The sequence below is a fragment of the Streptomyces sp. NPDC059582 genome (genome assembly GCF_042735715.1).
Lineage (GTDB): Bacteria > Actinomycetota > Actinomycetes > Streptomycetales > Streptomycetaceae > Streptomyces.
This window is the reverse complement of sequence record NZ_JBHWCC010000001.1, coordinates 283,427-338,816: the sequence shown is the minus strand read 5'-3', so window position 1 is coordinate 338,816 and position 55,390 is coordinate 283,427. Positions and strand designations below refer to the sequence as shown.

Sequence of the window (55,390 nt, the reverse complement as noted above, 5' to 3'; positions counted from 1 at the left end):
CGGTTCTTGGCCGAGACGTGGTGGGTCTTGTTGTACTGCTGGGCCGCCGTACGCGGCAGCTTCTTGCCCGCCTTCTTGAACGAGTAGAGCGTGAGCCCGGAGCAGTCGAACCTACGCGGTCCGATGGCCCCGTACTTGTACGGGGCGCCCTTCTTCGATGCCGCGATCTGCAGAGCCTTCGTCGCGGGTGTGGCCGCCGCCGCCTCGGAGGCGAAGCCCGGAGCCACGATCGAGCCGCCCACGGCGGCGATGGTGAGCGCCGAGGCCGTACCGGCCCGGGCCATCAGCGACGGGACACGATTGAGCGCAGTCATGCGCAACCCTTCGTCAGCCGCCTGTGAAGGATGACCTGTCGGATTCGGGCTGGCGAAGTTGCCCGGCCGCGTTGCCGCGGCTTCACCCCAAGGGCTGCTCGGTCCGGTCATGGCTTGACCGTGCCGGCGAACCCGTCGTGCTCGGGTCCTCCATTCCTGCCGATGCACTCCTGTCGACCGGTCATCCGGGTGGCGGCAGGACTCGGCGTCCGCCCGGACCGCCCCGCCGCTGTGGCGGGGGCTTGTCGTCAGACAGGGATCTTCACTCACAGGTGTCCGAAAATCCCAACGGAACCGGGGATTTGTGTTGTTACTCACCACTCACCCGTTCGGGTGGACACCCTTCTGTTCGATCCGCCGTCCAGGGGATCGACGAGCCCCGGACCAGCGGCGGAGCATCTCATCACGCCCTGGAGCTACGCGCGTTGCGCAACCGCGAAGGCCCCGAAAAAGGACGTAAGGATACGCCGACAGGGGGTACACCATTTGGTTCGTTTGAACCCCGTCGCGGACGCCCCGCGCACGAGGCGGAATGACCGGACCGACGGTGAATGCGTCAACTGTCGGAGGGCGACGGCACCGTGACGCGCGCCGTGCGCCGCTCCCCGTCCAGGACGCGCAGCGCCCGCGCGAGCGTGGGCGCGTGCAGCTCGGCCTCGCCCCGCTGATGCATCAGGGCCAACGCATCACGCAGCGCAGTCGCCTTCGCCACCAGCGCCTGGGCGGCGCGCAGTCCGCGATACGTGTCCCCGTGGTGTGCCGGGTTGATGCGGCCGAGCAGATCGACCACCTCCAGATAACGGTCGATCAACTCGCCCTCGGCCCGGGTCAGGGCCGGAAGCGGCGGCAGTTCCGGTGGCAGCATCCGTGGCTCACCTCCCGCCGGGCGTGGTCCGTGCGACGCCACGGCCGTCGACGATGCGGTCCACCAAGCCGTACTCCAGCGCGTCGGGCGCGTCCAGGACCCGGTCCCGCTCGATATCTTGCGCCACCTGCCGAGGACCGCGCCCCGTGTGCCGTGCGAGCAGTTCCTCCAGCACGACCCTGGTGCGCGCCAGCTCCGTCGCCTGGACGTCGAGGTCGCTCACCTGCCCCCCGGCCGGCTCGGGCAGCCCCGGCTGGCGGAGCACCACGCGCGCGCCCGACAGCGCGTACCGCCGGCCCGGCGTGCCCGCCGCCAGCAGGACCGCGGCGGACGATCCGGCCTGGCCCATGCAGAACGTCTCCACGTCACAGCTGACGTGGCGCATCGTGTCGTAGATCGCGGTCATCGCGCTGAACGAGCCGCCGGGGGAGTTGATGTACAGCGAGATCGCCCGGTCCGGCTCCTGGTGCTCGAAGTGCATGAACTGCGCGATCACGTCGTTGGCCGAGGTGTCGTCGATCGGCGTGCCGAGCAGGACGATCCGTCCCTCCAGCAGCTTCGCGTAGGGATCCAGCGTCCGGTTCCCGAAGCTCGTGCGTTCGGTGAACTCGGGCAGGACGTGGCGGGCCGACGGTCGGGTCATGGAGGACCCCCTCCTCGCGACGGATTCGTCTCTGTAAAAAATGTACAGGACGTACGTGACGTTATGATGGGGGTATGGCCTACGAGATTCCGGTGACGCAAGCCAGGGCTGAACTCGCCGACCTGATCAACCGGGTGGTGTACGGCGGTGAGCGCGTCGTCGTGACCCGCCACGGCAAGCCCCTTGTCGCCCTCGTCTCGGCCGCCGACCTGGAACGACTCGACGAGCTCGACCCGCCCGAGGAGGAGCAGGCGATCAGCTCGGTATCCGCGGTCCGCGAGGGCGCGTCAGCTCCCCGTGAACGTCAGCGCTTCGGGATCGCCGCGGAGCACGGGGGGACCGGGCCCTCCTGACGGGCCGGCGGACGGCCGGTCGGACGGCGGGGACGAGATCCCGCTCCGCGACGGACTCGCCGCTCTTCGCGCGGTCCTGAGCGCGCGCCGACGAGCACCGCGGCCAGAGCCGGCGTCACCCACCAGGTCCGTGCCAGGGCGTGCCCCGCCGCCGAGGCGCCCTCGAAGCAGACACCCGAGCGCGACGGCGTCGCACCCGCACCCGGCGGCGGCCGCCGGCCGAGTGCCGACCGGCTCGGGCGGCAGTCGCGGCGCCGAGGCGGCACCGGAGTACGGGTCCCGAGCAGCATGAGCACAGGCGCCGCGATGCCGACACAGGCGGTGCCGACGAAGTCGGCGAGCCCCGCGACAGCCGGCGCCGCCAGGCCCCCCCGCGAACGACCCGCGCGGCGCGGCCCGGAGCGCTGGCGCACTGCCCCTGGTGCCGGGCGGGGACGGGTACGACGTCCACCGTCCTCGGCTGGGCGCCGTCGGCGGACGCCCGCCGGGCCACCGCCTGCTGGAGCAGCTGGGCGGCCGACGGACTCGCCGTCGACGGCCCGGGCAGTTCGGGGGCCGTCGACGGTGACCATGACCGCGCCGTAGCCCGACCGGCCCGCCACGGCCCGCCACGCGCGGCCTCGTCGGCGTAGCGGTGGATCTCGAACGCGCCGTCCCGCTCGCTCAGGCGCCGCTCGCCCCCGCCGGCGCGGCGGCCGGGCCGGCCACGCCGAGCGGCAGGCCGTGGGGCAGGCCCTGGGGCAGGCCCTGGGACGCGGTGCGTCGTCCGGATCGAAATTCTGATCACAGCTCGGTTAACTTGCTCGAAACTCACTCCAACTAGCCTGCCGATCCACGCCACCAGGGAGTTTCCCCCAGGGGCAGCGGCAGCCGGGCCCCGCACGGTCCGGGCGAGGACTGTGAGGTGGGACGTGCAACTGACCCCGCACGAGCAAGAGAGGCTGCTGATCCATGTGGCGGCCGACGTCGCCGAGAAGCGCCGGGCCCGCGGCCTCAGGCTGAACCACCCCGAGGCCGTCGCCCTCATCACCTCGCACCTCCTCGAAGGCGCGCGTGACGGCCGTACCGTCGCGGAACTCATGTCCTCCGGACGCAAGCTGCTCACCCGCGACGACGTCATGGAGGGCATCCCCGAGATGATCCACGACGTCCAGGTCGAGGCGACCTTCCCGGACGGCACCAAGCTCGTCACCGTCCACGACCCGATCGTCTGACGGCGGAGGCCGCCATGATTCCCGGAGAGATCCTCTTCACGGACGACCCGATCGTCTACAACGAGGGCCGCGAGGTCACCCGGCTGACCGTCCTCAACGCCGCGGACCGGCCCGTCCAGGTCGGCTCCCACTACCACTTCGCCGAGGCCAATCCCGGACTGGACTTCGATCGTGGTGCCGCGCGCGGCAAACGGCTGAACGTCGCCGCCGGCACCGCCGTGCGCTTCGAGCCCGGGATCCCCGTCGACGTGGAACTCGTACCGCTCGCCGGCGCCCGTGTCGTGCCCGGTCTGCGCGGGGAGACCGGAGGTGCCCTCGATGCCTGAGATCTCACGCGCCGCGTACGCCGACCTGTTCGGCCCGACGACGGGTGACCGCATCCGGCTCGCCGACACCGACTTGCTGATCGAGATCGAGGAGGACCGCTCCGGCGGCCCCGGACTGGCCGGCGACGAGGCCGTGTTCGGCGGTGGCAAGGTCATCCGTGAATCCATGGGCCAGGCACGCGCCACCCGCGCGGACGGCACGCCGGACACCGTCGTCACGGGTGCGGTGATCGTCGACCACTGGGGGATCGTCAAGGCCGACGTCGGCATCCGGGACGGGCGGATCACCGGCGTCGGCAAGGCGGGCAACCCGGACACCATGGACGGCGTGCACCCGGATCTCGTCATCGGTCCGGAGACCGAGGTGATCGCGGGCAACGGACGGATCCTCACCGCGGGCGCCGTCGACGCGCACGTCCACTTCATCTGTCCGCAGATCGCCGACGAGGCGCTGTCCGCGGGCATCACCACACTGGTCGGCGGCGGCACCGGGCCGGCCGAGGGCTCCAAGGCGACCACCGTGACGCCCGGACCCTGGCACCTGGCCCGGATGCTGGAGGCGATGGAGCAGTACCCGCTCAACATCGGCTTCCTCGGCAAGGGCAACACCGTCTCGCACGAGGCGATGCTGTCCCAGATCCGCGGCGGGGCGCTGGGGCTGAAGCTGCACGAGGACTGGGGCTCCACCCCGGCCGTCATCGACGCCTCGCTGACCGTCGCCGAACGCACCGGCATCCAGGTCGCGATCCACACGGACACCCTGAACGAGGCGGGTTTCGTGGGCGACACGCTCGCCGCGATCGCCGGGCGCGGGATCCACGCGTACCACACCGAGGGCGCGGGGGGCGGGCACGCGCCGGACATCATGACCGTGGTGTCCGAGCCGCACGTGCTGCCGAGCTCGACGAACCCGACCCGGCCGTTCACCGTCAACACCGCCGAGGAACACCTCGACATGCTGATGGTGTGCCACCACCTCAACCCGGCGGTGCCGGAGGACCTGGCGTTCGCCGAGTCCCGGATCCGGCCGTCGACCATCGGCGCGGAGGACATCCTCCACGACCTCGGCGCGATCTCGATCATCTCCTCCGACTCCCAGGCCATGGGCCGCGTCGGCGAGGTCGTGCTGCGGACCTGGCAGACGGCCCATGTCATGAAGCGACGGCGGGGCGCGCTCCCCGGGGACGGGCGGGCGGACAACCGCCGGGTACGTCGCTATGTCGCCAAATACACGATCAACCCGGCGCTCGCCCAGGGACTCGCCCACGAGATCGGTTCCGTGGAGAGCGGCAAACTCGCCGACCTGGTGCTGTGGGAACCGGCGTTTTTCGGCGTCAAGCCGCACCTCGTCATCAAGGGCGGCCAGATCGCGTACGCGCAGATGGGCGACGCGAATGCCTCGATCCCGACCCCGCAGCCGATCCTGCCGCGCCCCATGTACGGGGCGATCGGGCGGGCGCCCGCGGCCAACTCGGTCAACTTCGTGGCACCGCTCGCCGTCGAGGACGGGCTGCCGGAACGGCTCCAGTTGGGGAAGCGGTTCGTGGCGATCGAGTCCACGCGGGCGGTGACCAAGGCGGACATGCGTGAGAACGACGCGCGGCCGCGGGTCCGGGTCGATCCCGACAGCTTCGCCGTGTACATCGACGGGGAACTGGTCGAGGCGACACCGGCCGCCGAACTGCCCATGGCTCAAAGGTACTTCCTCTTCTGATGTCCACAGGAGCACTGCTGGTCCTGGCCGACGGCCGCTTCCCCGCCGGAGGGCACGCGCACTCCGGCGGGGCCGAGGCGGCCGTCAGGGCCGGGCGGATCACGGGAGCGGCGAGTCTGGAGGACTTCGCCCGGGGGAGGCTGCACACCGCCGGACTGGTGGCGGCGGGCCTGGCCGCCGCGGCCGCGCTCGGAGTGGATCCGGTCGAGCTGGACGCGGCGGCGGACGCCCGCACGCCGTCCCCCGCGCTGCGGGTCGCGGCGCGCAAGCTGGGCCGGCAGCTGATGCGGGCCGCCCGTTCGGCCTGGCCGTCCGCCGAACTCGACGCCCTGGCGCGGGAGTTCCCCAAGGGGGCGCACCAGCCGGTGGTGCTGGGACTCGTGGCGCGGGCGGCCGGGCTCGCGGCCGTCGACGCCGCGTACTGCGCGGCGTACGAGAGTGTCGGCGGGCCGGCCACAGCGACGGTACGGCTGCTGAGTCTCGACCCGTTCGACGCCACCGCGGTGCTGGCCCGGCTGGCGCCGGAGCTGGACCGGGTGGCCGACCGGGCCGTCGAGGCGGCCCGGCGGGTGCTCGACGACGGGGTCGAGGCATTGCCCGCGGCTTCGGCGCCGCTGCTGGAGATCAGCGCCGAGGCGCACGCCGCCTGGCCGGTCCGGCTGTTCGCGTCGTAGGAAGAACCCCGCGCAGGCGCCGTAGGAAAAGGTATTCCGGAACGAGGATCAGGAGGGCACCCATGCATCTCGACCACTCCCATGGCGGCCCGTCCGCCGTCAGCGCCGACGCGCGTCGGCCGGACGGCCGCCGCCGGGCCCTGCGGATCGGTCTCGGCGGGCCGGTCGGGTCCGGCAAGACCGCCACCGTCGCGGCACTGTGCCGTGTCCTGCGCGAGGAACTGTCCCTCGCGGTCGTCACCAATGACATCTACACCCGCGAGGACGCCGAGTTCCTGCTGCGTGAGGCCGTGCTGCCGCCCGAGCGGATCACCGCAGTGGAGACGGGGGCGTGTCCGCACACGGCGATCCGGGACGACATCTCCGCGAACCTGGAAGCGGTGGAGGATCTGGAGGACGAGGTGGGGCCGCTGGACCTGATCCTGGTCGAGTCCGGCGGGGACAACCTCACCGCCACCTTCTCCCGGGGGCTCGTCGACGCCCAGATCTTCGTGATCGACGTCGCCGGCGGGGACGACATCCCGCGCAAGGGCGGTCCGGGCGTGACCACCGCCGACCTGCTGGTCGTCAACAAGACCGACCTCGCGCCGTACGTGGGCTCCGACCTCGCGCGGATGGCCGCCGACGCCAAGGCGCAGCGAGCCGAACTGCCCGTCGTCTTCCAGTCGTTGCGCGGCGAGGACGGGGTGCGGGACGTCGCAGGCTGGGTGCGGGAGCAGCTCACCGCGTGGACGGCGTGACCGGGAGCGGGGTCCGGGCCACCGCCAGGATCGTCGCGCGCGACGACGGCCGCGGCGGCACCTCCCTGCCCGTGCTGGACAGCGACGGACCCCTCGCACTGCGGCGGACCCGGGGGAGCGGCGGCGAGGCGCGCGTCATGCTCGTCGGCGCGATGAGCGGGCCGCTGGGCGGCGACCGGTTCGCCGTGCACGCCGAGGTGGAGAGCGGGGCCCGGCTGCGCGTCGGGTCGGCCGCCGCCACCATCGCGCTGCCGGGGCAGGCCAAGGGCCACGCCCGGTACGACGTACGGCTCGACGTGGCCGACGGCGGCGAACTCCACTGGCTGCCCGAGCAGTTGATCTCGGCGGCCGGCAGTGAGCTGTATGTGACCACCCGGGTCGCTCTGGCCGGTTCCGCTCGGCTCGTGCTGCGCGAGGAGCAGGTGCTCGGACGGGTCGGTGAGGAACCCGGGAGGCTCACCAGCCGTCTTGCCGTGCGGGTCGACGGGCGGACCCTGCTCGACCAGGAACTCGCCTGCGGGCCGGGCGCGCCGGGCGGCTGGGACGGTCCCGCCGTGCTGGCCGGACATCGAGCCGTGGGCCAACTCGTCGTCGTGCGCCCTGATTTCGCGACCGAACCGGTGGCGGCCCGGATGCTGGGCGAAGGGGCGGCCGTCGTCCCGCTCGCCGGGCCGGGCGCGTTGGTGACCGCGGTCGCCGCGGACGCGCTGCGGCTGCGCCGGATACTGGACGAGGCACTCGCGACCTTTGGCTGATACCGGTCAGCGGGACACACTTCTCCGGTTATCGGATTGGCAAAGAAGGTCAACAAACCCTGTTCTCCGGGTCCTCATAGCGGCAAGGATCCCTTTACCTTTCGACACCAGGTACGGGGAGGGGCCCACTTGAGGGACAACAGACCGAGGAAGCGGACAGCCGCGCTCGGATCGGCCGGAGCGCTCGTCGCCGCGACCCTGATAGCCGGCGCCTTCGCGGCGCCCACGGCGAGCGCGGAGAACCGCCACCCGCAGGACCGTGAGGCGCGCGGCGCCGCGATCGCCGCGGCCAGGGCCGCGAAGGCGGGCATCGACTGGCAGGACTGTCCTGCGGACTGGGGCCTGGAGAAGCCGATCCAGTGCGGCTACGTGACGGTTCCGCTCAACTACGCCAAGCCCGACGGCAAGAAGATCAAGCTCGCCGTCGACCGCATCGGCAACACCGGGACGAAGAAGGAGCGTCAGGGCGCGCTCATCTACAACCCGGGCGGACCCGGCGGCTCGGGACTCCGGTTCCCGCGCCGCGTCACCACCAAGAGCGCCCTGTGGCTCAACACGGCCAAGGCGTACGACTTCGTGGGCTTCGACCCGCGTGGCGTCGGCCACTCCGCGCCCATCTCCTGCATCGACCCGCAGGAGTTCGTCAAGGCGCCCAAGGCTGACCCGGTGCCCGACACCGCGGCGGACAAGACCGCCCAGCGCAAGCTCGCCGCCGAGTACGCGGACGGCTGCCACGAGCGCAGCGGCGCGATGCTGCCGTACATGACCACGCCGAACACCGCCCGCGACCTGGACGTCATCCGGGCCGCGCTCGGCGAGAAGAAGCTCAACTACCTGGGCGTCTCCTACGGCACCTACCTCGGCGCCGTCTACGGCACGCTGTTCCCGGGCCACATCCGACGCATGATCGTCGACAGCGTCGTCAACCCGGCCCGCGAGAACATCTGGTACCAGGCCAACCTGGAGCAGGACATCGCCTTCGAGGGCCGCTGGAAGGACTGGGAGGACTGGGTCGCCGCCAACGACACCACCTTCCACCTCGGCACCACCCGCGCGGCGGTCCAGGCGAAGTGGCTGGCCGTGCGCGCCGCCGCGAAGAAGAACCCCCTCGGCGGGGTCGTGGGCCCGGCCGAGCTGATCTCCTTCTTCCAGAGCGCCCCGTACTACGACTCCTCGTGGGTGCCGGTCGCCACCGTGTTCAGCCAGTACGTCGCCGGTGACACCCAGGCGCTCGTCGACGCCGCCGCCCCCGACCTGTCCGACACCGCGGGCAACATCGCCTCGGAGAACGGCAACGCCGTCTACACGGCCGTCGAGTGCGCCGACGCCCAGTGGCCCACCAGCTGGAAGAAGTGGGACCGCGACAACACGCGGCTGCACAAGGACTACCCGTTCATGACGTGGGCCAACGCGTGGATGAACCTGCCTTGTGCCACCTGGCCCGCCAAGCAGCAGACCCCGGTGAACGTGAAGACCGGCAAGGGTCTGCCGCCGGTGCTGATCGTGCAGTCCCAGCGTGACGCGGCCACGCCGTACGTGGGCGCAGTCGAACTGCACAAGCGGTTCAAGGGCTCCCGTCTGATCACCGAGAAGGCCGCCGGCTCGCACGGTGTGACCGGCCTGGTCAACCCCTGCATCAACAGCAGGGTCGACACCTACCTGCTCACCGGCAAGGTGGACACCGCGGACGTGACCTGCGCGCCGCACGCCACACCGAAGCCGTAGGCGAGGGTCGTACGACGGTGAGGGGCGACGGGGAACACACCCGCCGCCCCTCGCTCACGTGCGCGCCGCCAGCCAGGCGTCCTCCGCCGCGTAGTCGAACAACTCGGGGTAATGCTCCGCGAGTCCGGTGAACGCCTCCCGCCAGTTCCGCCCGGCCAGCCGTCGTTCCAGCCACTCCACGGTCTCCGGCAGACTCTCCCCGTACGTCACCGCCGGCCGGTAGTCCAGCTCCCGCCGGGCGGCCGTCATGTCGCACACCACCGGCAGCGCCGCCGACCACGGTGTCCTGCCCACCGACGGGGACGGCGCGGGCCCGTCCACCTGGACCGTCTCCGTCTCCACCCCCATCACGGCGTCGATCGCCGCACCGATCCCGGCGACCGTCGGCGGCTCGGGATCACAGGCGTTGAGCACCCGGGACCCCGGCCGCGCCGCCGCCAGCCGCACCAGCTCGGCGATGTTGCGGGCGGCGGCCACATGGAAGAGGCTCTCGCCGCGGAAGGCGAGCACGCGCCGGCGCCGCCCGTCGAGGTTGCGCTTGACGAAGTACAGCTCACGCGGGAGGGGACTGTGCGGCCCGTGGATCGCTCCCGCCCGCAGCAACGTGACCGGCAACCTCTCCCCGGCCGCTAGGAGTTCGGCTTCCAGCGCCGCCTTGCCCGAGGCGTACGTGGCCTCGCCGGGCGGCACGGTCGGCTGGGTCTCCGGGATGGGCACCGGGTAGGCGGGGAAGACGCCCGTCTCGCGCAGGGTGTCGAAGCCGCCGCCGTGACCGTCCTCGTAGACCTCCACACTGGAGATCACCACCGCCGAGCCGACCAGGTCCGCGCGGGAGGTCAACTGGCGGGCGTGCCGGGCCCGGTAGGCGACGACGTCGACCACCAGGTCGCAGCCGTCGCCGAGCACCGCGGCCAGCGCCTCGTCGTCCTCCCGGTCGAGCCGGACCGCATCGACCTCCTCGGGCCACGTGTCGTCGCGGCCGCCCCCGCGCGAGGCGGCCGTCACCGCCCAGCCGTCCCGGACCAGGGCGTCCACCGTCGGACGCCCGATCTGTCCCGTCGCTCCGATCACCACAGCTCGTCTCATGGGGCGACGGTAGGGCTCGCGGCGCCCGCCGTTCCAGGAGATCGGCTCACGGCAGAGGGCTCGCGGCGCCCGCCGTTCCAGGAGATCGGCTCCCAGCGGACGCCCCGCGGACCGGCTCAGCTCAGCGGCATCCGCCGGAACCTGCGCTCCCGTTCGGCCAGTTCGGCCTTGGCCACGGCCGCGTACTTGTCGACGTACTCCTGTTCGGACAGCGACAGGATCGCGTACATGAGCTCGTCGGTGACCGCGCGCAGGACGGCCTTCTCGTTCTCCATGCCTGCATAGCGCGAGAAGTCGAGGGGCTCGCCGAAGCGGATCGCCACCGGGCGGATACGTGGCACGACCCGGCCCGGCGGTTGCGCCTCGAAGGTGCCGATCATCGCGCAGGGGATGATCGGCACCCCGGCCCTGAGGGCCATCACCGCCACGCCGACCTTGCCCTTGTAGAGCCGCCCGTCGTGCGAGCGGGTGCCCTCCGGATAGATACCCAGCAGCTCGCCCTTGCGCAGCACACCGAGCCCCTCGCGGATCGCGGCCTGCCCCGCGTCCTTGCCGGACCGGTCGACCGGGATCTGTCCCGCGCTGCGGAAGAACGCCGCGATCAACCGGCCCTTGACGCCCGGCCCGGTGAAGTACTCGGCCTTCGCGAGGAAGGTGATGCGCCGCTTGATGATCGCGGGCATCAGGAAGTGGTCCGCGAACGAGAGATGGTTGCCCGCGACGATGGCGGCGCCCGACGCCGGTACGTGCTCCAGTCCCTCGATCCGGGGTCGGAAGAGCACTCTCAGCAGCGGTCCCAGCACCACGTACTTGAGCAGGTAGTAGAACAAGGGAGCGCTCCTCCATCCGGCGGTTCGCAACGACCGCCGCGTTCCAGCAGGTCAACCGGGACGTCGTGGGGTGCAGTGTAGGTGCAGGCGCCGTCGCGGGGAACCGTTCGCGGCCCGGTCGGTGCGGCCTGCTGACGGTCCGTCACCGAGGCACCCCGGCCTCCGGGTCACAATCGCACGACGACCAGCGCGGTGTCGTCGGTCGCGCCCCCGGGCGGCAGCAGCTCCAGCAGGACGGCGTCCGCCAGGCGCTCCGGGGCCTGGGCGCGGTGGCGGCACATGGACTCCGCCAGTCGGGCCAGGCCGATGTCTATGTCCTCGCGGCGGCGCTCGACCAGACCGTCGGTGTACAGGGCCAGCGTGGCGCCCTCGGTGTACGTGGTGCCGGCCTGCGGCCGGGCGAGGGGCTGTGGAGCGGCGTCGAGCGGCGGGTCGGTCGCCCGGTCCAGGAACTCCACCCGGCCGTCCGCGTGCACCAGGACGGGCGGGGGATGCCCGGCGCTGCTGTAGGTGATCGTGCGGTGCTCGAAGTCGATGAACGTCGTGACCGCCGTGGCCGACTCGGCGCCGTCGACGACATGGGCGTAGCGGCCCAGGACGTTCAGCGCCTGGGCGGGGCCCTCCGCGACCCGGGAGGCCGCGCTGAGCGCGCTGCGCAGCTGGCCCATGACCCCGGCGGCCGCCAGCCCGTGGCCCACGACGTCCCCGACCGAGACACCGATGCGGTTGCCGCCCACCAGGTCGACCAGGTCGTACCAGTCGCCGCACACGTTCAGCGCGCCGACCGCGGGCCGGTAGCGCACGGCGGCCCGGTGGTCGCCGACCTGTCCGCGGGCCGGCAGCATCGCCTCCTGGAGCGCGAGCGCCACCTCGCGCTCACGCGCGTGGGCCCGGCGCAGCCGCTCGTTGAGGTCCTGGAGTTCACGGGCCCGCGTGTACAGCTCGGCCTCCAGCACCCGGGTCCGGGTGCCGTCGGGGCCGCCGCGGGCCCGGATCAGTTCGGTGACCTCCTCGACGCGGTGCACCAGCAGCACGACCTTCCCGTCCGCGTCGAACACCGGCGCGTTGACCGGGCTCCAGTAGCGCTCCCGCCACTGCCCGGGCCGGTCGGGGTCGGCCACGTCGTAGCGTTGCAGGGCCATGGCGTCCCGCTCGCCCGTGGCGAGCACCCGGCAGAGCGAGGCCCCCAGATTGCGCACGCCCGTCGCGGCGGGGTCGTTCGGGTTGTCGGGGAAGACCTCGAAGACGTGCCGGCCGATGACCTGGTCGCGGCTGCGCCCGGCCACCCGCAGGAACTCCTCGTTGGCGTCCGCGTACACCAGGTCGGGCGTCAGCAGCGCGACCATGCCGGGCAGGGACTGGAACACGCTCGCGTACTCGATCGCCGTGTCGTTCATGGCGTACGACCCATCTGACGGTATGTGCGCCAGTTTCGCACGAGGTGGGACGCGTGGGACGCCGTTCGCCGAACAGATGGTCACATCGGAGGTACAGTCAGCGACTGCTCGGCCCAGATGATCTTCCCGTCCGGGACGAAGCGCGTTCCCCACCGCTGGGCGACCTGGGAGACCAGCATCAGCCCGCGCCCGCCCTCGTCCGTGGTGCGGGGATGGCGCAGATGCGGCGCCGTGGCACCGCCGTCGAAGACCTCGCAGACCAGGGCTCGTTCCCGGATCAGTCGCAGCCGGATCGGGCCGGTCGCGTACCGGATGGCGTTGGTGACCAGTTCGCTGACGACGAGTTCCGTGGTGAACGTCAGGGCGTCGAGCCCCCACCGCGACAGCTGACGGTTCACCGCCCGGCGGGCGTCGCAGACCACCGCCGGGTCGGCGGGCAGCTCCCAGTCCGCGACCTGATCGGCGTCCAGCCGCCGGGTGCGGGCCATGAGCAGGGCGACGTCGTCGCGCGGGCGGGTCGGGGCGAGCACCTCCACCACGGTCCGGCAGCACACGTCCAGCGAGTCCGTCGGCCGCTCCAGGGCCGCACGCAGCCGTTCGTGCACAGCGTCGACGTCCCACTCCGGCTCACGGCCGGCCAGCAGCCCGTCGGTGTGCAGCGCGAGCGTGCTGCCCTCGGCCAGCGACAGCTCGACCGACTCGAACGGCGGACCGCCCACGCCCAGCGGCGGCCCCTGGGGAAGGTCCACGAACGTGACGGTCCCGTCCGGCTGGATCACGGCGGGCGCGGGCTGGCCCGCGCCCGCCATCACACACCGCCCGTCGACCGGGTCGTAGACGACGTACAGACAGCCGGAGCCCAGGGTCCGGCTCCGGCAATCCTCGTCGCCCTCCTCGGGGCACTCCTCGCGGTCCGTCAGCGCGGCCAGGTCGTCCAGGTGCGCGAGCACCTCCTCGGGCGGCAGATCCAGCGCGGCCAGGGTCCGTACGGCGGTCCGCAGCCGGCCCATGGCCGCGGCGGCGTGGATCCCGTGCCCGGGCACCTCGCCCACCACGAGGGCCACGCGCGCGCCGGACAGCGTGATGAGGTCGTACCAGTCCCCGCCGAGCCCCGTCAGCTCGTCGGCGGGCCGGTAGCAGGCGGCCGCGTCCACCGCGTCCTGCTCGGGCAGCCGGTGCGGCAGCAGGTCGCGCTGGAGGACCAGCGCCGCCCCGCGTTCGCGGGTGTAGCGGCGGGCGTTGTCGACGCACACGGCCGCCCGCGAGACGATGTCCTCGGCCAGCACCAGGTCGTCCTGGTCGAACGGCTCCTGGAGGTGGCGCCGGAAGAACGTGGTGACGCCCAGGGTGACGCCCCGCGCGCGCAGCGGCACGATCAGCACGCTGTGCGGCCCCGGCTCCAGGAAGGCGGCGTCCGGGCCGCCCGGTGGGTCCGCCGCCCACTGCCCGGCCGGCGGGTCGCCGCGCTCCTCGCGCCACGACGTGCCCGTGGACAGACAGCGCACCTGCGGCGAGCCGGGCGCGTAGGAGGCGGTCCGGCCGACGCCGACGACGGGCCCGGACGCGTCGAGCACCGACTGCCGGGCGGCCCGGCGCAGCTGGAGCGGATCCACGTCGTCCAGCGGACCGGGGGCGAGCTCGGCGCCCCGCAGCACCGGCTCCAGCAGGTCCACGGTGACGTGGTCGGCGAACCCCGGCACCACCACGTCGGCCAGCTCCTGCGCGGTGCGCATGATGTCCAGGCTGCGGCCGATGCGTTCGCCGGCCCGGTCGAGCAGCGCCAGGCGCCGGCGCGCGCGGTGCCGCTCGGTGATGTCCACGACCGTGTAGTACACGCCCACCGGATGGCCGTGCTCGTCGTCGAGCCTGGTGAACGACAGCATGTGCGCGGTCTCCCGGTGCGGCGAGGACCGCACGTGGCCCACGTGCTCGTAGCCGGTCACCGTCTCGCCGGTCGCCAGCACGTGCCGCATCCGGGCCTCGACGGGCCCGGCGTCCAGGCCCGGCTGGACGTCCGCCATCTTGAGCCCCAGCCGCTGCTGCGGCGACCCGCCGCCGAAACGCGCCAGAGCCTCGTTCGACCAGACGAAGCGCAGGTCCCGGTCCACGATCGCGATGCCGATCGGCGACCGCTCGACCAGCTGTTCCAGCGTGGCGCGGTTCATGTCCCAGCCGGGGGACCCGGAGAGGTCCGACAGCAGCACCAGCAGCCGGTCCGGGCCCAAGCTCTCCCCGACCGGGGTGATCCGGGCCATGACCCGCACCGGCCGCCCGTCCCGGCGCCGGGCCGTCAGCAGTCCTGCCCAGCCGCCGCCCAGGGACCGCTCGACCAGCTCCGGCACCCGCACCGCGTCCCGAGGGGCCAGCAGGTCCGCCAGGCACCGGCCCACCGCCTCGGCGGCCGGGTACTCCAGCAGGCGCCGCGCATCGTCGGTCCAGCTCGTCACCACACCGCCCCCGTCGAGCAGCAGGGGTGCGGCGTCGGCGACGTCGAAGCGCCGGCGAGCGACGTCGTGGTCCTCGTATGCGCCCACGGCCGACCTCTCTGTCGTTGGCAGTGGTCCACCACCTCGTGACTCAGTCTTCACCCTTCACCTACCGGGCGGCGCCCGCACCACCGCGGGGGCGGACGGCGCACCGCCCGTCCGGGCCGAAGCGGCCCGGACGGGCGGGAGGGTCGCGCGGCGGACCGGCGTCAGACCGCGCGGGTGAGCACCTTGCCCAGGCTCGCGAGCGCCCCTTCCAGCTCCTCGCCGGTGATGGTCAGCGGTGGCGCCAGCCGGATCGTGGAGCCGTGGGTGTCCTTGACCAGGACGCCCTCGCGCATCAGGCGCTCGCTGATCTCGCGGCCGGTGCCGATGGCGGGGTCCACGTCGACGCCCGCCCACAGCCCGCGGGCACGGAAGCCGACCACACCCCGGCCGACCAGCCCGGTCAGACCGTCCCGCAGGACCGTGCCCAGCTCGGCGGCCCGGCGCTGGAACTCGCCCGACTCCAGCAGCTCGACGACGGCCGTGCCGACCGCCGCGGCGAGCGGGTTGCCGCCGAACGTCGAACCGTGCTCGCCCGGCCGCAGCACGCCCAGCACCTCCCGGCGGCCCACCACCGCCGACACCGGCACGATGCCGCCGCCCAGCGCCTTGCCCAGCAGCAGGACGTCCGGGACGACCCCCTCGTGCTCGACGGCGAGGGTGCGGCCGGTGCGGCCCAGGCCCGACTGGATCTCGTCCGCGACGAACAGACAGTTCCGGCGCCGGGTCAGCGCACTGACCCCGGCCAGATAGCCGTCGTCCGGGACGACCACGCCCGCCTCGCCCTGGATCGGTTCGAGCAGCACGGCGGCCGTCGTCTCGTCGACCGCCGCCTCCAGCGCCGCTAGGTCGTTGTAGGGCACCACCCGGAAGCCGGGGGTGAAGGGGCCGAAGCCGGCCCGGGCGGTCTCGTCCGTGGAGAAGCCGACGACGGTCGTGGTACGGCCGTGGAAGTTGTCCGCCGCGACCACGATCGTGGCCTGGTCGGCGGGTACGCCCTTCACCTCGTACGCCCACTTGCGGGCCACCTTGATGCCGCTCTCGACCGCCTCCGCGCCCGTGTTCATCGGCAGCACCATGTCCAGGCCGGTCAGTGCCGCCAGCCGCTCGGCGAACTCGGCGAGCCGGTCGTTGTGGAAGGCGCGCGAGGTGAGGGTGAGCCGGTCGAGCTGGCGGTGGGCCGCCTCGACCAGCGCCGGATGGCGGTGGCCGAAGTTGAGCGCCGAGTAGCCGGCCAGCATGTCGAGATAGCGGCGGCCCTCGACGTCCTCCACCCAGGTGCCCTCGGCACGGGCCACGACCACGGGCAGCGGGTGGTAGTTGTGCGCGAGGACGGGCTCCTCCGCGCGGATCAGGTCGGCGGAGGTGCGGCTCTCCTGGAGCGTACGGGCGGGTGCGGTCATCAGCGGATCTCCTGGGTGCAGCACTTGATGCCACCGCCGGCCTTGTGGAACTCGGACAGGTCGACGGGGACGGGGACGTAGCCGTGGGCGTCGAGCCGGGCGGCCAGCGTTTCGGCCTGCGGCGCGATGAAGACGTGACGGCCGTCGGACACCGAGTTCAGCCCCCAGGCCAGCGCGTCCTCGCGGGTCGCCAGGACCGCGTCCGGGAACAGCCGCGCGAGCACCTCACGGCTGCCGGGCGAGAACGCCTCCGGGTAGTAGACGATGTTCTCTGCGGTCGCAGAGGTCGCAGAGGTCGCAGAGGTCGCAGAGGTCGCAGAGGTCGCAGAGGTCGCAGAGGTCGCAGAGGTCGCGGCGGCGTCGTCGGAGGAGGTGCCGAGGACGAACAGCGCCGTGTCCAGGTGGTAGAAGTACGGGTCCACCAGCGTCAGGCTGATCACCGGGTGCCCGAAGAACTCCTGCACCTCGCGGTGTGCCTCCCGGGTCGTACGGAATCCGGTGCCGGCCAGCAGGTACCGGCCCGTCCAGACCAGGTCGCCCTCGCCCTCGCAGACGGACTCGGGCCGGTGGACGTCGAATCCCGCCGTCTTGAACCACATGTCGTAGTGGAGGGACTCGGGGCGCCGCTCGGGCGCGTGGAAGAGGGAGCCGAAGACACGGCCGCCGACGACGACCGCCGAGTTCGCGGCGAAGACCATGTCCGGGAGGCCGGCGACCGGCTCCACCGAGTCGACGGTGTGGCCGTGGGCCCGGTAGGCGCTGATCAGCGCCTGCCACTGCTCCTGGGCCAGGTCGACGTCGACACGGGTGTCGGGATGCATCCAGGGATTGATGGCGTACTGCACGGCGAAGTGTCTGGGTTCGCAGACGAGAAAGCGCCGGGAGCGCGGCACACGGCTGTCGGGCACAGAGGGTTTCCTCCGCTTCCTAACGGTGTGGAGTGAGGGTTGACACCAAGGTAGGAAGTGACCGAACCGTACGACAAGCAACGAAACCTGCGTGTTCGCGCAATATCGCTGCGTCTTTCGGCCGGTCAGCGCACATCTGCTGCGTCCGGCCCGGTCTCCGGCGGCGCCGGCTGGTTCGCGCCCGCCTCCGGGCTCTCCGGCAGGAGGTGGGACAGCACCATCACGCTGATCGTCTTCCGGATGAACGGCTCCGTGCGGATCCGCTCCAGGACCTCCTCGAAGTGGTCCACGTCCCTGGCGCGCACGTGCAGCAGCGCGTCCGCGCCACCCGTCACCGTCATCGCCGCCGTGATCTCGGGATGGTTGCGCACGACCTCCGCGAGCCGCCGGGGCGGGGCCGCGCCCTCGCAGTACACCTCGACGTACGCCTCCGTGGCCCAGCCCAGCGCCGACGGTTTCACGGTGGCCGTGAACCCGGTGATCACGCCCGTCTCCCGCAGCCGGTCCACCCGGCGCTTCACCGCCGTCGCGGACAGGCCGACCGCCGCGCCGATCTCGGCGAAACTGGTCCGGGCGTTCGCCATCAGCGCGGTGAGGATCTTCCGGTCGAGCTCGTCGAACGGCGTGGGCCTGCTGTTCATGGCGGCACTGTATCCAGCGCGAACGCGCACGCCGGGCACATGTCCAGACGTACGGATTGCTCCTACACTCCACCTTCATGCTGCGCGCCCTCGCCGTCGACGACGAACGCCCCTCGCTCGAGGAACTCCTCTATCTGCTGAACGCCGACCCCCGGATCGGCAGCGTGGAGGGCGCCGGGGACGCGACCGAGGCGCTGCGCCGCCTCAACCGCGCGCTGGAGTCCGGCCCGCACGGCCCCGAGGCGATCGACGTGGTCTTCCTCGACATCCACATGCCCGGTCTCGACGGGCTCGACCTGGCCCGGCTGCTGACCGGATTCGCCCGGCCCCCGCTGGTCGTGTTCGTCACCGCCCACGAGGACTTCGCCGTCCAGGCCTTCGACCTCAAGGCCGTCGACTACGTGCTCAAACCCGTCCGCAAGGAACGCCTCGGCGAGGCCGTCCGCCGCGCCGCCGAACTGCGCGGCACCGCGGCCCGGATCCTCGTGCGCGAACCCGACCCCGACCACATACCCGTCGAACTCGGCGGCGTCACCCGCTTCGTCGCCGTCGACGACATCACCCATGTCGAGGCCCACGGCGACTACGCCCGGCTGCACACCGCCCGCGGCAGCCACCTCGTGCGCATCCCGCTGTCCACCCTGGAGGAGCGCTGGCGCTCGCGCGGCTTCGTCCGCATCCACCGCCGCCACCTCGTCGCCCTGCGCCACATCGGCGAACTCCGCCTGGACGCCGGTACGGTGAGCGTCCGGGTCGGCGCCGAGGAACTCCAGGTCAGCCGGCGCCACGCCCGTGAACTGCGCGACCTGCTGATGCGCCGGACGACGAGCTAGGAAGGACCGCATGCCCCAGGAACCCGCCGAGCGCCGGGTCGTCGTCACCGGCCCGCCGCGCCGCACCCTCCCCCACGCCCGGCTTCGCTCGCGCGGGCGGTACCCCCATGTCTCCGGCTACTACCGCCCCCGCACCGAGATCGACGAGCAGACCACCCTCGGCCACACCTACGTACGCTCCCTCATGCGCACCCAACTACGCGCCGCCCTCGGCGTGTTCGCGGTCCTCGTGCTGCTCGTCGGCCCACTGCCGCTGCTCTTCGCGGCGATGCCGGACGCCCGCCGCCTCGAATGGGCGGTGCTCGGCTTCTGCCTGTACGCGCCGCTCGTCCTGCTCGCCCGCTGGTACGTACGCCGGGCGGAACGCAACGAGCGGGACTTCGTGCTCCTCGTCGAGGACCGCTGAGCGCCGTGAACTCCAGCTACGCCGTCCCCGCCGTCGCCCTCGTCGTCGTCGCCACCGTCCTCGTCGGCGCCTTCGGCCTGCGGATATCCCGCACCACCTCCGACTTCTACGTCGCCTCCCGCACCGTCGGCCCCCGCCTCAACGCGGCCGCCATCAGCGGCGAGTACCTCTCCGCCGCCTCCTTCCTCGGCATCGCGGGCCTCGTCCTCGTCCAGGGCCCGGACATGCTCTGGTACCCCGTCGGCTACACCGCCGGCTACCTGGTCCTCCTGCTGTTCGTCGCCGCCCCGCTGCGCCGTTCCGGCGCCTACACCCTGCCCGACTTCGCCGAGGCACGGCTCGCCTCCCAGCCGGTGCGGCGGCTCGCGGGCGCCTTCGTCGTCGGTGTCGGCTGGCTGTACCTGCTGCCCCAACTCCAGGGCGCCGGTCTGACGTTGACCGTGCTGACCGGGGCGCCCGGACTGCTCGGCGGGGTCATCGTGGCGGTCGTCGTGGTCGCGACCGTCGCCGCCGGCGGTATGCGCAGCATCACCTTCGTCCAGGCCTTCCAGTACTGGCTGAAGCTCACCGCGCTCCTCGTGCCCGCCCTCTTCCTGGTCCTCGCCTGGCAGGGCGACGGAGCACCCGCGCACGCCTTCGAGGAACCCGCCGCCTTCCGCGCGCAGCGTTCGGTGCGGGTCGACGCCACCCTCGACCTGAAGCTGGACCGACCGCTGACCGTGACCATCACCGGCACGGTCGACGGCCGCCCGCACGACGGCACCCCGCTCACCCTCCCGGCCGGCGTCCACCGCGTCCAGGAGGGCACCCGGCTGACCTTCGCCGCGGGCGCCAGGGTCCCCGCGGCCGACCGCGGCGGCAACGACGGCATGTCGACCTCACTGGACGCGAGCCGCGACGAACGACCGCTCTACGCCACCTACGGACTGATCCTCGCCACCTTCCTCGGCACCATGGGTCTGCCGCACGTCGTCGTCCGCTTCTACACCAGCCCGCACGGCGTCGCCGCCCGCCGCACCACCGTGGCGGTGCTCGCCCTGATCGGCGTCTTCTACCTGCTGCCCCCGGTCTACGGCGCGCTGGGCCGCCTCTACGCCCCCGAACTCACTCTCACCTCGGACGCGGACGCCGCCGTCCTGCTGCTGCCCGGCCGGATGATCGGCGGACTGGGCGGCGACCTGCTCGGCGCGCTGGTCGCCGGGGGAGCCTTCGCCGCGTTCCTGTCCACCGCGTCGGGTCTGACCATGGCCGTGGCGGGCGTCCTCGCCCAGGACGTGCTCCCGGCCCGGGGAGTACGGCACTTCCGGCTCGGTACGGTGCTCGCCATGGCGGTACCCCTCGCGGCGAGCGTCCTGGTCGGCGGCCTGCCCGTGGCCGACGCGGTCGGGCTCGCCTTCGCCGTGTCCGCGTCGTCGTTCTGCCCGCTGCTCGTCCTCGGCATCTGGTGGCGGCGGCTGACCCCGCCCGGCGCGGCGGCCGGGATGCTGGTCGGCGGCGGTTCGGCGTTCGCGGCCGTCGCCGCGACCATGGCGGGCTTCCCGGGCACCGGCGGACTGCACGCCCTGCTCGCCTGGCCCGCCCTGTGGTCCGTACCGCTGGGCTTCCTCACCATGGTGCTGGTGTCGCTCGCGACCCCGGGCCGGGTGCCGGCCGGGACGGCGGCGATCCTGGCGCGGTTCCATCTGCCGGAGGAACTGCGCACGGAGGAACTGCGGGCGGAGGCGAAGGCGTGAGCGGATTCCTGGCAGGCCTGTGCGTGGCCGTCCTGCCCCTGCTGGCGGCGGGCTTCTGGCTCGGGCGGCGCACCGCACGCCCGGAGAGCCAGGGCGGTCTGGGCACCCCCGTCGAGCACGCCACCTTCCAGACCCTGCACACCGCCTCCCTCGCCGCGCCCCCGCTGCGGGAGGGCCTCACCGAGGAGACGGCCCGCCGGTCGGCGCGCACGCTGCGCTCGCTGCTCGGCACGGACGCGCTGTGCCTCACCGACGACCAGGACGTCCTCGTCTGGGACGGGGTCGGCTCCCATCACCGCGCGGAGGTCAGGGAACGGCTCGCCGGCCCGCTGGAGACGGGCCGAGGCGAGGCGTTCCGGCTGGACTGCGACGCGCCCGACTGCCCGGTGCGCTGGGCCGTCGTCGCTCCGCTCACCGTCGACGACCGGGTGCGCGGCGCGCTCGTCGCCTGCGCGCCGCGCGAGTCGGCGGTCCTGGTCCGGGCGGCCGGCGAGGTCGCGCGCTGGGTCTCCGTGCAGCTGGAGCTCGCCGACCTGGACCAGTCCCGGACCCGGCTGATCGAGGCCGAGATCAAGGTCCTGCGCGCGCAGATCTCCCCGCACTTCATCTTCAACTCGCTCGCCGTGATCGCCTCCTTCGTGCGCACCGACCCCGAGCGCGCCCGCGAGCTGCTGCTGGAGTTCGCCGACTTCACCCGCTACTCGTTCCGCAGGCACGGCGACTTCACCACCCTCGCCGACGAACTCCACGCCATCGACCACTACCTGGCGCTGGTCCGGGCCCGCTTCGGCGACCGCCTCTCCGTCACCCTGCAGATAGCCCCCGAGGTGCTGCCGGTCGCGCTGCCCTTCCTCTGCCTCCAGCCCCTCGTCGAGAACGCCGTCAAGCACGGTCTGGAGGGCAAGGCCGACAAGTGCCGCATCCAGATCACCGCACAGGACGCGGGCGCCGAGGCCCTGGTGGTCATCGAGGACGACGGCGCCGGCATGGACCCCGCCCTGCTGCGCCGCATCCTCGCCGGCGAGGTCAGCCCGTCCGGCGGCATCGGGCTGTCGAACGTCGACGACCGGCTCCGGCAGGTGTACGGCGACGACCACGGCCTGGTCATCGAGACCGCCGTCGGGGCCGGTATGAAGATCACCGCCCGGCTGCCGAAATACCAGCCGGGCGTGCACTCGGCGGGGCGGCTCACCGAGGTGTGACCGGTGCGACCGCCCGGCCGCGGACACGGCGGGCGGGACGCCGAGCCGTGTCCCCCGGGGCGTGTTTCGAAAGTCCCGTCCGGCCCGCGACGCCTGGCACGGCCCCCCGCCGTGTCGTCGGGATCGCCCGCGTACGCCCGGTACGCGGACGACCCTCCGCCTCGCGACGCACCGCAGCGGACGCCGCGGGCCCCGCCCTCCGGGCGGACGACGCTACTCCCGAAACACGCCCTGGTGCGGCACTAGGTGCTGCGTGTGACGATCATGCCCAGGGTGATCAGCCCCAGCACGACCCAGCCGAACCACAGCCAGCCGTTGCTGCCGAGTGCCACCGTGTAGGCCGTCACCACGACGAGTCCGCCGATGGTGAGCACCCCCATCGTTCTCGTGGAACCGTCCGTGGAACCGGGCATCGCGACACCCTCCTCAGGACACCCTCCTCAGGGTTCGTCCCCCTCCATGGTGCCCCGGACTGCCGTCGCACGGCGCTATGAAGGAATGGATTTTCGATTTTCACTCCCCGGAGTCGGCCCGGGGGCCGGTCGCACAAGCCCGACGGCCCGGAGCCGCAGCGGCCCGGCGCATGTCCGGCGCACCCGCGGTGCGGGACCCGGTACGCGCTCGCCCGGCGACCCGGAGCGGGCCCGAGCCGCGCGTCCGGGGGCGGGGGAGAGGGCGTACCGGACCCCGCCCAGGGCCGGGCGGGGGAGCCCAGCGGCGACGGATTGCGGACCGGGCGCCGGGCGGGGGTGGCCGCCGGATCCGGGACCCCGGAGCCAGGACCCCGGAGCTGCGGCGCGGGGGCGCCGGCCGAGTGCGGTTGCGAGCCCCGGAGCACCGCTCCGGCGCGGTCGGCCGCGACGACCTCGGAGCCGGGGAATGGTGGTCGGGCGCAAGGGCGCAAGGGCACAGGGGTGATCCGGCGCCGCCCCGGACCCGGGGTGCTCAGTTGCCGCGGGCGTTCAGCGAGGCCAAATAGGCGTTGTACGCCGCGAGTTCCTTGTCCCCGTCGCGGTCCGCGGCCCGGTCCGAGCGCTTGGCCTGCCGTTGCTCGGAGCCGTACCACTGGAACAGCAGCGCGATCAGCACCAGCACCGAGGGGATCTCGCTGAACGCCCAGGCGATCCCGCCCGCCGCGTTCTGGTCGCTGAGCGCGTCGATGCCGAGCGAGGCGGGCGGGTTCTTGAAGCTCTCGACCATCGGCGTCGACGCCATCATCAGCGCGATCCCGAAGAACGCGTGGAAGGGCATGCCCGCGAACAGCTCCAGCATCCGCATCAGATGGCCGGGCCGGTTCGGACCCGGGTCCACGCCGATGATCGGCCAGAAGAACACCACGCCCACCGCGAGGAAGTGCACCATCATCGCCAGGTGCCCGGCCCTGGAGCCCATCAGGAAGTCGAACAGCGGCGAGAAGTACAGCGCGTACAGGCTCGCGATGAACAGCGGGATCGTGAACGCGGGGTGCGTGACGATCCGCATGTACCGGCTGTGCAGCAGCGCCAGCAGCAGCTCACGCGGGCCCGTGCGGCCCCGTCCCGCGACCGGCAGGGCGCGCAGCGCCAGGGTGGCCGGGGCGCCCAGCAGGATCAGGATCGGCGACAGCATGCTGATCACCATGTGCTGCACCATGTGCACGCTGAACATGACCATGCCGTAGTCGTTGAGCGCGGTGCACATCACCGCCATGACCGTCAGCACCCCGGCGACGTACGAGACGGTCCGGCCGACCGGCCACGCGTCACCACGCCGCCGCAGCCGGACGACCCCCCAGCCGTACAGAGCCAGGGCCAGCAGGCAGGCCACGAGGAAGAAGGGGTCCGCGGACCACTGAAGACCTCGTCCCAGCGTGAACGGCGGCAGATCCATCGTCATGCCGTGCCCGCTGTGATCCATCCGCCGGCTCCTGTTTCGTGGGGGTTGCGCGCTGTCTGTCCACAGCTGTCTGTCCGCACCCAGATTAGAACCGCCCCCGGCCGCTGCTGCGACCGGGGGCGGCTGGAGCCCACAGGCGGCGTCCTACAGCACGCACTCCGCCTCGGCGTACCGCTCCTGCGGCACCGTCTTCAGCGTCTCCACCGCCTCCGCCAGCGGCACCGTCACGATGTCGGTGCCGCGCAGCGCGGTCATCCTGCCGAACTCGCCGCGGTGCACGGCCTCCACGGCGTGCCAGCCGAACCGGGTGGCCAGCACCCGGTCGTACGCGGTCGGCGTGCCGCCGCGCTGGACGTGCCCGAGGATGACCGGCCGGGCCTCCTTGCCGAGACGCTCCTCCAGCTCGATGGAGAGCTGGCGGGCGATGCCGGCGAAGCGCTCGTGGCCGTAGATGTCCTTGCCGCCCTCGTCGAAGTCCATGGAGCCGGCCTTCGGCTTGGCGCCCTCCGCGGCCACGACGATCGCGAACCGCTTGCCCGCCTCGAAGCGCTCCCCGACCCGTCGCGCCAACTCCTCGATGTCGAAGGGGCGTTCCGGTACAACGATGGCGTGGGCGCCGGCCGCCATGCCGGAGTGCAGCGCGATCCAGCCGGTGTGGCGGCCCATGACCTCCACGATCAGCACACGCTGGTGGGACTCGGCGGTGGTCTTCAGCCGGTCCAGCGCGTCGGTCGCGACGCCGACGGCCGTGTCGAAGCCGAAGGTGACGTCGGTGACCGCGATGTCGTTGTCGATGGTCTTCGGCACGCCGACGATGGGCAGGCCGTTGTCCGAGAGCAGCCGGGCCGCCTTCAGCGTGCCCTCACCGCCGATCGGGATGATCGCGTCCAGACCGAGTTCCTCGACATGGCCCCTGGCCCGCTCCACGCCGTCCCGCAGATGCTCGGGCCGGACCCGGGAGGAGCCGAGGATGGTGCCGCCGCGGGCCAGGATGCCGCCCACGGCGTCGAGGTCGAGCTTGAGGTAGTCGCACTCCAGGAGGCCCTTCCAGCCGTCCCGGAAGCCGATGACCTCGTCGCCGTGGTCGACGACGGCGCGGTGCACGACGGACCGGATGACGGCGTTCAGGCCGGGGCAGTCGCCGCCGGACGTGAGGACACCAATGCGCATAGCCCGAACAACCTTCTCCACGTGGGCCGGGGACCGGACCACGCTGTCCGGCTCGAACCCCGCCACCCTAGCGTCCGCAGGGGGCGGGGCCGAACCGTGCGTCCGCCTGCTGGACGGGCCCGCTCACCTGTGCGGACAGGCCGTCAGACGGGCCGCTGCGGAGACGCTCACGCGGGCTGCTGCGCGGACGCGATCCGTTCGTTGCGCAGCGCCTCGTACCAGTGGTCGTCGATCGGCGGCAGCGCGTTCACGTCCAGCGCCAGCTTCAGCAGCAGGTCCGCGATCTGCGGGTTGCGGGCGAGCACGGGCCCGTGCATGTACGTGCCGAAGACCGTGTCGTTGTACGCGCCCTCCGTGCCGTCCCCCGTGCCGTTGCCCCGGCCGAGCCGCACCTGGGCGAGCGGGCGGGCGGTGGGGCCGAGCTGGGTGACGCCCTGGTGGTTCTCGAAGCCGGTCAGCGGGGGCAGCCCCAGCCGCGGGTCGATGTCCGCGAGCACGTCGCCGACGCATCGCTCGCCGGTACCGCGCACCGTGGTCACGTCCAGCAGCCCGAGGCCCGGCTCGCGCTGGCCGAGGTCGTTGACGAACTCCTGGCCGAGGATCTGGTAGCCGGCGCACACCGAGAACACGATCGCGCCGTTCTCCACGGCCCGGTACAGCTGACCGTCGCGGCGCAGCCGCTCGGCCGCGAGCCGCTGCGGCCGGTCCTCGCCGCCGCCGATGAGGTAGATGTCACCGGAGGTCGGGATCGGCTGGTCGCTGCGTACGTCCAGCCGGGCCACGTCGAGCCCGCGCTGCCGGGCCCGGCGCTCCACGACGAGGACGTTGCCCTGGTCGCCGTAGGTGCTGAGGAGGTCCGGGTAGATCCAGACGATCCGCAGTTGGTTGTCGCTCATGAGATGACCGTCCTTGGTGGTCAGTTGCCGACGCGGCGGCGCAGGTCCTGGAAGGCGGTGTAGTTCGCGATGACCTCGATCCGGCCCGGCGGGGCCTGCTGTACGGCGTGGTCGAGGCTGTCGCACACCTGGAAGTGCTGGTTCGCGACCTCCAGACGCACCGCGAGGTCCAGCTTGCGGTCGCCGATCACGAAGATCGGGTGGCCGGTCAGCCGCGTGTAGTCGACGTCCCACAGCCAGGAGGTGTCGGTGCCGTCGGCGCCGCGCGCGTTCACGGACAGGATCACCGGGGTCGGCGGCGGGTCGATCAGGGAGAACGTCTCGAGCCAGCCGGCCGGGTTCTTGGCGAGCAGCAGCCGCAGGTCGCGCTGCATGAACTGCACGACGTCGTAGCGGCCGGCGACGGCCTGCACCTGGTACATCCGCTCCAGCGCCACCTGCGGCGGCACTCCGAAGACGGCGGCGACCGCGGCCGAGGAGGTGGCGTTGGCCTTGTTGGCGCGGCCCGGCAGCTGGAGGTGGATCGGCCAGGCCGAGCCGTGCGGGTCGAGCACGTGGTCGCCGGAGAGCGCCCAGCTCGGGGTCGGCCGGCGGAAGCCGCACTCGCGGCAGAACCAGTCGTCGCCGGGACGCTGCATCACACCGCCGCAGGACGGGCAGGACCAGGCGTCGTCCTTCCACATCTGCCCGGCTGCGACCCAGATCACATTGGCGGAGGAGGACGCGGCCCACACGACGAGCGGGTCGTCGGCGTTGGCCACGATGACGGCCTTGGAACCGGCCAGACCCTCACGCCAGTTCTCGGCGAGCATCCGCGTCTCGGCCGCGCGGTCGAGCTGGTCGCGGGAGAGGTTGAGCAGTGCGATGCACTTCGGGTCGGTGTCCCGGGCCACGCCCGCGAGGTACTTCTCGTCGACCTCGATCACGCCGTACCGGGCCTCCGAGCCGCCCGCGAGCGCCGAGGTGATGCCGGCCGGCATGTTGGCGCCGAGCGCGTTCGAGACGACCGGGCCCGCGGCGCGCAGCGCCTCGGCGATGAGCCGGGTGGTCGTGGTCTTGCCGTTGGTCGCCGAGACCAGGACGACGTCCAGGTTCTGGGCGACCCGGGCCAGAAGGTCGGGGTCGAGTTTGAGTGCCACCCGGCCGCCGATCACCGAACCGCTGCCGCGCCCCGCAGCGCGCGATGCCGCCGCGACCGCCTTGCCCGCGGTCACGGCGATCTTGGCCCGCGGCGTGAGCGGGTCCGAGTTGCCTGCCATCAGTTCTCGATCCTCCTTGCGTACGCGCCGCGCCTGAGCCATCCGGCAACGTGGTGTGGACCTCAGCCTATCGAGATCCATTCGCACTCCCGAACCATGGCACCGCCTCGGCACCCACGCGACATCCGCGTGGCTGTCAGGACCGTACCCTTGCCGCCATGCGACAAGGCTCGATCCCGGGCGCCCACGGGCGCGTCCGGCCCCTCACCCTGCTCGGCGACGCGGTGCTGCACGCGCCCTGCGCGGAGGTCACCGACTTCGGACCCGAACTGGCACGGCTCGTGGAGGACTTGTTCGCCACGATGTACGCGGCCCAGGGAGTGGGCCTCGCCGCGAACCAGGTCGGCGAGGCGCTGCGCGTGTTCGTCTTCGACTGCCCGGACGACGACGACGTCCGGCATCTGGGACATGTGGTGAATCCACGGCTGGTCGCCGCGGACGGACTGGAGCTGCGCGGGCCGGAGGGCTGCCTGTCCCTGCCGGGTCTGGAGGCGGGGACGGAGCGCTACGACCACGCCGTGGTCGAGGGGTTCACGGTGACCGGGGAGCCGGTGACGGTGCACGGCACGGGCTTCTTCGCCCGCTGTCTCCAGCACGAGTGCGACCATCTGGACGGCACGGTGTACGCGGACCGCGTGACGGGCTGGCGCAAGCGCCGTCTGACGCGGCAGGCGGAGCGGGCCTCCTGGCGCAGGTGACGGGTCTCACCGTGGTGGATCACCGCGGGGGTTCGCCGTGGCTGCGTGGGTCAGAACCCCGGACCGCCGACCTTGTCGCCCGCCGCGGCCAGCCGGCCCCACAGCAGGTCGGCGAGACTGCGCACCAGCTCCGCCCGGGTGCACGGCCGCTCGCCCAGCCACCAGTCGCCCGCCGCGTGCATCATGCCGACGATGCCGTGCCCCCAGACCCGGGCCAGCTGCTGGCTGCCGGGACCGAGGTCGACCCGCTCCTCGATGACCTGGGCGAGCTCCTCGCCCATCCGGCGCAGCAGCGGAGCACTGTGCTTGCCGACGTCGAAGCCCGGCTCGCCGGCCTGGCCGCCGTCCCCCGGATGCATCAGGAACCGGTAGACCTGGGGGCGTGCCTCGATCGCCGCGAGGTAGGTGTCCAAGGTGGACTCGACCCGTTCGCGTCGCTCGGCGGGCGCGTCCAGGGCGGCCCGCAGGGAGGCCAGCAGGGCGTCCGTGTGCCGCTTGGCGAGGGCGGCGTAGAGTCCGCCCTTGTCGCCGAAGTGCCGGTAGAGGATCGGCTTGGTGATGCCGGCCTCCGCCGCGATGGCGTTCATCGAGGCCTGCGGGCCGTCGCGGAGCACCACCCGGTCGGCAGCCTCCAGCAGCTCGCGCCGTCGACGGTCGGCGGTCCGCTGTTGATCGGTCCGCTGTGTGGTGTCCATGATCTCTCCCCACCCGTGCTGGTTCGGTGACGCCTGCGCAAACTAACACTCAACACCCACCTGACATCGAACGGGCTGCCGACCGGTCATCAGGAGTTGACATTCCCTACCCGTCGGTAACACACTCGGGTTACCGTAAGTAACACGCACGTGCACCGCCGCTGGAGGGGACATGGCCGAGTTCACCATGGAGCTCAACGACGAACAGAAGGAGGTCCGGGACTGGCTGCACGGGTTCGCCGCCGATGTGATCCGCCCCGCGGCCGCCGAATGGGACGAGCGTGAGGAGACCCCCTGGCCGGTCATCCAGGAGGCCGCCAAGCTCGGCATCTACTCCCTCGACTTCTACGCCCAGCAGTACTTCGACGCCACCGGCCTCGGCATCCCGATGGCCATGGAGGAGCTGTTCTGGGGCGACGCGGGCATCGCCCTGTCGATCGTGGGCACGGGCCTCGCCGCCGTGGGCGTCCTCGCCAACGGGACCGAGGAGCAGATCGGCACCTGGATCCCGCAGATGTACGGCGACGCGAGCGACGTCAAGGTCGCCGCCTTCTGCTCCTCCGAGCCCGACGCCGGCTCCGACGTGGCCTCCCTGCGCACGCGCGCCGTGTACGACGAGGCCAAGGACGAGTGGGTGATCAACGGCACGAAGACCTGGGCGACCAACGGCGGCATCGCCAACGTCCACGTCGTCGTCGCCGCGGTCGACCCGGAGCTCGGCTCCAAGGGCCACGCGTCCTTCATCGTCCCGCCGAACACGCCGGGTCTGTCCCAGGGTCAGAAGTTCAAGAAGCACGGCATCCGCGCCTCGCACACCGCCGAGGTCGTTCTGGAGGACGTGCGCGTCCCGGGCTCCTGCCTGCTCGGCGGCAAGGAGAAGCTGGACGAGCGTCTCGCCCGGGCCCGCGAGCGCGCCAGGACGGGCGGCGAGCGCGTCAAGAACGCCGCGATGGCCACGTTCGAGGCGTCCCGCCCGGCCGTGGGCGCGATGGCGGTGGGCACCGCCCGTGCCGCCTACGAGGTGGCCCTCGACTACGCCAAGACCCGTGAGCAGTTCGGCCGGCCGATCATCGACAACCAGGGTGTGGCCTTCCAGCTCGCCGACATGCGGACGTCCATCGACGCGGCGCGGCTGCTGGTGTGGCGGGCCTCCTGGATGGCGGTCAACGGCAAGCCGTTCACGGCCGCCGAGGGCTCGATGTCGAAGCTGTTCGCGAGCGAGACGGCGAAGAAGGTCACCGGACAGGCGATCCAGATCCTGGGCGGCAACGGATACACCCGCGAGTACCCGGTGGAGCGGATGCACCGGGACGCGGCCATCTACACCATCTTCGAGGGCACGAGCGAGATCCAGCGGCTGGTGATCGCCCGGACGCTGTCCGGGATGCCGATCCGATAGCGCCCCAGGTCTCAGACCTCAGACCCCAGACCTGAGACCTGAGACATCAGGTCTGTCTGAGGTCCCAGGCCTTGATCTCGAGCCTGAGACCTCGGACGGCCGGCCGGGGGCGGCCGGCCGTGCGGTTCCCCGCGCCCCCGGGGAACCGCACTCACCTGTGCTTGAGCGGGGTGAGCTGCTCGATGTCGTACCGCTTGCGCAACTCCGAGATCGCCTCGAGGTCCGGCGGGCCTCCGTTGCCCAGGATCTCCAGGAGCTCGTCGAAGTAGTGCTCGTGGTCCGGCGGCGGGGACGCCTGGAAGAACATCTTCGCGGGCGTCTCCGTCGGATTCGCGAACGCGTGCGGGCACCCGGGCGGTACGACGATGACCGTGCCCGGCGTCGCCCGCACCACCCGGCCGCCCGAACTCGACTCCCACTTCTGCCAGTTGTCGGGAGTCCGGATGCGGGGCTCGAAGGCGAGCACGTCCAGCTCGCCTTCGAGGACGTAGAACAACTCCTCGCTGCGCGTGTGCACATGGGCGCCGACGTCGAAACCCGGTGGCACGACCACCTCGAAGGTGGAGGCCGCGCGCGAGTGCGTGCCGGTCACCTTGAACGTCACGTGCTGGGCGGGGGTCTGGACCACCCGGCCGTGGCCGGGTGGTACCAGCAGGCCCTCGGTCGCCGTCATCAGGGGCTCACCATGTGACGGGCAGGGCTTCGGGCCCCCGGATCAGCGCGCCCTTCCTGAAGGGCACCTTCTGCGACGGCACGGCCAGCTTCAGCCCCGGCAGCCGGTCGAGCAACACGTCGACCAGCAGCTCCGACTCCAGGCGCGCCAGCATCCCGCCGGGGCAGTAGTGCGGGCCGAAGCCGAACGCGACGTGCGGGTTCGGACTGCGGGAGAAGTCGATCGTCTCCGGGTACGCGAACACCTCCGGGTCGCGGTTGGCGGCCAGGTAGGACACGTACACCGCGTCACCGGCGCGGATGCGCACGCCTCGGATCGCCACGTCCTCCGTCGCGATCCGGGACAGGCCGACCGCGTTGCGGTGCGGGATGTAGCGCAGGAGTTCGTCGATGGCCTGCGGGCGCAGCTCCGGTTCGGCACGCAGTCGCTCGGCCAGGTTCGGCCGGGTCAGCAGGATGTAGAACATCTGCCCGCTGTTGTTGGTGACCGCCTCGCCGCCGATCTGGAGCAGGACCGCCAGTCCCACGGCCTCGTCGAGCGCGACCTCGCCGCTGCCCACGGCAGCGCCGAGCAGCGAGGTCACGTCCTCGCCCGCGCTGCCCGCCCGCAGACCGATGAGACCGGCGAAGTAGGAGCCCATCTCCTCCTTGGCCCGCTCGCTGACCTTCGCGCCCTGCGAGGAGGACAGGATCAGCTGGGTCCAGCCGTGCACACTGTGCCGGTCGGCCGTCGGGACGCCCATCAGCTCGCTGATCACCGCGATGGGGAAGGGACTGAGCACCGTCTCGGTGAGATCCGCGGGCGGGCCGTCCTGGACGAGCTCGTCGACCAGTTCGTCGAGCACGCGGCGGGACTTCTCCCGGACCCGTTCGACGCCCTTCGCCGTGAAGGCGGCGGCCACCGACCGGCGCAGCCGGGTGTGGTCCGGCGGATCCAGGAAGCCGACCGCGCCACGGGTCGGGATGAAGTGCGGGGCGAGTCTGGTGACCGGATGGTCCATGACCGCCTCGCGGCTGAACCGGGGGTCGTTGGCCACCGCGCGCACATCGGCGTACCGGGTGACCAGCCACGCCCAGCCCTCGCCGTTGGGGAGCTGGATGCGGGTGATGGGACTCTCGCTCATCAACTCGGTCAGGACCGGGTCGAAGTCGACACCGCTGAGTTCGAGCGCCGGCCAGTGCCGGATCGGTGGCAGGGTCTCTGCGATCGTTTCTTCTGTCATGACGTCTCTTCGCCGCCGCTGCTCCAGCGGCCTAGGGACATCTCGGCGGTGATGCCGGGGCCGAACCCGGCGAGCAGCCCGCGCGCATGGTCCTCGGCGCCGCCCTCGTCGAACATACGGCGCAGCGCGTCCAGGACGACGGCGCTGGCGATGTTGCCGTACTCGGTGAGGGTGGCCCGGCTGAACCGGAAGGCGTGCGGTTCGACCTTGAGGAACTTGCTGAGGTCGTCCAGGATGCGCGGACCGCCCGCGTGGACGATGTAGAAGTCCAGGTCTGAGGCGTCCCAGCCGTGCACGCTCGCGAGGTCCTGCAACGCGGGGGCGAGCGGCTCCATGGTGGCCGGCACCCGCTTGTCCAGCAGGAAGTGGAAACCGGTCGCCCGGACGTCGTACGCGATCCAGTCCTCGGTCTTGGGGATCAGGTACGAGCCGTTGCGCTCCAGCTTGATGCCGGTGCCGCCGTTGCCGCGGACCACCGCGGCGGCGATGCCGTCGCCGAACAGACCGTTGGAGAGCAGCGATCCGATGCCCAGGTCGGTGGGCTGGTAGCAGAGCGAGCAGAACTCGCAGGCCACGATCAGCGCGTTGGCGTTCGGGTACGCCGTGCAGAAGTCGTGGGCCCGGTTGATCGCGGCGCCGCCCGCCGCGCAGCCCAGCTGCGCGATCGGGAGCTGCCGGGTGGTGCTGTCGAACGCCATCTCGTTGATCAGCCATGCGGTGAGCGAGGGCATCATGAAGCCGGTGCACGAGACGTAGATGATCACGTCGATGTCGGAGGTGAGCAGCTCCGCCTCGTCGAGGGCCCTTTGGATGACCGCGGGTACCCGGGCCTTTGCCTCGGCCTGGTACAGCTTGTTGCGGTCCTCGAATCCCGGGTGCTTCAGGGTCTCCTCGATCGGCTGCACGATGCGCCGGGTGCGCACACCCGTGTTCTCGATCAGTCGGAGGGCCAGGGGCAGCTGGGGATGGTCCTCGTGGTGGGAGCGCGCCAGCTCGAGCGTCTCCTCCATCGTGATCACATACTCCGGAACCGATACCGAGGGTTTGCACAAAGTCGCCATGACCGTGCCTGCTTTCGCCGTCCGGAGGGCCACTGCCGGCCCAGCCGGTCAGAAGGTGGTTCACCCCAGGGGGTGGTCCACCCACGATCACCCGACAGGGCGACGATCTCGCGCCGGACTACTCCAAATCGGGGACACCGGGCGAGAGGCGGATGAGCTGTGACGCACCTGTACAAAGCGGGTCGACATGGGCTGTTCGGTCGTAAAACCGCTGGAGGCGGGGGGTGAGCGGCTCGCGCCGGACCCCCGGGCGCACGGTCTCGTGGCGCGACCGGCATCCGGCGAGCCGGGCCGGGACCCGCTCGCCGTCCTCACCCGGAGCGACGGTGGGCGATCGCCGCGGACCGCCGTTCCTTCCTGCATATGGCGCAACGCCACGCGACCGAGTGGGAGTCGGCCGGGCGCCGGGCGCGCGGCCACCGGGTCGTGTTCCAGGACGCCTCGGCGTGACGGGAACCGTGCCGGCCGTCGGCCATCGGAACGGCGCCGACCCCGGGCCACCGGAACCGCGCCCGCCGCCGGCCGTGCCGTCCGTCAGCCGCTCTGCCCGCTGCTGTGCGCGATGCACGCCACGTCGATCCGGTCGGCCAGCTTGGCCAGCTCGATGGTCAGTGCCGCGACCGTGTCCTCGTCCAGACCCTCCTGGCCGGCCTCCACCAGATGCAGCCACCGGCCGCCCACCGTGCGCAGCAGCTTGCTGACATCGGCGGCCGAGACCTGCAACGTGCCGCGGTCGTCGACGATCAGAGGCAGGGTCACTTCGCGGTTCACAAAGGGGATCGTAGCCGCGGAAGGCTCACGCTCCGTGCCATACGGTGGTGATGTTGCAGAACTCGCGGATTCCGTGCCCGGAGAGCTCACGCCCGTACCCGGACCGCTTCACCCCGCCGAACGGGAACGCCGGATGGGAGGCCGTCATCCCGTTCACGAACACACCGCCCGCCTGCAGATCCTGGGCGAACCGGTCGGCCTCGGCCTCGTCCCGCGTCCATACGTTCGAACTCAGTCCGAACGGGGAGTCGTTCGCGATCAGCAGCGCCTCCTCCAGGTCAGCCGCGCGGTACAGCGTGGCGACCGGCCCGAAAGCCTCCTCGCGGTGGACGCGCATCTCGCGGCCGATGTCGGCCAGGACGGTCGGCGGGTAGTACCAGCCCGGTCCGTCGGGCCGGCGGCCGCCGCACAGCACGGTGGCCCCGCTGCGCCTGGCGTCGTCGACCAGTTCCTCCAGGTCGGCGCGCCCCTGCTCGGTGGCCAGCGGCCCGACCTCGGTGTCCTCGTCCAGCGGATCACCGACCTTCAGGGCCTTCATGCCGTCCGTGAAGAGCCGGGCGAAGTCGTCGTATACGTCCGTGTGCACGATGAACCGCTTGGCGGCGATGCACGACTGCCCGTTGTTCTGCACCCGTGCGGTCACCGCGACCCGCGCGGCCCGTTCGAGGTCCGCGGACGGCATCACGACGAACGGGTCGCTGCCGCCCAGCTCCAGCACCGTCTTCTTGATCATTTCTCCGGCGGTGGCCGCGACCGCCCGCCCGGCCGGCTCGCTGCCGGTGAGGGTGGCCGCCTTGACGCGTTCGTCGCGCAGGATCTCGTCGACGGCGCCGGAGCCGATCAGCAGGGTCTGGAAACAGCCCTCCGTGAAGCCCGCGCGGTGGAAGAGGTCCTCCAGGTAGAGGGCGGTCTGCGGGACGTTCGAGGCGTGCTTGAGCAGGCCCACGTTGCCCGCCATCAGCGCGGGCGCCGCGAAACGGATCACCTGCCACAGCGGGAAGTTCCACGGCATCACCGCGAGCACCGGGCCCAGCGGCCGGTAGCGGACCAGGACCCGGGAGGCGCCGGAGTCCTCCACGTCGGAGGCGGCCGGCAGCTCGTCGGCGAGCAGCCCCTCGGCGTGCCGGGCGTACCAGCGCATCGCCGTGGCGCACTTGGCGGCCTCGGCGCGGGCCTGCTTGACCGGCTTGCCCATCTCCAGTGTCATCACCCGGCCGATGTCCCGCTGGTTCTCGTCCAGGAGGTCCGCGGCCCGGTTCAGCAGGCGGGCGCGCTCGGGGAACGGCATCGTCCGGTACGTGCGGAACGTGGCCTCGGCGAGCTGGAGCCGGCGTTCGAGCTCCTCCTCGCCCATGGCCTCGTACGTCTTGAGCGTCTCGCCGTCCGCCGGATTCACCGTTGCGATGGGCATGACTGACCTCCCTGTGAGCGGGCTGTGCCTCGACCTTCCCGCGCGCTGCCGGTGGCCGCAACGCGTACGGGTCCGTCAGGTCGAGTGCTCCGCCAGGCGGTCGAGAAACGTGGCCTGCGCCCGGACGATCAGTTCCCCGGCCCGGGCGAGCCCGAACCACGCCACCCGGTCCAGCTCGGGGAACTCCTGGAGCTGCCCCGACCTCGGCGGCCACTCCATCCGGAAGGTGCCCGGCTCGACCGTCGCGGGATCGAGGTCGGCCTCGATCGCCCACACCGTGACGACCTTGCCACCCGCCTGCCGGACCTCGCCGAGCGGGACCGCCTCGCCGTCGGGCGGCGGCAGCCCGAGCTCCTCCAGGAACTCGCGCCGGGCCGCCTCCCAGGCCGGCTCGTCGGGTTCGTACTCGCCCTTGGGGACGGTCCACGCCCCCGCGTCCTTCCGGGCGAAGAACGGTCCGCCCATATGGCCCAGCAACACCTCCAGGCCGTGGTCGGTGTGCCGGAACAACAGCAGGCCCGCGCTGCGCTTCCCCGCGGCTCTCATGGCCCGACCTCCGGGTGGGCGGCGAGCAGCGTCTGCACCGTGTCGGCGTCCTGCGGGCGCTTGTCCTCCCGGTAGCGGACCACGCGGGCGAAGCGCAGGGTGACGCCAGCCGGGTAGCGGGTGGACTTCTGGAGGCCGTCGTAGGCGATCTCGACGACGAGTTCGGGGCGTACGGTCACCACCCACCCGTCGTCCTCGACGGCCAGCTCCGTCAGGCGCTCGGTCTGCCAGGTGAGCATCGCGTCGGTCATGCCCTTGAACGTCTTGCCGAGCATGACGAAGCCGCCGTCGGCCGTGCGCGCGCCCAGGTGCAGGTTGGAGAGCTTGCCGGTGCGGCGGCCGTGGCCCCGCTCGACGGCCAGTACCACCAGGTCGAGGGTGTGCACGGGTTTGACCTTCAGCCAGGACGCGCCGCGCCGGCCCGCGCTGTAGGGGGCGTCCAGGGCCTTGACCACGACGCCCTCGTGGCCGCGCCGCAGGGTCTCGGCGAGGAAGTCCTCCGCCTCCGGGACGTCCTGGGGCCGTCCCGACGTGAGCAGTCGCCGCACCCGCATCGGCTCGGGCACCAGCCGGGCCAGTTCCGCGTGGCGTTCGGCGAACGGCAGGTCGAGCAGGTCCCGGCCGTCGACGGACAGCGCGTCGAAGAAGACGGGGGAGACGGGCACCGCCTCGGCGGCGGTGACCACGTCCACCCGGGAGCCGACCCGCCCGGCGGTCTCCTGGAAGGACCGCGGCCGTCCGTCCGCGTCGAACGCGATCACCTCGCCGTCCAGGATGAACCGCTCGCCCGCCAGCTCCAGCGCGGCCGCCGTCACTTCCGGCAGGCGGTCGGTGATGTCGTCGAGGGTGCGGGTGTGGACGCGTACCACGTCGCCGTCCCGGTGCACCTGGACGCGGATGCCGTCCAGCTTCTCCTCCACCGCGCAGGCGCCCAGTTTGCCGACCGCCTCGGCCACCGACGAGGCGCTGTGGGCGAGCATCGGCAGGACCGGGCGCCCGACGGTGAGCCGGAACCGGTCCAGGGCCGCGGGGCCGTCGGCGAGCAGTGCCTGCGCCACCGACCGGAGCGAACCGGCCAGCATCACCGCCCGCCGTACGTCCGCCGACGGCGCCCCGGTCGCCTCGGCCAGGCCCTCGACCGCGACCGCGTCCAGAGCGCCCTGGCGCACCTCGCCGGAGAGCAGACCGCGCAGGAACCGCTGTTCCTCCTCGGTGGCCGCGCCCATCAATTCACCGACCAGCCGAGCCCGTTCGGCCTGCGAGCCGGGGCCGGAGACCTTGCCGAGCGCCGTGAGCCGGGCATCCACCTCGCGCACGGTCAGGGTCGGTCCGGCGGCCGGCGGGACCGGTCGGCCCAGCACCTTCCAGCCGACGCCGAGCCGGCCCTGCGGCAGCCGCCCGGCCAGGTACGGGATGGCGACCGGTACGTCGTCCGCTTCGGCGTCCCGGAACAGTCCGGCGAGCAGCGCGATCTTCCGGGACCGCGCCGAGGTGGCGGCGACCTCCTGGGACACCTGGGCGAGCCGGGTGAGCAGCATGCAGCCATGGTGCACCGGGGGCGCCGGGACTACACCCCAGCGGCCGCGTCGAGGTCGGCGAAGAGCAGCTCGCCGTTGATGGCCGCCCCGGCCCGGTAGCCGCGGCTCGCCGCGTTCACGACCTGCTCCGCGAATCCGGAGGCGTTGCCCGCGGCCCACAGGCCCGGGACGGTCGTCAGGCCCCGCTCGTCGATCACCGGATACGCGCCGAAAGGGGTCTCGCGCAGCTCGGCGCCCAGCCCCTGAAGCAGTCCGTTCCGCGGGACGGGGCGCGGTGCCACGAACAGCACCTCGCGGTGGTACGCCGTCCCGTCCGCGAGCGCGACCCCGGTGAGCCGGTCGTCGGTGACGACCAGTTCCGCCACGTCGCCCGGCACCACCGCGACCCCGGCCGCCGCCAGCCTGCGCCGGTCGTCGTCGGTGAGCTCGCCCGCGGCGACCGTGTGCAGGAAGAGGGTCACGTCCTTGGACCACTGGGACACCATCAGCGCCTGGTGCACGCTCATCGGGGTGGTGGCGAGCACGCCGAACGCCCGGTCGCGCACCTCCCAGCCGTGGCAGTACGGGCAGTGCAGCACATCGCGTCCGTAACGCTCGGCGACGCCCGCGACCGGCGGGAGCTCGTCCTTCAGACCGGTGGCGACGACCAGCTGCCGGGCGTGGACCGTCCGCCCGCCCGCGAGCGTCACGTCGAACTCGCCGGCCGCGTCCCGGGTGGCGTCCACCGCCCGGTCCCGGACGAGCTCGACGCCGTAGCGGGCGATCTCCTCGCGTCCGACGGCCAGGAACTCCGCCGGCGCCATGCCGTCCCGGGACAGATAGCCCTGCATGTGCGCGGCCGGCGCGTTGCGCGGCTCGCCCGCGTCGACGACCAGCGTGTGGCGCCGGGCCCGGCCCAGCACGAGCGCGGCGGACAGTCCGGCCGCGCCGCCCCCGACGACGACCACTTCGTACCTCTCGGTCATGGTGACCACCTCCGTGCAGACAGTGGCCCGTACCGCGCGGGATTGACAAACGGCTTTGCCGATTCTGCAATAGGGAGATGAGCACCGACGACGTTCTCGCGGATGTGGGCCCCCGGCTGCGGCGGATCAGGAAGGAGCGGGAGGTGACCCTCGCCGCGCTCTCCGAGTCCACCGGCATCTCGGTCAGCACCCTGTCGCGGCTGGAGTCCGGCCTGCGCAAGCCGAGCCTCGAACTGCTGCTGCCGATCGCGCAGGCCCACCAGGTGCCACTGGACGAACTGGTCGGGGCGCCGCCCGTGGGCGATCCCCGGGTGCGGTCGAAGCCGATCGTGCGGGGCGGGCGCACCCACTGGCCGCTGACCCGGCAGCCCGGCGGCCTCCAGGCGTACAAGGTGCTCGAACCGCAGCGCAGACTCGAACCGGATCCACGGACGCACGAGGGCTATGAATGGCTGTACGTGCTGTCCGGGCGACTGCGGCTGGTGCTGGGCGAGCACGACGTGGTGCTCGCGGCGGGGGAGGCGGCCGAGTTCGACACCCGGGTGCCGCACTGGTTCGGGTCGACGGGGGAGGGGCCCGCGGAGTTCCTCAGCCTGTTCGGGGCGCAGGGGGAGCGGATGCATGTGCGGGCGCGGCCGACGCGGTCGTGACGGCGTGGGGCGAGCGGTCGCGACGGTGGGGTCGTGACCGGTCGTGGCCGGTCGTGAGGGCGTGGCCGTGACCGGTCGTGACCGGTCGTGAGGGCGTGGCCGTGACCGGTCGTGACCGGTCGTGAGGGTGTTGTCGTGGCCGGTCGTGACGCGCGGTGTGGGCGGAGGCGGCGCAGTTCCGGCGCCCGTGACGCGCCCGGCTGTTCCCTGATCGGCAAGCGACCGCTTAGTATGCGATCGACCCCGGTCAGACGACGCAGTCCCGTGGAGGCTCCGCATGCAGGCATGGCAGGTGCACGAGATCGGCGAGCCGAGTGAGGTGATGCGGCTCCAGGAGGTCGAGCCGCCCACACCGGGTGACGGCCAGATCCTGCTGAAGGTGCGTGCCGCCAACATCAACTTCCCGGACGCGCTGATGTGCCGAGGCCAGTACCAGGTCCGGCCGCCGCTGCCCTTCACGCCCGGCGTGGAGATCTGCGGCGAGACCGAGGACGGGCGCCGGGTGATCGCCAACCCGGCACTGCCGTACGGCGGTTTCGCCGAGTACACGGTCGCCGACGCCGCCGCCGTCCTGCCCGCCCCCGAGGCGCTGGACGACGCCGAGGCCGCCGCCCTGCACATCGGCTACCAGACGGGCTGGTTCGGCCTGCACCGGCGGGCCCGGCTGGAGGCCGGCGAGACGCTGCTCGTGCACGCCGCCGCGGGCGGCGTCGGAAGCGCGGCCGTACAGCTCGGGAAGGCCGCGGGCGCCACAGTCATCGGTGTCGTCGGCGGGGCCGACAAGGCCGCCGTCGCCCGCGAACTGGGCTGCGACGTGGTCGTCGACCGGCGCGCCGAGGACGTCGTCGCCGCCGTCAAGGAGGCCACCGGCGGCCGGGGCGCGGACGTGATCTACGACCCGGTGGGTGGCGCGGCCTACACCCAGTCCACCAAGGTCGTCGCCTTCGAGGGCCGGATCGTCGTAATCGGCTTCGCGAGCGGCACGATCCCCAGCCCCGCGCTGAACCACGCCCTGGTGAAGAACTACGCGATCCTCGGCCTGCACTGGGGCCTGTACAACACCAAGAACCCGAAGCTGGTGCAGCACTGCCACGAACAGCTCACCGAGCTGGCCGCCCGGGGCGCGATCAGGCCGCTGGTCAGCGAGCGGGTGCCGCTGAGCGGGGCCGCGGCCGCCGTCCAGCGGGTCGCCGACGGGGTCACCACCGGCCGGGTCGCCGTGCTGCCCGCGCTGGAGAACGGAGCCGCCGCATGACCGACGCAGCCGAACTGCGCCGCCGCACCCAGGAGTTGCTGGCCGCGTACCCGCCTGGCGCGACCGACCGCCAGGACTTCCTGAAGGCTCGCTTCGACGCGGGCCTCGCCTGGGTGCACTACCCGGTGGGCCTCGGCGGTCTCGACGCGCCCCGCTCCCTCCAGGCCGTCGTGGACGCCGAGTTGGAGGCCGCGGGCGCCCCCGACAACGACCCGCGGCGCATCGGCATCGGCCTCGGGATGGCCGCGCCGACGATCCTGCGCTACGGCACCGACGAGCAGAAGCAGCGCTTCCTGCGGCCGCTGTGGGTGGGCGAGGAGGTCTGGTGCCAGCTCTTCAGCGAGCCCGGCGCCGGGTCCGACCTGGCCGCGCTCGGCACCCGGGCGGTCCGCGAGAGCGGGGGGGACTGGCTGGTCAACGGGCAGAAGGTGTGGACGTCCAGCGCCCACATCGCCCGCTGGGCCATACTCATCGCGCGCACCGACCCGGACGTGCCCAAGCACCAGGGCATCACCTACTTCCTGTGCGACATGACCGACCCGGGCGTCGAGGTCCGGCCGCTGCGGCAGATCACCGGCGAGGCCGAGTTCAACGAGGTCTTCCTCACCGGCGTGCGCGTCCCCGACGACCGCCGCCTCGGTGAGGTCGGCGACGGCTGGCGGGTCGCGCAGACCACGCTGAACAACGAGCGCGTCGCCATCGGCGGCATGCGGCTGCCCCGCGAGGGCGGCATGATCGGCCCGATCGCGAAGACCTGGCGCGAGCGCCCCGAACTGCGCACCCACGACCTGCACCAGCGGCTGCTGAAGCTGTGGGTCGAGGCCGAGGTCGCCCGGCTCACCGGCGAACGCCTGCGCCAGCAGCTCACCGTCGGCCAGCCCGGCCCCGAGGGCGCGGGAATGAAGCTCGCCTTCGCCCGTCTCAACCAGGAGATCAGCGGCCTGGAGGTGGAACTCCGCGGCGCGGAAGGGCTGCTGTACGACGACTGGACCATGCGCCGCCCGGAACTGGTGGACTTCACCGGCCGCGACGCCGGCTACCGCTACCTGCGCTCCAAGGGCAACAGCATCGAGGGCGGGACCAGCGAGGTCCTGCTGAACATCGTCGCCGAGCGCGTCCTGGGCCTGCCCGCCGAGCCGCGCACCGACAAGGACGTCGCCTGGAAGGACCTGGCCCGATGACCGACCTGCTGTACTCGGAGGAGGAAGAGGCGCTGCGGTCGGCGGTACGGGACCTGCTGACCGACCGCTGCGACCCGGCCTCGGTGATCGCCCGCACCGAGTCGGACGCCCCGCACGACATCGCGCTGTGGAAGGCGCTCGCCGACGGAATGGGCCTGGCCGGCCTGCTGGTTCCGGAGGAACTGGACGGACAGGGCGCCACGCACCGCGAGGCCGCCGTCGTCCTGGAGGAACTCGGACGGGCGGTCGCGCCCGTGCCGTATCTGACGAGCGCCGTGGTCGCCACGGAGGCGCTGCTGGAGTGCGGCGCCGACGACCTGCTCACGCGGCTGGCGTCCGCCACCTCGATCGGAGCGCTGGCCGTCGGCCTGCACACCGCCCCGGGCGCCGCCTTCCCGGCCGTACGACTCGAGAACGGCGCCCTGCACGGCGAGTTGACCGGCATCGCCGACGCGGCCGCCGCCGACCTGCTGCTCGTGCCCGCGGACGACGGCGGTCTGTACGCGGTCGACTCCGCCGCCGTGACCATCACCCCGCAGGTCTCCCTCGACCTCACCCGCCCCCTCGCCACCGTCACCCTCGCCGGGGTCCCCGGCCGTCGGCTCGGCGACGCCGAACCGGCCGTCCGCCGCGCCCTGCGCGCCGGTGCCGGACTGCTCGCCTCCGAGCAACTCGGGCTGTCGGACTGGACGTTGACCGAGACCGTGCGCTACCTGAAGGAGCGCAAGCAGTTCAACCGGCCCGTCGGCGGGTTCCAGGCGCTCAAGCACCGGCTCGCCCAGCTGTGGCTGGAGATCGTCAACCTCCGCGCCGCCGCCCGGAGCGCGGCGGACGCGCTGGCCACCGGCGAGGACGTCGACGTCCGCGTCGCCGTCGCCCAGGCCCACGCGGCGGGCGTCGCCGTGCACGCCGCCGAGGAGGCCCTGCAACTGCACGCCGGTATCGGCATGACCTGGGAGCACCCGGTCCACCTGTACCTCAAGCGGGCCAAGGCCGACTCGATCGCGTACGGCACGGCGGGCGCCCATCGATCCGCCCTGGCCGAACTCGTCGACCTGCGCGCCCCCTGACCGGTGCCCGGTGAAGCCCGCCCCACCTGGGGCGGGCTTTCCGCGCGCCCGCGCGGAGGGCCTGAACGGGCGACGGCGGTCCGGCCAACTCCTGGCATGTACAGGGCTTTCGGAGGGCGTGCGGCCGCATACTCCCTGTGGTTCGCACCCGCCCCACAGGGAGGAACGACATGTCCCTCATCACCCGCCGCGGAGCCCTCACCGCCTTCGGCGCCACCCTCGCCACGGTGCTCGCCCCGCCGGCCGGCAGCGCGTTCGCCGACGGGCGACGGCACGGTCCACGCCCGCTGTGGCGCGCCCACGCCCACAACGACTACGAGCACCCCCGCCCGCTCCTCGACGCCCTCGACCACCGCTTCGGCAGCGTGGAAGCGGACATCTTCCTCGTCGACGGCGAACTCCTCGTCGCCCACTCGGCGGACGAACTCGACCCCACCCGCACCCTGGAGTCCCTCTACCTCGCCCCGCTCGCCGCTCGCGTCGAGGCCAACCACGGGTCCGTGTACCGGGGGTACCAAAAGCCCCTGCGACTGCTCGTCGACATCAAGACCGAGGGCGCCTCCACCTACCTCGCCCTCGACGAGCAACTCCGGCGCCACCGGCACCTCTTCACCACCTACGCCCACGGCCGTATCCACCCCGGCCCGGTCACCGCCGTGATCTCCGGCGACCGCGCGGCCCGTACGCCCATGGAGGCGCAGACCGTCCGCCGGGCCTTCTACGACGGACGCCTCACCGACCTCGGCACCAGCGAGGCGTCCTTCGCCTCGCTGATCTCCGACAACTGGACGCTCAACTTCACCTGGCTGGGCGTCGGCGCGTTCCCCGACGCCGAGCGGGCGAAGCTGCGCGACATCGTCGACGCGGCGCACGCGCGCCGGCAGCAGGTCCGCTTCTGGGCCACCCCCGACATCGCCGGTGCCGATCGCGACGCCCTGTGGACCGAACTGCTCGCCGCGGGTGTCGACTGCCTCAACACCGACGACCTCGCCGGCCTCGAAGATTTCCTCGGCTCCCACCGTCCCGCGTAAGACCACTCGTTCGGGGGACAGGTCAGCCGCCCGGACGGACCCTCCGCTGCGCCACACTTGCGGCCGAACGCCGCGAAGCGGACGCGGCGGAGGAGGTTGATGATGGCCGTGTCCATCTCTGCGGTACTGCTGCTCCTGATCCTGGCGGTGATCTTTCTGCGCAACGGCGGGCTGAAACTCTCCCACGCGTTGGTCTGCGCGTTGCTGGGCTTCCTGATCGCAGGTTCGAGCATCGCCCCCACCATCACCAGCGGAATCACGGCGACCGCGGACATCGTGGGCAGTCTGCGGCCGTGACCCCGGGCGGGGTCACCCGATGGTGAAGACGCCGATCCCGTTCGCCACGGGGCGTTCCGTGCCGTCCGAGGGGTGGTTGCGCACGGAGACCTTCCTCGCGCCCGGCGCCCGGGCCACCAGGGTCGACGAGCCGCCGCCGTCCAGGCTGAAGCCGTCGACCGCACCCAGTTTCCGCAGAGTGTCCGCGACTTCGGCGATCGTCAGTCCGGTGCGGTAGGCGGGCGCGCCGTCCAGCGCGAGGAGCACCACGCGCCGCCCGCCGTCCGAGATGCCCACGGCGGTGCGCACGGCCGAGGTCGTGGCGTCGAGTCCGGCCGACGGCACTCCCTTGCGCAGCACCGGGTAGCCGCCCAGCGCGAAGCGGTACGGGACACGGCTCGCGGAGGCCACCAGCCTGTGCCGCACGGTCACCGCGTCGCCCTTGACGAACCCGCGCAGTTGCCGCGCGCCCGCCTCCCGCCCGACGAGGACGGTGGTTCCGGAGGCGATGGCGCCGCTGCCGGGAGTGCGGGCGAGCGAGACGACCTTGCCGTTCCTGACCGCCACCTCGTAGGTGTCCGTGCTGCACGCCGCCGCCCGGTCGGTGTCCGTCCCGCAGGTGGCCCGCACCCGCGAGACACTGCCCCAGTCCGAGGTGTACGCGCCGATGGAACCCACCGGCAGCGCGTACTGGTTGAGCCCGCCGAGCGGAAGCGATCCCCGGGGCGTGCGCACCGAACCGTCCAGGGTCAGCCGGTCCAGCCGGGCCCGCCAGTCGGCACCGACACCGATCACCTCCCGGGTGTTCGTGCCCGGAGGCAGGGCGGGACCGAACCGCTGCCTGTCCGGTACCGCTCCCTTGAGCACCCGGCCGGCCGCGATCGCCGGACCCACGCTCGCGCCGGTCGCCCGGACCCCCGGGTGCTGGGTCTCGGTGATGTTGAAGAAGTCCCCGTTGACGCCCGCGACGGCACCCCGGGCGTCGGCCAGCCCCGAGATCGTGCCCCGTGCTGCCACCTTCCCCGGGTACAGCAGGCCCAGGCGTACGCGCCTGCGCAGGTCGATGCTCAGCACATGGGCGTGCGTCACCCCCCTGGCCCCCCGCACGTCGAACTGCCGGTACACCACACCCGGTGCGACCGCGACGTCCTGCGCGGCGTCGGCCGGTGCCGCGCCCACCACCGTCGCACCGGTCAACGCGCTGAACGCCGTGAACACCGTCAGTGCAGATCTGCTCGCCGTGAACCATGTCTGGTGCCGTGTCACCTGACCCCCTGATGTCCCGTCAACTGTCGTCGTGCTCAGGGGAAGTCCACCAGAACCGCTTTCCCGCCGGGGTGGCGTGGACCCGACTGCACGAGAACGAGTGAGGGAACGCCTGCCTTCGGGTGATTCCGGGACGGATTCGGCCTACTTGGCGCGCAGGGCCGTCGCCGCGCGGATCCGGGCCGGTCGGCCGGCCCGGAGGCGCCGGGCCCGGAGGAGCGCGCCGAGCCCGGAGGAGCGCGCCGAGCCCGGAGGAGCGCGCCGAGCCCGGAGGAGCCCGCCGAGCCCGGCGACGGCCGCACCCGCGGGGCGCGGCGGCACCGACTCCGGCGGCCCGGGGCGGGCGGCGGTCACTTCGCGTACGGGGTGAAGTGGGCCGGCGGACGGTCGATCGGCAGACCGGGCCGCCAGGCAGCGAGGGCCTGGGCGCTGCACACGAACAGGGCCGGCGGCAGATGCCCCAGGGCGTACCAGCGCCAGTCGCCGACCCGCTCGCCCGGCTGGTCGGCGGGCTCGCCGCGCCAGGCGGTGACGACGGCGGCCACCGTCACCCGCACGACACCGTCCACGTGGTCGAGGAGGGTGCCCAGCAGACGTACGTCGGAGGGCGCCGTCACCAGCCCGGTCTCCTCGGCGAGTTCCCGGACGACCGCCTCCTGGAGCGACTCCCCGGGTTCCACCGTCCCGCCGGGCAGCTCCCAGGTGCCCCGGCGGTGCCGGCCCAGCAGCAGGCCGCGCGGCCCGTACAGGATGGCGCCGACGCCGAGCGCCGCGTGCGCGACCGGCGGCAGGTCGGTGCGGGGGCGGGAGACGACGCGCTCGGGGCGCCTGGCCCGGAAGAGACGGTAGGAGGCCAGGTTGCCGGGCTCGGGCGCGTCGAGGACCTCGACGCCCTCCACGTGGAGACCGTGCTCGGTGAGCAGGCGCTCCCAGACCGGCGGGGCGAGCACCCACATCCGTACCGTGTGGTCACCGCCGCCCGCGAACCGCAGGGTCTCGGGCCGTGCCTCGACGGCCGAAGAGGGGCCCTCACCCGCCGAGTTGGTGTGCAGCGCGGAGAAGCACAGTGTTCCGCCGGGCGCGAGCGCGGTGGCGAGGGCGGGCAGCAGCCGGCGGGGATCCAGGTAGGGGACGGCGTTGACGGAGTAGACGACGTCGTACGGCCCCGCCGTCCGCAGGTGCTCGACCGCGTCGGCCCGCACCAGGCGCAGTCCGGGCAGCGCACCGTGCCGGGCCCGGGCCCGCTCGTACTGGCTCGGCGACACCTCGACCGCGTCCACCGTCGCCCCGTGCGCCCGGACGAGATGGGCGGCGTGCCGTGCGGTGCCGCAGCCGAGGTCCAGGACGCGCCGGCCCGCCAGTTCGCCCAGGATCTCGGCCCCCGGACCCGTCCCCGACAGCCCCCAGTCGAGGCGCTCCGCCTCCGGCAGGACCGTGCCGCGCCGGAGGTGATGAGCGCCGTAGGCCTGCCAGACGTCTGTGTTGACGGACTCCGGGTCCGGGGATCCGGCGTGGGGGAGCGGCATCGACGTACCTCCGGGATGCGCGGGACAGGGCGGTGTTCCTTCGACGCCTCATGGTGGCGGATCCGTGACGGACCGTACGCGCCTTGCCTGCCCCGGGCAGGAGGAGCACGCTGTTCCTATGGGCGCTCAGGAAGGCCCCACGCTCATCACGTCCGTCCAGCGGGCGTTCCGCCTGCTGGAGGCCGTGAGCGCGCACGAGAACGGCGCGCCGGCCAAGCAGCTGGCACGAGAGACCGACCTGCCTCTGGCCACCGCCTACCACCTGCTGCGGACGCTGGTGCACGACGGATACCTGAGGAAGCTGGACGACGGCGGGTTCGTGATGGGCGACAAGGTGCAGTCGCTGCGCAGCACGAGCCGCGGACAGGCGCTGCTGAGCCGGGTCCGGCCCACCCTCGCCGCCCTGCGCGACGAGTTCGCGACCGCCGCCTACCTCACCTTCTACGAGGAGGGGGAGATCCGGGTCGCCGAGATCGTGGACGGGCCGCGGGCGCCCAGGGTGGACCTCTGGGTGGGGTTCGAGGACGCCGGGCACGCCACCGCACTGGGCAAGTGCGTGCTGCGGGAACTGGACGACGACTCCCGCAAGGACTACCTCTCCCGGCATTCCCTCGCCGACCTCACTCCGCGCACCATCACCAGCTCGCCCGAACTGCTCCGCCGCCTGGACTCCTCACCCGTCGCCCCGGCCGTCACGGACCTGGAGGAGTACGCCCTCGGCACCGTCTGCGTCGCCGTCCCCGTCTACAGCGGGGACACGCTCGGCTCGCTCGGCGTCTCGCTGCCCGCGGACCGGGTCGCCCGGCTGGAGGAGATCCTGACGCGGCTGATCCCGACCGCGGGCCGCGTGACCAGGAGCCTGTCGCTCACTATCTGAAATCCCGCTCCTTGTGACATAGGGCTTATCGCACATTTACTGGATGAATCCGGACATCCCGGGAGTGCACTCGCGTACAGGTGAGGACTGCGGACGGAATATGAGTGAGGCCCGAGACCACCGTGTCGCCCACCAGCCGATGAGGCCGTCCAGGAACCTAGGGGAGGAGCTCGGAGCGTACGACCGCGGTCGTACGGGCAGCCGTACCGGCGGTCGTGCCCGCATCGGTGCCGCCGTGCGGTCGGCCGCCGGTCCGCACGTCCTGCCCGTCGTGCTCGTCTCCGTCGTCGTTCTCGGCGACCTGCTCGGCGTGGCCGGGATGATCTGGCTGCCGCTGCTCGCGGCCGGGCCCGCACTGGCCGCCACCACCAACGGGCCGCGAGGCGTCCTGTGCGTCGGTGCCCTGGCCGTGGTGCTGGGCGCGACCCTCGGCACCCGTGAGGGTGTGCCGCGCGGCGAGCTGGTGGCCGTACTGTCCGCCCTGGTGGCCGTGACGCTGGCGAGCTCTCTGGCCAGCGCGTCCCGCGGACGCCGGGAACGGGTGCTCGCCGCCGTGCGCTCGGTCGCCGAGGCAGCCCAGCACGCGCTGCTCAAGCCCGTCCCGGAGACCGTCGGCCCCTTCCGGGTGGCGGTCCGTTACAGCGCCGCGGCGGCCGAGGCGCGGATCGGCGGGGATCTGTACGCCCTGATCCCCACCCCGTACGGGGTCAGGCTGATCGTCGGCGACGTGCGCGGCAAGGGGTTGCAGGCCGTGAGCACCGCCGCCCTCGTGCTCGGCGTCTTCCGTGAGGCCGCCTACGACGAGCCCGACCTCCTCGCCGTCGTCGGCAGGATCGAGCGGAGTCTGGCGCGCAACCTCGGCAGCGACGACTTCGTCACCGCCGTGGTGGCCGGATATCCGCGGGCCGGGCACCTCGAGGTGGTCAACTGCGGACACGCGCCGCCGCTGCTGGTGCGCGCGTCCGGAGAGATCACGGCGGTGGAGCCCACCTGCCCGGCCCCGCCCCTGGGCCTGCGCGCCCTCTCGGGCGAGGCTCCCGGCCTCCAGGTGCTGTCCTTCGCCGACGGGGACCAGCTGCTGCTGTACACCGACGGGGTCACCGAGGCCCGCGACCACGGCCGTGAGTTCTATCCGCTGGCCGAAGGGCTGGCGCGCCACGTGTGCGACGAACCGGCCCGCACCCTCACCGCGCTCCACGACGAGCTGCTGGCGCATGTGGGCGGCCGACTGCACGACGACGCGGCGCTGCTCCTGCTGCAGAAACCGGCCGATGTCGGGCCGGTGGATGCGGAGCCGGTCGAGGCCGGCCTCGGCGACGCGGAGTCCGCCGGCGGCGAGCCGGCTTATGCCGGGTCGGTCCATGTGGGGTCGGCCGATGTCGGTCCGGTCGATACGGATCCGGTGGATGTCAGGCCGGTCGACGCGGATGCGGCCGCTGTCGGGCCGCGCGGGTTCGAGCGGGTGGCTTTCGGGGCCCGCTGCTCGTCCGCCTTCGCGTCAGAGCGCTGATCCCAGCGAGGACCCGAGCGCCTGGGGAACCACCGTCGGGGCGGGCTTGTCCTCTGCCTTGTTCTCCGGCGTCGCGACGAGCTCCGCCCAGCGGGTCACACCACCGCAGTGCATGCGCATGCCGTGCCGGGTCGCCAGCGCGTGGACGATCTGCTCGCCCCGGCCGTGCTCGTCCGGATCGATCCCGTCGCGCGGCTCCCCCGCCTCGAAGGCGGGCCCCGAGTCGGTGACCTCCACCCGCAGGGTGCCGAGTCCGTCGCGCCACACCCACGACAGGCGCAGTTCCGCCGGCGGCAGGGCGTGCACGACCGCGTTCGTCAGCAGCTCCGACACCACCAGCAGCGTGTCCTCGAGAATCTCCGGGGACACGTTCCAGGCGGCGAGGACCGCGCCCGCGCGTCGTCGTACGGCCGAGACGGCCCCGGGGACGGGCGGCAGCGGACAGACGTGTTCGACGGGCTGTCGAAGCATCGTGTTCAGCTCTACCGTCATCTGCACTCCTCCGGGGTGAACGCTGTCGGCCTGATGGGGACGCAGCGCGCGTTGCCGGGCCTCAGAGCACGGTATGGAGCGATATGGGGGCGGTCAATGAATGGCGGTCGGCATTACCGAACGCAGTGGTTCAACCAGGGGTGAAGCGTCCACCTGCATATAAAGCGGACCCTCCGCGGCGGTAATAGGCTCGGATCATGGCCGGCCCGGTCCAGTCGATCGAAAGGGCGGCGGCGATCCTGCGACTGCTCGCGGGTGGGCCCCGCCGCTTGGGGCTCGGCGAGGTGGCGGCCTCGCTCGGGCTCGCGAAGGGCACCGCCCACGGCATTCTGCGCACGCTCCAGCACGTGGATTTCGTGGAGCAGGACGCGGCGACCGGAAAGTACCAGCTCGGAGCCGCGCTGCTGCACCTCGGCACCAGCTACCTCGACGTCAACGAGCTGCGGTCGCGCTCCATCAACTGGGCCGACGCCCTGGCCGCGCGCAGCGGGGAGTCGGTCCGCCTGGGCACGTTCCTGGAGGGCACGGTCCTCGTCATCCACCATGTGTTCCGGCCCGACGACACGCTCCAGACGCTGGACGTGGGCGCGCTGCTGCCGCTGCACGCCTCCTCCCTCGGCAAGGTTCTGCTGGCCTTCGGGGCCGCGCCCCTCGACGCGGCCGTGGAATCCGGGCTGGAGGCGTACACCCGGCACACCCTGGTCACCCGGGAGCAGCTCACCCGTGCGCTCGCCGACATCCGGGAGGTCGGCTGGGGCGCCGAGATCCAGGAAATGAGCATGGGCGAGGCCGGCGTCGCCGCGCCGATCCGGGGGCACGGCGGGCTCGTGGTCGGTGCGATCGGACTGTCCGGCGCGGTCGAGCGGATCTGCGACGGCCAGGGCCGTCCCCGGCCGAGTCTGATCACCCTGCTCCGCGACGCCGCTCGGGCGATCTCCAGAGACCTGGGGGCGGCTCGCTGGTGATCATCTGCGCTCCTCGAAGCCTCCTAGGACCATCGGAAGGCAGACCCGATCATGGTTGAACGCTATGTGATGTCCATCGATCAGGGCACGAACTCCACCCGATGCATCCTGTTCGACCACCACGGACGGCTGGTGTCGGTCGCCCAGCGGGAGCACCAGCAGCACTTCCCCAAGCCCGGATGGGTCGAGCACGACGCCGTCGAGATCTGGCGCAACCTGCTGCGCATCGTGCCCGAGGCCCTGTCCGAGGCCGGTGTCGGCGACGGCGAGGTCGCCGCCATCGGCATCGCCAACCAACGGGAGACGACGGTGCTCTGGGACCGGCGGACCGGCGTTCCGGTGGGCCGGGCGATCGTCTGGCAGGACACCCGCACCGCGCCGCTCGTCGAGGAGCTCAGCCGCAGCCCGGGCCACGAGTTCTTTCTCGACCGCTGCGGTCTGCCCCCCTCGACCTACTTCTCCGCGCTGCGGATCCGCTGGCTGTTCGACCATGTCAACGGGCTGGAGCAGCGCGCCATGGACGGCGAGGTGCTGTTCGGCACGATGGAGAGCTGGCTGATCTGGAACCTCACCGGAGGCGCCGACGGCGGCCTGCACATCACGGACGCCACCAATGCCAGCCGCACCATGCTGATGAACATCCGCTCGCTCGTCTGGGACGAGGAACTGCTGGCGTTCTTCGGGGTGCCCCGCCCCATGCTGCCCGAGATCCGGCCGTCGGCCGAGAGCTACGGCGACGCGAGTGCGGTGCTGCCGGGGGTGCGCATCACGGCCGCCCTCGGCGATCAGCAGGCCGCCCTGTTCGGCCAGACCTGCTTCTCCCCGGGCGAGGCGAAGTGCACCTACGGCACCGGCAGCTTCCTGCTGCTCAACACCGGTACCGACCTTGTACGGTCCCGGCACGGACTGCTCACGACCGTCGCGTACAAGATCGAGGACCGGCCCACGGTCTACGCCCTGGAAGGCTCGATCGCCGTCACCGGCTCGCTGGTGCAGTGGTTTCGGGACCGGCTGGGACTGATCAACAGCGCCCCGGAGATCGAGACCCTCGCGCGGACGGTCGAGGACAACGGCGGCTGCTACATCGTCCCCGCCTTCTCCGGCCTGTTCGCACCCCGCTGGCGCAGCGACGCCCGCGGGGTCGTCGTAGGCCTCACCTCGTACATCACCAAGGGGCACCTGGCCCGAGCCGTCCTGGAGGCCACCGGCTGGCAGACCCGGGAGGTCGTCGACGCCATGAACGCCGACTCCTCGGTCGCCCTGAAGGAGCTCAAGGTGGACGGCGGCATGACGTCGGACAACCTGCTCATGCAGTTCGTGGCCGACGTGCTCGGCGTGCCCGTGGTGCGCCCCATGGTCGCCGAGACGGTCTCCCTCGGCGCCGCCTACGCCGCCGGGCTCGCCGCCGGCTACTGGCCGGACCTCGAGATCCTGCGCCGCAACTGGCACCGGGCCGCCCAGTGGATGCCGGACATGGATCCCGGGCGACGGGAAGCGGAGTACGACAACTGGCAGCGAGCCGTCGAACGCTCGCTCGGGTGGATCAAGCCGCCGGGATCGACGTGACCCTGGTGGCCCGGGCGAGCGGCCCCGACGTCGTCTCACCAGGTCGGCACATAGCCTCCGTCGATCCTGACATCGCTGCCCAGGATGTTCGCCGCCCGGTCGCCGGCCAGGAAGACCACCAGGTCGGCGACCTCCGAAGCACGTGAGAAGCGGCCGCTGACCGTGGCCGCCGCGGCCTGTGCCATGACATCCTCCGCGCTCAGCCCCGCCGCGGCCGAGACGGTGTCGGCCACGCCGCCCCCGCCCAGCCACAGGTCCGTCTCCACGGGGCCGGGGCTGATGCAGTTGACCCGCACCCCGCGCGGGCCGAACTCCTTCGACAGCCCCTTGGAGAAGTTGGCCAGCGCCGCCTTGGCCGCGCTGTAGTCGATCACCATGGGGTCCGGCAGCTCGGCGTTGACCGAGCCGATGTTCACGATGGATCCCCGCCCCGCCTCCAGCATGAGCGGCAGGACCGACCGGGTCACCGACACCGCGGTGAACAGGTTGAGCTCGATGGTCCGCCGCCACTCGGCGTCGGTCACGCTCAGGAAGCCGCCTGGGCGCGCGGGGGCCGCGCCCACGTTGTTGACGAGCACGTCGATACGGGGGCCCGCGGCCGCCGCCAGGCGCTCGGCGCTGTCCGGTTCGCTCAGGTCGAGCGGAATCCGACGGACGCCCCCTTCCTGCACCAGCACCTCCAGTCCGGGGGACGAGTTGCGGGCCACGGCCACCACCTGAGCCCCCGCGGCCACCAGTGCCTTCGCCACCGCCAGACCGATGCCTCTGCTCGCACCGGTGACCACGGCCGTCCTGTCCTGGAGTTCCCCTGCCATCGTCTGCTCCAGCCGTCGATCAACTTGGTTTTGTTTATGACCGCATCACTTCATTATCGAGTTGGATTTCTATCATCCCCATTCCGTGGTTCGCGGATTTCTGATTGCGGGCCGGCTGTTGGCGTGTCGGGGAGTAAGGTCGCCTGCCCTGGCGTCCGGGGTGTCATCCGCCAGGTCATCTGGAAATACCACGGCGGGAATTGGCGGGGGACAGCTGTGAACGGTTCGCAGGCGGAGGCCAGGCCCATCCTGGTCCTGACCGCGCAGCCCGTGGAGTACCGGGCGGTGCGCGAGTGCCTGGTCTCCGTACGACGAGGACCGAGTCACAAGGGCACGGTGTTCGAGGTGGGCTGGCTCAACGGCACCTCCTGGAGGATCGTGCTGGCGCAGCTGGGGCAGGGCAGACTCGCGGCGGCGGCGCTCACGACCGGTGCCGTCGAGGCGTTCGCCCCCCGCGCCCTGTTCTCCGTCGGTGTCGCGGGCGGTCTCAGTCCCGAGGTCGAGCTGGGCGACGTCGTCGTGGCGACCAAGGTCTACGAATGCCACGGGGGCAAGGAGACCGACGAAGGGTTCGGGGCCCGGCCGGTCTCCTGGCCGGCCACGGGCGAGTTGCAGCAGTTGGCCGGGCTGGTCGCCGGCTCCGACGCGTGGTGGCGGTCGGCTCACATCAAGCCCGTCGTCACCGGCGACGTCGTGCTCGACGCGAAGGAGTCGGCGCTGCGCCGGATGCTGAGCCGGAACTACCAGGACGCGGTCGCCATCGAGACGGAGGGCGCGGGTGCGGCAGCGGCGGCCCACCTCAACGACCGGCTGCCCGCCCTGATCGTGCGGGGCATCAGCAACCGGGCCGACGGCAGCAAGAGGCAGACCGACGCCGCCGACTGGCAGACCACCGCCGCCCGCAACGCGGCCGCCTTCACGTTCTCCGTCATCCGCGAACTGTCGGCCGACGACGAGGACGAGGACGGAGACGTACGCGACGAGTACTCCGTTGCGGCCGCTCTCGATCGGAACGCTCTCCACCCGGCCGCTCTCGATCGGAACGCTCTCCACCCGGCCGCTCTCGATCGGAACGCTCTCCACCCGGCCGCTCTCGATCGGAACCCTCGCGACCCGGTCGCTCTCGCCCCGTCCCGCCTGGCCCACCGCACCGAGTCCGCGCCTCCCGGAGCGCCCCGAGGAGCGCCCACCGGAGCGCCCCCCGCACCGCCGTCACCGCCGGTGCCATGGGAAGGCGGCCAGGAGTTCAGCACCCCGGACTGCCGGTACCTGTTGCACAGCGAGCTCCTGAGTGAACGAAGCTCTCCGGACCACTTCCTGGTCCAGCACCAGGCCCTGGCCCGTCGGCTGGAGCCGGACACCGCAGACGCGGCCTCGCCGTACGTCTGGCTGCGCCAGACCCGAGTGCTCCAGCCCGTCCCCGAGGCCCTGGAAGCGGTGGCCGCCCTCGACCGTGAACACCTCCTCCTCGGCCGGCTCCCGTCGCGGGCGAAGGGGCTCCCGGGCCGCGGGCGGTACGAGCGGATCGGCAACCGCAGGGCCGTCCTCGCCCTGCCCTGGCCGGTCACCCGCGCCGGCCGCCCCTGCGAGACACTCCACGTCACCTGGGGCACCGACCGCCGCCACCCCCTCGCCAAGGGCCGACTGGCCCGCCTGCTGGCCGGAGTCGCGGGGCTGTGCCACACCCTGGCCCTGCTGCACCGGACCGGCGCCACCCACCGGCACCTGACCCCCACCGGCGTCATCGAGCTCGACGACGGACGCCTGATGCTGCGCGACCTCGGGCTGGCAGGCCACGACCCCCGCCCCGGCGAAGGCCCCACCTCCTACCGGGCCCCGGAACAGTGGCGGGAAGGCTACCGTCCGGGCCTGGTCGGACCGCCCACCGACGTCTACCAACTGGCCGCCCTCACCTACCACCTGACCACCGGTCACACACCTGCCCCGGGTGGACCGCTGCCGCTGCGCTCCCACCTCGGGAACGTCCCCGACCGCCTGGAGCGGGCGTTGCGCGCGGCACTGGCACAACACCCCGAAGAGCGCCCGGGCGCCCGCGCTCTGGGCAGCGCACTGCGCGACGCCCGCGACGACCTGCTCGGAGACGCCTGAATGCTGCGCCCCGTGGACGTGCCGGGCGACCTCGTCCTCGTCCCCAGCCCCTCTCTGGACGGCGACCTGCGCCGACGGCGCGCCGACCACCCCTATCTGCCCGATGACGTCCACCAGCTCACGGACGGGCTCAACAGCCGCGCGGACGGGGTACCCGCGATCATCGCCGAACCCCGCAGGCCCGGTGCGGACCCGAGCCTGCTCCTGCACGACCGGGCCTACGTCGCACGGCTGTACCGGGACCGGAGGAGGCCGGGCGTGTACCAGGTGGCCGCGATCCTCCCGCTCGGCTTCCAGCACCATCGCGATCTCGAACGAGGCTGTCTCCT

At 72.4% G+C, this 55,390-nt stretch carries 54 protein-coding genes and 1 riboswitch (2 of these 55 cut by a window edge); of the genes, 26 read left to right on the top strand and 28 right to left on the bottom strand.

Annotated elements, in window-relative coordinates:
* From ACFV0T_RS01475 to ACFV0T_RS01465, 3 genes are all read right to left on the bottom strand, one after another.
* Positions 1-314, bottom strand: the 5' portion of a protein-coding gene (locus ACFV0T_RS01475) for a C40 family peptidase (protein WP_385773184.1). It extends 160 nt beyond the left edge of the window; the window shows 314 of its 474 coding nt (coding positions 1-314); it begins with the start codon at positions 312-314; the stop codon falls past the left edge of the window.
* A 3-nt stretch (positions 315-317) separates the two neighbouring features.
* A riboswitch (cyclic di-AMP (ydaO/yuaA leader) is annotated at positions 318-532 on the bottom strand.
* Between the two features lie 338 nt (positions 533-870).
* Positions 871-1,179, bottom strand: a complete 309-nt coding sequence (locus tag ACFV0T_RS01470) for a hypothetical protein (protein ID WP_385773182.1) — start codon at positions 1,177-1,179, stop codon at positions 871-873.
* Positions 1,180-1,186: 7 nt separating this feature from the next.
* Positions 1,187-1,822 (bottom strand): ATP-dependent Clp protease proteolytic subunit, encoded by a 636-nt coding sequence (locus tag ACFV0T_RS01465; RefSeq protein WP_385773180.1) that lies wholly within the window; start codon positions 1,820-1,822, stop codon positions 1,187-1,189.
* Positions 1,823-1,896: 74 nt separating this feature from the next.
* Here ACFV0T_RS01465 and ACFV0T_RS01460 point away from each other — a divergent pair, with 74 nt between their 5' ends.
* From ACFV0T_RS01460 to ACFV0T_RS01425, 8 genes are all read left to right on the top strand, one after another.
* The gene (locus ACFV0T_RS01460) at positions 1,897-2,175 is read left to right on the top strand and encodes a type II toxin-antitoxin system Phd/YefM family antitoxin (protein ID WP_385773178.1); all 279 of its coding nucleotides are present in this window, start codon (positions 1,897-1,899) and stop codon (positions 2,173-2,175) included.
* Between the two features lie 911 nt (positions 2,176-3,086).
* A complete protein-coding gene (locus ACFV0T_RS01455; protein ID WP_184599242.1) occupies positions 3,087-3,389 on the top strand; it encodes an urease subunit gamma in 303 nt (100 codons plus the stop codon).
* A gap of 14 nt (positions 3,390-3,403) precedes the next feature.
* Positions 3,404-3,715 (top strand): urease subunit beta, encoded by a 312-nt coding sequence (locus ACFV0T_RS01450; protein ID WP_385773176.1) that lies wholly within the window; start codon positions 3,404-3,406, stop codon positions 3,713-3,715.
* Positions 3,708-5,429, top strand: coding sequence for an urease subunit alpha (locus ACFV0T_RS01445; RefSeq protein WP_385773174.1), 1,722 nt, complete (start codon positions 3,708-3,710; stop codon positions 5,427-5,429). The genes ACFV0T_RS01450 and ACFV0T_RS01445 overlap by 8 nt, the downstream gene beginning before the upstream one ends.
* Complete coding sequence (locus ACFV0T_RS01440) at positions 5,429-6,103, top strand: urease accessory protein UreF (RefSeq protein ID WP_385773172.1); 675 nt, start codon at positions 5,429-5,431, stop codon at positions 6,101-6,103. Before ACFV0T_RS01445 ends, ACFV0T_RS01440 begins: the two co-directional genes overlap by 1 nt.
* A 62-nt stretch (positions 6,104-6,165) precedes the next feature.
* Positions 6,166-6,843, top strand: coding sequence for an urease accessory protein UreG (ureG, locus tag ACFV0T_RS01435; RefSeq protein WP_385773170.1), 678 nt, complete (start codon positions 6,166-6,168; stop codon positions 6,841-6,843).
* Positions 6,831-7,598 (top strand): urease accessory protein UreD, encoded by a 768-nt coding sequence (locus ACFV0T_RS01430; RefSeq protein ID WP_385773168.1) that lies wholly within the window; start codon positions 6,831-6,833, stop codon positions 7,596-7,598. Before ureG ends, ACFV0T_RS01430 begins: the two co-directional genes overlap by 13 nt.
* A gap of 129 nt (positions 7,599-7,727) precedes the next feature.
* On the top strand, positions 7,728-9,323 hold the full coding sequence (locus tag ACFV0T_RS01425) for an alpha/beta hydrolase (RefSeq protein WP_385773166.1): 1,596 nt from the start codon (positions 7,728-7,730) through the stop codon (positions 9,321-9,323).
* A gap of 54 nt (positions 9,324-9,377) precedes the next feature.
* Here the strand turns inward: ACFV0T_RS01425 and ACFV0T_RS01420 are convergent, their stop codons facing one another.
* From ACFV0T_RS01420 to ACFV0T_RS01390, 7 genes are all read right to left on the bottom strand, one after another.
* Positions 9,378-10,409, bottom strand: a complete 1,032-nt coding sequence (locus ACFV0T_RS01420) for an NAD-dependent epimerase/dehydratase family protein (RefSeq protein WP_385773164.1) — start codon at positions 10,407-10,409, stop codon at positions 9,378-9,380.
* Between the two features lie 116 nt (positions 10,410-10,525).
* A complete protein-coding gene (locus ACFV0T_RS01415; RefSeq protein ID WP_385773162.1) occupies positions 10,526-11,239 on the bottom strand; it encodes a lysophospholipid acyltransferase family protein in 714 nt (237 codons plus the stop codon).
* 167 nt (positions 11,240-11,406) lie between these two features.
* The gene (locus ACFV0T_RS01410; protein ID WP_385773160.1) at positions 11,407-12,636 is read right to left on the bottom strand and encodes a PP2C family protein-serine/threonine phosphatase; all 1,230 of its coding nucleotides are present in this window, start codon (positions 12,634-12,636) and stop codon (positions 11,407-11,409) included.
* A gap of 80 nt (positions 12,637-12,716) precedes the next feature.
* Positions 12,717-15,170, bottom strand: a complete 2,454-nt coding sequence (locus tag ACFV0T_RS01405) for a SpoIIE family protein phosphatase (RefSeq protein ID WP_385773158.1) — start codon at positions 15,168-15,170, stop codon at positions 12,717-12,719.
* Between the two features lie 161 nt (positions 15,171-15,331).
* On the bottom strand, positions 15,332-16,570 hold the full coding sequence (rocD, locus tag ACFV0T_RS01400) for an ornithine--oxo-acid transaminase (RefSeq protein WP_385773156.1): 1,239 nt from the start codon (positions 16,568-16,570) through the stop codon (positions 15,332-15,334).
* Positions 16,570-17,478, bottom strand: coding sequence for a dimethylargininase (gene ddaH, locus ACFV0T_RS01395; RefSeq protein WP_385773154.1), 909 nt, complete (start codon positions 17,476-17,478; stop codon positions 16,570-16,572). Before ddaH ends, rocD begins: the two co-directional genes overlap by 1 nt.
* A gap of 125 nt (positions 17,479-17,603) precedes the next feature.
* Complete coding sequence (locus ACFV0T_RS01390) at positions 17,604-18,119, bottom strand: Lrp/AsnC family transcriptional regulator (protein WP_385773152.1); 516 nt, start codon at positions 18,117-18,119, stop codon at positions 17,604-17,606.
* A 77-nt stretch (positions 18,120-18,196) separates the two neighbouring features.
* On the opposite strand from ACFV0T_RS01390, the gene ACFV0T_RS01385 reads away from it, so the two are divergent.
* The 4 genes from ACFV0T_RS01385 to ACFV0T_RS01370 are packed head-to-tail and all read left to right on the top strand — an operon-like array spanning position 18,197 to position 22,293.
* Positions 18,197-18,952 carry a LytR/AlgR family response regulator transcription factor gene (locus ACFV0T_RS01385; RefSeq protein WP_385773150.1) on the top strand — a complete coding sequence of 252 codons (756 nt, stop codon included), beginning with the start codon at positions 18,197-18,199 and terminating at the stop codon, positions 18,950-18,952.
* A 10-nt stretch (positions 18,953-18,962) separates the two neighbouring features.
* On the top strand, positions 18,963-19,358 hold the full coding sequence (locus tag ACFV0T_RS01380; RefSeq protein ID WP_385773148.1) for a hypothetical protein: 396 nt from the start codon (positions 18,963-18,965) through the stop codon (positions 19,356-19,358).
* A gap of 5 nt (positions 19,359-19,363) precedes the next feature.
* Positions 19,364-21,091 (top strand): cation acetate symporter, encoded by a 1,728-nt coding sequence (locus ACFV0T_RS01375; RefSeq protein ID WP_385773146.1) that lies wholly within the window; start codon positions 19,364-19,366, stop codon positions 21,089-21,091.
* Complete coding sequence (locus tag ACFV0T_RS01370; protein ID WP_385773144.1) at positions 21,088-22,293, top strand: sensor histidine kinase; 1,206 nt, start codon at positions 21,088-21,090, stop codon at positions 22,291-22,293. Before ACFV0T_RS01375 ends, ACFV0T_RS01370 begins: the two co-directional genes overlap by 4 nt.
* A 242-nt stretch (positions 22,294-22,535) precedes the next feature.
* Here ACFV0T_RS01370 and ACFV0T_RS01365 read toward each other — a convergent pair whose 3' ends face one another.
* The 5 genes from ACFV0T_RS01365 to ACFV0T_RS01345 form a co-directional block, all read right to left on the bottom strand.
* The gene (locus ACFV0T_RS01365; protein WP_385773142.1) at positions 22,536-22,706 is read right to left on the bottom strand and encodes a hypothetical protein; all 171 of its coding nucleotides are present in this window, start codon (positions 22,704-22,706) and stop codon (positions 22,536-22,538) included.
* 532 nt (positions 22,707-23,238) lie between these two features.
* Positions 23,239-24,189, bottom strand: a complete 951-nt coding sequence (locus tag ACFV0T_RS01360; RefSeq protein ID WP_385773140.1) for a cytochrome c oxidase assembly protein — start codon at positions 24,187-24,189, stop codon at positions 23,239-23,241.
* Between the two features lie 123 nt (positions 24,190-24,312).
* The gene (locus ACFV0T_RS01355; RefSeq protein ID WP_385773138.1) at positions 24,313-25,338 is read right to left on the bottom strand and encodes a 6-phosphofructokinase; all 1,026 of its coding nucleotides are present in this window, start codon (positions 25,336-25,338) and stop codon (positions 24,313-24,315) included.
* A 167-nt stretch (positions 25,339-25,505) separates the two neighbouring features.
* Complete coding sequence (locus tag ACFV0T_RS01350; RefSeq protein ID WP_385773136.1) at positions 25,506-26,234, bottom strand: type 1 glutamine amidotransferase; 729 nt, start codon at positions 26,232-26,234, stop codon at positions 25,506-25,508.
* 20 nt (positions 26,235-26,254) lie between these two features.
* On the bottom strand, positions 26,255-27,493 hold the full coding sequence (locus ACFV0T_RS01345) for a MurT ligase domain-containing protein (RefSeq protein ID WP_385773134.1): 1,239 nt from the start codon (positions 27,491-27,493) through the stop codon (positions 26,255-26,257).
* Positions 27,494-27,651: 158 nt separating this feature from the next.
* On the opposite strand from ACFV0T_RS01345, the gene def reads away from it, so the two are divergent.
* Positions 27,652-28,191, top strand: a complete 540-nt coding sequence (gene def, locus ACFV0T_RS01340; protein WP_385773132.1) for a peptide deformylase — start codon at positions 27,652-27,654, stop codon at positions 28,189-28,191.
* A gap of 50 nt (positions 28,192-28,241) precedes the next feature.
* Here def and ACFV0T_RS01335 read toward each other — a convergent pair whose 3' ends face one another.
* Positions 28,242-28,886, bottom strand: coding sequence for a TetR family transcriptional regulator (locus ACFV0T_RS01335; RefSeq protein WP_385773130.1), 645 nt, complete (start codon positions 28,884-28,886; stop codon positions 28,242-28,244).
* 172 nt (positions 28,887-29,058) lie between these two features.
* Here ACFV0T_RS01335 and ACFV0T_RS01330 point away from each other — a divergent pair, with 172 nt between their 5' ends.
* A complete protein-coding gene (locus ACFV0T_RS01330) occupies positions 29,059-30,285 on the top strand; it encodes an acyl-CoA dehydrogenase family protein (RefSeq protein WP_385773128.1) in 1,227 nt (408 codons plus the stop codon).
* Between the two features lie 151 nt (positions 30,286-30,436).
* Here the strand turns inward: ACFV0T_RS01330 and ACFV0T_RS01325 are convergent, their stop codons facing one another.
* The 8 genes from ACFV0T_RS01325 to ACFV0T_RS01290 form a co-directional block, all read right to left on the bottom strand.
* Positions 30,437-30,958, bottom strand: coding sequence for a cupin domain-containing protein (locus ACFV0T_RS01325; RefSeq protein WP_385773126.1), 522 nt, complete (start codon positions 30,956-30,958; stop codon positions 30,437-30,439).
* A 7-nt stretch (positions 30,959-30,965) separates the two neighbouring features.
* Positions 30,966-32,180, bottom strand: coding sequence for a cytochrome P450 (locus ACFV0T_RS01320; RefSeq protein WP_385773124.1), 1,215 nt, complete (start codon positions 32,178-32,180; stop codon positions 30,966-30,968).
* Complete coding sequence (locus ACFV0T_RS01315; protein WP_385773122.1) at positions 32,177-33,241, bottom strand: type III polyketide synthase; 1,065 nt, start codon at positions 33,239-33,241, stop codon at positions 32,177-32,179. Before ACFV0T_RS01315 ends, ACFV0T_RS01320 begins: the two co-directional genes overlap by 4 nt.
* A gap of 534 nt (positions 33,242-33,775) precedes the next feature.
* Positions 33,776-34,012 carry a DUF6213 family protein gene (locus tag ACFV0T_RS01310; protein ID WP_385773120.1) on the bottom strand — a complete coding sequence of 79 codons (237 nt, stop codon included), beginning with the start codon at positions 34,010-34,012 and terminating at the stop codon, positions 33,776-33,778.
* Positions 34,013-34,037: 25 nt separating this feature from the next.
* Positions 34,038-35,423 (bottom strand): NADP-dependent succinic semialdehyde dehydrogenase, encoded by a 1,386-nt coding sequence (locus tag ACFV0T_RS01305; protein WP_385773118.1) that lies wholly within the window; start codon positions 35,421-35,423, stop codon positions 34,038-34,040.
* 75 nt (positions 35,424-35,498) lie between these two features.
* Positions 35,499-35,969 carry an NUDIX domain-containing protein gene (locus tag ACFV0T_RS01300; RefSeq protein ID WP_385773116.1) on the bottom strand — a complete coding sequence of 157 codons (471 nt, stop codon included), beginning with the start codon at positions 35,967-35,969 and terminating at the stop codon, positions 35,499-35,501.
* Positions 35,966-37,507 carry an ATP-dependent DNA ligase gene (locus tag ACFV0T_RS01295; protein WP_385773114.1) on the bottom strand — a complete coding sequence of 514 codons (1,542 nt, stop codon included), beginning with the start codon at positions 37,505-37,507 and terminating at the stop codon, positions 35,966-35,968. Before ACFV0T_RS01295 ends, ACFV0T_RS01300 begins: the two co-directional genes overlap by 4 nt.
* A 29-nt stretch (positions 37,508-37,536) precedes the next feature.
* On the bottom strand, positions 37,537-38,472 hold the full coding sequence (locus ACFV0T_RS01290; protein WP_385773112.1) for an NAD(P)/FAD-dependent oxidoreductase: 936 nt from the start codon (positions 38,470-38,472) through the stop codon (positions 37,537-37,539).
* A 77-nt stretch (positions 38,473-38,549) separates the two neighbouring features.
* On the opposite strand from ACFV0T_RS01290, the gene ACFV0T_RS01285 reads away from it, so the two are divergent.
* The 6 genes from ACFV0T_RS01285 to ACFV0T_RS01260 all read left to right on the top strand — a co-directional run bounded on the left by ACFV0T_RS01285 (position 38,550) and on the right by ACFV0T_RS01260 (position 43,956).
* A complete protein-coding gene (locus ACFV0T_RS01285) occupies positions 38,550-39,122 on the top strand; it encodes a helix-turn-helix domain-containing protein (RefSeq protein ID WP_385773110.1) in 573 nt (190 codons plus the stop codon).
* 277 nt (positions 39,123-39,399) lie between these two features.
* The gene (locus ACFV0T_RS01280) at positions 39,400-40,377 is read left to right on the top strand and encodes an NADPH:quinone oxidoreductase family protein (RefSeq protein WP_385773108.1); all 978 of its coding nucleotides are present in this window, start codon (positions 39,400-39,402) and stop codon (positions 40,375-40,377) included.
* Positions 40,374-41,558, top strand: coding sequence for an acyl-CoA dehydrogenase family protein (locus tag ACFV0T_RS01275; protein ID WP_385773106.1), 1,185 nt, complete (start codon positions 40,374-40,376; stop codon positions 41,556-41,558). The genes ACFV0T_RS01280 and ACFV0T_RS01275 overlap by 4 nt, the downstream gene beginning before the upstream one ends.
* Complete coding sequence (locus ACFV0T_RS01270) at positions 41,555-42,628, top strand: acyl-CoA dehydrogenase family protein (protein WP_385773104.1); 1,074 nt, start codon at positions 41,555-41,557, stop codon at positions 42,626-42,628. The genes ACFV0T_RS01275 and ACFV0T_RS01270 overlap by 4 nt, the downstream gene beginning before the upstream one ends.
* A 170-nt stretch (positions 42,629-42,798) precedes the next feature.
* Entirely contained in the window at positions 42,799-43,659 is an 861-nt protein-coding gene (locus ACFV0T_RS01265) for a phosphatidylinositol-specific phospholipase C/glycerophosphodiester phosphodiesterase family protein (protein WP_385773102.1), read from the top strand.
* Positions 43,660-43,761: 102 nt separating this feature from the next.
* Complete coding sequence (locus tag ACFV0T_RS01260; RefSeq protein WP_385773100.1) at positions 43,762-43,956, top strand: hypothetical protein; 195 nt, start codon at positions 43,762-43,764, stop codon at positions 43,954-43,956.
* 12 nt (positions 43,957-43,968) lie between these two features.
* On the opposite strand, the gene ACFV0T_RS01255 is transcribed toward ACFV0T_RS01260, so the two are convergent.
* Both ACFV0T_RS01255 and ACFV0T_RS01250 read right to left on the bottom strand, forming a co-directional pair.
* Positions 43,969-45,201, bottom strand: coding sequence for a phosphodiester glycosidase family protein (locus tag ACFV0T_RS01255; RefSeq protein WP_385773098.1), 1,233 nt, complete (start codon positions 45,199-45,201; stop codon positions 43,969-43,971).
* Between the two features lie 350 nt (positions 45,202-45,551).
* Positions 45,552-46,727 carry an NUDIX domain-containing protein gene (locus ACFV0T_RS01250; protein ID WP_385773096.1) on the bottom strand — a complete coding sequence of 392 codons (1,176 nt, stop codon included), beginning with the start codon at positions 46,725-46,727 and terminating at the stop codon, positions 45,552-45,554.
* 118 nt (positions 46,728-46,845) lie between these two features.
* On the opposite strand from ACFV0T_RS01250, the gene ACFV0T_RS01245 reads away from it, so the two are divergent.
* Positions 46,846-47,604 (top strand): IclR family transcriptional regulator, encoded by a 759-nt coding sequence (locus ACFV0T_RS01245; RefSeq protein WP_385773094.1) that lies wholly within the window; start codon positions 46,846-46,848, stop codon positions 47,602-47,604.
* A gap of 100 nt (positions 47,605-47,704) precedes the next feature.
* Positions 47,705-49,114, top strand: a complete 1,410-nt coding sequence (locus ACFV0T_RS01240; RefSeq protein ID WP_385773092.1) for a PP2C family protein-serine/threonine phosphatase — start codon at positions 47,705-47,707, stop codon at positions 49,112-49,114.
* On the opposite strand, the gene ACFV0T_RS01235 is transcribed toward ACFV0T_RS01240, so the two are convergent.
* The gene (locus tag ACFV0T_RS01235; protein WP_385773090.1) at positions 49,103-49,606 is read right to left on the bottom strand and encodes an ATP-binding protein; all 504 of its coding nucleotides are present in this window, start codon (positions 49,604-49,606) and stop codon (positions 49,103-49,105) included. The genes ACFV0T_RS01240 and ACFV0T_RS01235 overlap by 12 nt on opposite strands.
* Positions 49,607-49,803: 197 nt before the next feature.
* Here ACFV0T_RS01235 and ACFV0T_RS01230 point away from each other — a divergent pair, with 197 nt between their 5' ends.
* Positions 49,804-50,571, top strand: coding sequence for an IclR family transcriptional regulator (locus tag ACFV0T_RS01230; protein ID WP_385773088.1), 768 nt, complete (start codon positions 49,804-49,806; stop codon positions 50,569-50,571).
* A 51-nt stretch (positions 50,572-50,622) separates the two neighbouring features.
* Complete coding sequence (glpK, locus tag ACFV0T_RS01225; protein WP_385773086.1) at positions 50,623-52,137, top strand: glycerol kinase GlpK; 1,515 nt, start codon at positions 50,623-50,625, stop codon at positions 52,135-52,137.
* 35 nt (positions 52,138-52,172) lie between these two features.
* On the opposite strand, the gene ACFV0T_RS01220 is transcribed toward glpK, so the two are convergent.
* On the bottom strand, positions 52,173-52,952 hold the full coding sequence (locus ACFV0T_RS01220) for an SDR family NAD(P)-dependent oxidoreductase (protein WP_385773084.1): 780 nt from the start codon (positions 52,950-52,952) through the stop codon (positions 52,173-52,175).
* Between the two features lie 216 nt (positions 52,953-53,168).
* Between ACFV0T_RS01220 and ACFV0T_RS01215 the strand changes: the two genes are divergently transcribed.
* The gene (locus ACFV0T_RS01215) at positions 53,169-55,061 is read left to right on the top strand and encodes a hypothetical protein (RefSeq protein ID WP_385773082.1); all 1,893 of its coding nucleotides are present in this window, start codon (positions 53,169-53,171) and stop codon (positions 55,059-55,061) included.
* Positions 55,062-55,390, top strand: the 5' end (the start) of a protein-coding gene (locus tag ACFV0T_RS01210) for a DEAD/DEAH box helicase (protein WP_385773080.1). 2,662 nt of this gene lie beyond the right edge of the window; 329 of the gene's 2,991 nt are visible here — the first part of the coding sequence; the start codon lies at positions 55,062-55,064; the stop codon falls past the right edge of the window. It begins immediately after the preceding gene.

Excerpts from the sequence above, each read along its gene's own strand:
- ACFV0T_RS01470 (WP_385773182.1), bottom strand. The coding sequence starts at position 1,179 with ATGCTGCCACCGGAACTGCCGCCGCTTCCGGCCCTGACCCGGGCCGAG.
- ACFV0T_RS01465 (WP_385773180.1), bottom strand. The coding sequence starts at position 1,822 with ATGACCCGACCGTCGGCCCGCCACGTCCTGCCCGAGTTCACCGAACGC.
- ACFV0T_RS01460 (WP_385773178.1), top strand. The coding sequence starts at position 1,897 with ATGGCCTACGAGATTCCGGTGACGCAAGCCAGGGCTGAACTCGCCGAC.
- ACFV0T_RS01450 (WP_385773176.1), top strand. The coding sequence starts at position 3,404 with ATGATTCCCGGAGAGATCCTCTTCACGGACGACCCGATCGTCTACAAC.
- ACFV0T_RS01445 (WP_385773174.1), top strand. The coding sequence starts at position 3,708 with ATGCCTGAGATCTCACGCGCCGCGTACGCCGACCTGTTCGGCCCGACG.
- ACFV0T_RS01440 (WP_385773172.1), top strand. The coding sequence starts at position 5,429 with ATGTCCACAGGAGCACTGCTGGTCCTGGCCGACGGCCGCTTCCCCGCC.
- ureG (WP_385773170.1), top strand. The coding sequence starts at position 6,166 with ATGCATCTCGACCACTCCCATGGCGGCCCGTCCGCCGTCAGCGCCGAC.
- ACFV0T_RS01420 (WP_385773164.1), bottom strand. The coding sequence starts at position 10,409 with ATGAGACGAGCTGTGGTGATCGGAGCGACGGGACAGATCGGGCGTCCG.
- ACFV0T_RS01410 (WP_385773160.1), bottom strand. The coding sequence starts at position 12,636 with ATGAACGACACGGCGATCGAGTACGCGAGCGTGTTCCAGTCCCTGCCC.
- rocD (WP_385773156.1), bottom strand. The coding sequence starts at position 16,570 with ATGACCGCACCCGCCCGTACGCTCCAGGAGAGCCGCACCTCCGCCGAC.
- ACFV0T_RS01390 (WP_385773152.1), bottom strand. The coding sequence starts at position 18,119 with ATGAACAGCAGGCCCACGCCGTTCGACGAGCTCGACCGGAAGATCCTC.
- ACFV0T_RS01385 (WP_385773150.1), top strand. The coding sequence starts at position 18,197 with ATGCTGCGCGCCCTCGCCGTCGACGACGAACGCCCCTCGCTCGAGGAA.
- ACFV0T_RS01380 (WP_385773148.1), top strand. The coding sequence starts at position 18,963 with ATGCCCCAGGAACCCGCCGAGCGCCGGGTCGTCGTCACCGGCCCGCCG.
- ACFV0T_RS01365 (WP_385773142.1), bottom strand. The coding sequence starts at position 22,706 with ATGCCCGGTTCCACGGACGGTTCCACGAGAACGATGGGGGTGCTCACC.
- ACFV0T_RS01360 (WP_385773140.1), bottom strand. The coding sequence starts at position 24,189 with ATGGATCACAGCGGGCACGGCATGACGATGGATCTGCCGCCGTTCACG.
- ACFV0T_RS01355 (WP_385773138.1), bottom strand. The coding sequence starts at position 25,338 with ATGCGCATTGGTGTCCTCACGTCCGGCGGCGACTGCCCCGGCCTGAAC.
- ACFV0T_RS01350 (WP_385773136.1), bottom strand. The coding sequence starts at position 26,234 with ATGAGCGACAACCAACTGCGGATCGTCTGGATCTACCCGGACCTCCTC.
- ACFV0T_RS01345 (WP_385773134.1), bottom strand. The coding sequence starts at position 27,493 with ATGGCAGGCAACTCGGACCCGCTCACGCCGCGGGCCAAGATCGCCGTG.
- def (WP_385773132.1), top strand. The coding sequence starts at position 27,652 with ATGCGACAAGGCTCGATCCCGGGCGCCCACGGGCGCGTCCGGCCCCTC.
- ACFV0T_RS01335 (WP_385773130.1), bottom strand. The coding sequence starts at position 28,886 with ATGGACACCACACAGCGGACCGATCAACAGCGGACCGCCGACCGTCGA.
- ACFV0T_RS01330 (WP_385773128.1), top strand. The coding sequence starts at position 29,059 with ATGGCCGAGTTCACCATGGAGCTCAACGACGAACAGAAGGAGGTCCGG.
- ACFV0T_RS01325 (WP_385773126.1), bottom strand. The coding sequence starts at position 30,958 with ATGACGGCGACCGAGGGCCTGCTGGTACCACCCGGCCACGGCCGGGTG.
- ACFV0T_RS01320 (WP_385773124.1), bottom strand. The coding sequence starts at position 32,180 with ATGACAGAAGAAACGATCGCAGAGACCCTGCCACCGATCCGGCACTGG.
- ACFV0T_RS01315 (WP_385773122.1), bottom strand. The coding sequence starts at position 33,241 with ATGGCGACTTTGTGCAAACCCTCGGTATCGGTTCCGGAGTATGTGATC.
- ACFV0T_RS01305 (WP_385773118.1), bottom strand. The coding sequence starts at position 35,423 with ATGCCCATCGCAACGGTGAATCCGGCGGACGGCGAGACGCTCAAGACG.
- ACFV0T_RS01300 (WP_385773116.1), bottom strand. The coding sequence starts at position 35,969 with ATGAGAGCCGCGGGGAAGCGCAGCGCGGGCCTGCTGTTGTTCCGGCAC.
- ACFV0T_RS01295 (WP_385773114.1), bottom strand. The coding sequence starts at position 37,507 with ATGCTGCTCACCCGGCTCGCCCAGGTGTCCCAGGAGGTCGCCGCCACC.
- ACFV0T_RS01290 (WP_385773112.1), bottom strand. The coding sequence starts at position 38,472 with ATGACCGAGAGGTACGAAGTGGTCGTCGTCGGGGGCGGCGCGGCCGGA.
- ACFV0T_RS01285 (WP_385773110.1), top strand. The coding sequence starts at position 38,550 with ATGAGCACCGACGACGTTCTCGCGGATGTGGGCCCCCGGCTGCGGCGG.
- ACFV0T_RS01280 (WP_385773108.1), top strand. The coding sequence starts at position 39,400 with ATGCAGGCATGGCAGGTGCACGAGATCGGCGAGCCGAGTGAGGTGATG.
- ACFV0T_RS01275 (WP_385773106.1), top strand. The coding sequence starts at position 40,374 with ATGACCGACGCAGCCGAACTGCGCCGCCGCACCCAGGAGTTGCTGGCC.
- ACFV0T_RS01270 (WP_385773104.1), top strand. The coding sequence starts at position 41,555 with ATGACCGACCTGCTGTACTCGGAGGAGGAAGAGGCGCTGCGGTCGGCG.
- ACFV0T_RS01265 (WP_385773102.1), top strand. The coding sequence starts at position 42,799 with ATGTCCCTCATCACCCGCCGCGGAGCCCTCACCGCCTTCGGCGCCACC.
- ACFV0T_RS01260 (WP_385773100.1), top strand. The coding sequence starts at position 43,762 with ATGGCCGTGTCCATCTCTGCGGTACTGCTGCTCCTGATCCTGGCGGTG.
- ACFV0T_RS01250 (WP_385773096.1), bottom strand. The coding sequence starts at position 46,727 with ATGCCGCTCCCCCACGCCGGATCCCCGGACCCGGAGTCCGTCAACACA.
- ACFV0T_RS01245 (WP_385773094.1), top strand. The coding sequence starts at position 46,846 with ATGGGCGCTCAGGAAGGCCCCACGCTCATCACGTCCGTCCAGCGGGCG.
- ACFV0T_RS01240 (WP_385773092.1), top strand. The coding sequence starts at position 47,705 with ATGAGTGAGGCCCGAGACCACCGTGTCGCCCACCAGCCGATGAGGCCG.
- ACFV0T_RS01235 (WP_385773090.1), bottom strand. The coding sequence starts at position 49,606 with ATGACGGTAGAGCTGAACACGATGCTTCGACAGCCCGTCGAACACGTC.
- ACFV0T_RS01230 (WP_385773088.1), top strand. The coding sequence starts at position 49,804 with ATGGCCGGCCCGGTCCAGTCGATCGAAAGGGCGGCGGCGATCCTGCGA.
- glpK (WP_385773086.1), top strand. The coding sequence starts at position 50,623 with ATGGTTGAACGCTATGTGATGTCCATCGATCAGGGCACGAACTCCACC.
- ACFV0T_RS01220 (WP_385773084.1), bottom strand. The coding sequence starts at position 52,952 with ATGGCAGGGGAACTCCAGGACAGGACGGCCGTGGTCACCGGTGCGAGC.